54 protein-coding genes, 2 other RNA genes and 1 pseudogene (1 of these 57 running past the window's edge) are annotated in these 56,051 nt (G+C 64.5%); 16 read left to right on the top strand and 41 right to left on the bottom strand.

The genetic code is table 11. From position 1 onward, the window contains the following. Together DES43_RS00280 and DES43_RS00275 are read right to left on the bottom strand one after the other, a co-directional pair. On the bottom strand, positions 1–55 hold the 5' portion of the coding sequence (locus DES43_RS00280) for a thymidylate synthase (RefSeq protein WP_035023969.1). 740 nt of this gene lie to the left of the window's left edge; only the first 55 of its 795 coding nucleotides appear in the window; its start codon is at positions 53–55; its stop codon lies off the left edge, out of view. A 265-nt stretch (positions 56–320) separates the two neighbouring features. Next, entirely contained in the window at positions 321–629 is a 309-nt protein-coding gene (locus tag DES43_RS00275) for a DUF2853 family protein (RefSeq protein ID WP_035023972.1), read from the bottom strand. Positions 630–793: 164 nt separating this feature from the next. Here DES43_RS00275 and ssrA point away from each other — a divergent pair. From ssrA to DES43_RS00250, 5 genes are all read left to right on the top strand, one after another. Further along, positions 794–1,149: a transfer-messenger RNA gene (gene ssrA / locus DES43_RS00270) on the top strand. A 138-nt stretch (positions 1,150–1,287) separates the two neighbouring features. Further along, positions 1,288–1,851, top strand: coding sequence for an AAA family ATPase (locus DES43_RS00265; protein ID WP_035023974.1), 564 nt, complete (start codon positions 1,288–1,290; stop codon positions 1,849–1,851). 119 nt (positions 1,852–1,970) lie between these two features. Further along, complete coding sequence (locus DES43_RS00260) at positions 1,971–2,495, top strand: SspB family protein (RefSeq protein ID WP_035023975.1); 525 nt, start codon at positions 1,971–1,973, stop codon at positions 2,493–2,495. A 14-nt stretch (positions 2,496–2,509) separates the two neighbouring features. Further along, complete coding sequence (locus DES43_RS00255) at positions 2,510–2,707, top strand: DUF4169 family protein (RefSeq protein ID WP_035023977.1); 198 nt, start codon at positions 2,510–2,512, stop codon at positions 2,705–2,707. Between the two features lie 21 nt (positions 2,708–2,728). Beyond that, positions 2,729–2,950 carry a ribbon-helix-helix domain-containing protein gene (locus tag DES43_RS00250; RefSeq protein WP_035023978.1) on the top strand — a complete coding sequence of 74 codons (222 nt, stop codon included), beginning with the start codon at positions 2,729–2,731 and terminating at the stop codon, positions 2,948–2,950. Positions 2,951–3,082: 132 nt separating this feature from the next. On the opposite strand, the gene DES43_RS00245 is transcribed toward DES43_RS00250, so the two are convergent. Next, positions 3,083–6,829 (bottom strand): AsmA-like C-terminal region-containing protein, encoded by a 3,747-nt coding sequence (locus DES43_RS00245; protein ID WP_133674761.1) that lies wholly within the window; start codon positions 6,827–6,829, stop codon positions 3,083–3,085. A 90-nt stretch (positions 6,830–6,919) separates the two neighbouring features. Beyond that, complete coding sequence (locus DES43_RS00240; RefSeq protein WP_035023983.1) at positions 6,920–8,329, bottom strand: FAD-binding oxidoreductase; 1,410 nt, start codon at positions 8,327–8,329, stop codon at positions 6,920–6,922. A 117-nt stretch (positions 8,330–8,446) separates the two neighbouring features. Between DES43_RS00240 and DES43_RS00235 the strand changes: the two genes are divergently transcribed. Both DES43_RS00235 and DES43_RS00230 read left to right on the top strand, forming a co-directional pair. Then, complete coding sequence (locus DES43_RS00235) at positions 8,447–8,932, top strand: thioesterase family protein (RefSeq protein ID WP_035023985.1); 486 nt, start codon at positions 8,447–8,449, stop codon at positions 8,930–8,932. Between the two features lie 99 nt (positions 8,933–9,031). Next, positions 9,032–9,274, top strand: a complete 243-nt coding sequence (locus DES43_RS00230) for a hypothetical protein (protein WP_245264641.1) — start codon at positions 9,032–9,034, stop codon at positions 9,272–9,274. Positions 9,275–9,396: 122 nt separating this feature from the next. Here the strand turns inward: DES43_RS00230 and DES43_RS00225 are convergent, their stop codons facing one another. Both DES43_RS00225 and DES43_RS00220 read right to left on the bottom strand, forming a co-directional pair. Next, positions 9,397–9,645, bottom strand: coding sequence for a hypothetical protein (locus DES43_RS00225; protein WP_035023987.1), 249 nt, complete (start codon positions 9,643–9,645; stop codon positions 9,397–9,399). Positions 9,646–9,825: 180 nt separating this feature from the next. Continuing rightward, a pseudogene (locus DES43_RS00220) lies at positions 9,826–10,092 on the bottom strand (membrane-bound PQQ-dependent dehydrogenase, glucose/quinate/shikimate family); the annotation flags it as partial. 208 nt (positions 10,093–10,300) lie between these two features. Between DES43_RS00220 and DES43_RS00215 the strand changes: the two are divergent. After that, positions 10,301–12,952 carry an ATP-dependent helicase gene (locus tag DES43_RS00215; RefSeq protein WP_035023991.1) on the top strand — a complete coding sequence of 884 codons (2,652 nt, stop codon included), beginning with the start codon at positions 10,301–10,303 and terminating at the stop codon, positions 12,950–12,952. 13 nt (positions 12,953–12,965) lie between these two features. On the opposite strand, the gene DES43_RS00210 is transcribed toward DES43_RS00215, so the two are convergent. Together DES43_RS00210 and DES43_RS00205 are read right to left on the bottom strand one after the other, a co-directional pair. Continuing rightward, positions 12,966–13,253: a hypothetical protein gene (locus DES43_RS00210; protein WP_035024159.1), complete on the bottom strand. Its 288-nt coding sequence runs from the start codon at positions 13,251–13,253 to the stop codon at positions 12,966–12,968. A gap of 49 nt (positions 13,254–13,302) precedes the next feature. Next, the gene (locus DES43_RS00205; protein WP_035023993.1) at positions 13,303–13,716 is read right to left on the bottom strand and encodes a low affinity iron permease family protein; all 414 of its coding nucleotides are present in this window, start codon (positions 13,714–13,716) and stop codon (positions 13,303–13,305) included. Between the two features lie 237 nt (positions 13,717–13,953). On the opposite strand from DES43_RS00205, the gene DES43_RS00200 reads away from it, so the two are divergent. After that, the gene (locus DES43_RS00200) at positions 13,954–15,159 is read left to right on the top strand and encodes a hypothetical protein (protein ID WP_051520404.1); all 1,206 of its coding nucleotides are present in this window, start codon (positions 13,954–13,956) and stop codon (positions 15,157–15,159) included. A gap of 115 nt (positions 15,160–15,274) precedes the next feature. Here DES43_RS00200 and DES43_RS00195 read toward each other — a convergent pair whose 3' ends face one another. From DES43_RS00195 to DES43_RS00185, 3 genes are all read right to left on the bottom strand, one after another. Beyond that, positions 15,275–15,661 (bottom strand): hypothetical protein, encoded by a 387-nt coding sequence (locus DES43_RS00195; RefSeq protein ID WP_035023995.1) that lies wholly within the window; start codon positions 15,659–15,661, stop codon positions 15,275–15,277. Between the two features lie 182 nt (positions 15,662–15,843). Further along, on the bottom strand, positions 15,844–16,485 hold the full coding sequence (locus DES43_RS00190; protein ID WP_035023997.1) for a DapH/DapD/GlmU-related protein: 642 nt from the start codon (positions 16,483–16,485) through the stop codon (positions 15,844–15,846). Positions 16,486–16,540: 55 nt separating this feature from the next. After that, on the bottom strand, positions 16,541–17,035 hold the full coding sequence (locus DES43_RS00185; RefSeq protein WP_035024163.1) for a CreA family protein: 495 nt from the start codon (positions 17,033–17,035) through the stop codon (positions 16,541–16,543). A 188-nt stretch (positions 17,036–17,223) separates the two neighbouring features. Here DES43_RS00185 and DES43_RS00180 point away from each other — a divergent pair, with 188 nt between their 5' ends. The 3 genes from DES43_RS00180 (at position 17,224) to DES43_RS00170 (ending at position 20,618) form a co-directional block, all read left to right on the top strand. Continuing rightward, positions 17,224–17,799 (top strand): SCO family protein, encoded by a 576-nt coding sequence (locus DES43_RS00180; RefSeq protein ID WP_035024005.1) that lies wholly within the window; start codon positions 17,224–17,226, stop codon positions 17,797–17,799. A 21-nt stretch (positions 17,800–17,820) separates the two neighbouring features. Then, complete coding sequence (locus DES43_RS00175; RefSeq protein WP_035024007.1) at positions 17,821–18,699, top strand: 50S ribosomal protein L11 methyltransferase; 879 nt, start codon at positions 17,821–17,823, stop codon at positions 18,697–18,699. An 86-nt stretch (positions 18,700–18,785) separates the two neighbouring features. After that, positions 18,786–20,618 (top strand): aminopeptidase P family protein, encoded by a 1,833-nt coding sequence (locus DES43_RS00170; RefSeq protein ID WP_035024009.1) that lies wholly within the window; start codon positions 18,786–18,788, stop codon positions 20,616–20,618. Positions 20,619–20,623: 5 nt separating this feature from the next. Here DES43_RS00170 and DES43_RS00165 read toward each other — a convergent pair whose 3' ends face one another. From DES43_RS00165 to mraZ, 22 genes are all read right to left on the bottom strand, one after another. Further along, on the bottom strand, positions 20,624–20,920 hold the full coding sequence (locus DES43_RS00165; RefSeq protein ID WP_035024010.1) for an AzlD family protein: 297 nt from the start codon (positions 20,918–20,920) through the stop codon (positions 20,624–20,626). Continuing rightward, positions 20,917–21,684 (bottom strand): AzlC family ABC transporter permease, encoded by a 768-nt coding sequence (locus DES43_RS00160; RefSeq protein WP_051520405.1) that lies wholly within the window; start codon positions 21,682–21,684, stop codon positions 20,917–20,919. The genes DES43_RS00165 and DES43_RS00160 overlap by 4 nt, the downstream gene beginning before the upstream one ends. Positions 21,685–21,890: 206 nt before the next feature. Next, positions 21,891–24,026: an NAD-dependent DNA ligase LigA gene (gene ligA, locus DES43_RS00155; RefSeq protein ID WP_035024014.1), complete on the bottom strand. Its 2,136-nt coding sequence runs from the start codon at positions 24,024–24,026 to the stop codon at positions 21,891–21,893. A gap of 198 nt (positions 24,027–24,224) precedes the next feature. After that, positions 24,225–25,904, bottom strand: coding sequence for a DNA repair protein RecN (gene recN / locus DES43_RS00150; RefSeq protein ID WP_035024164.1), 1,680 nt, complete (start codon positions 25,902–25,904; stop codon positions 24,225–24,227). Between the two features lie 8 nt (positions 25,905–25,912). Beyond that, positions 25,913–26,794, bottom strand: a complete 882-nt coding sequence (locus tag DES43_RS00145) for an outer membrane protein assembly factor BamD (protein WP_035024166.1) — start codon at positions 26,792–26,794, stop codon at positions 25,913–25,915. 167 nt (positions 26,795–26,961) lie between these two features. Next, positions 26,962–27,900: a UDP-3-O-acyl-N-acetylglucosamine deacetylase gene (gene lpxC / locus DES43_RS00140; protein ID WP_035024016.1), complete on the bottom strand. Its 939-nt coding sequence runs from the start codon at positions 27,898–27,900 to the stop codon at positions 26,962–26,964. A gap of 283 nt (positions 27,901–28,183) precedes the next feature. After that, on the bottom strand, positions 28,184–29,884 hold the full coding sequence (ftsZ, locus tag DES43_RS00135; RefSeq protein WP_035024018.1) for a cell division protein FtsZ: 1,701 nt from the start codon (positions 29,882–29,884) through the stop codon (positions 28,184–28,186). A gap of 67 nt (positions 29,885–29,951) precedes the next feature. Next, entirely contained in the window at positions 29,952–31,259 is a 1,308-nt protein-coding gene (gene ftsA / locus DES43_RS00130) for a cell division protein FtsA (protein ID WP_035024020.1), read from the bottom strand. Further along, positions 31,256–32,167, bottom strand: a complete 912-nt coding sequence (locus DES43_RS00125; protein WP_035024022.1) for a cell division protein FtsQ/DivIB — start codon at positions 32,165–32,167, stop codon at positions 31,256–31,258. Before DES43_RS00125 ends, ftsA begins: the two co-directional genes overlap by 4 nt. Further along, positions 32,155–33,081: a D-alanine--D-alanine ligase gene (locus tag DES43_RS00120; RefSeq protein WP_035024024.1), complete on the bottom strand. Its 927-nt coding sequence runs from the start codon at positions 33,079–33,081 to the stop codon at positions 32,155–32,157. Before DES43_RS00120 ends, DES43_RS00125 begins: the two co-directional genes overlap by 13 nt. A 222-nt stretch (positions 33,082–33,303) precedes the next feature. Beyond that, positions 33,304–34,269 (bottom strand): UDP-N-acetylmuramate dehydrogenase, encoded by a 966-nt coding sequence (gene murB, locus DES43_RS00115; protein WP_035024026.1) that lies wholly within the window; start codon positions 34,267–34,269, stop codon positions 33,304–33,306. Beyond that, positions 34,266–35,678 (bottom strand): UDP-N-acetylmuramate--L-alanine ligase, encoded by a 1,413-nt coding sequence (murC, locus tag DES43_RS00110; RefSeq protein WP_035024028.1) that lies wholly within the window; start codon positions 35,676–35,678, stop codon positions 34,266–34,268. Before murC ends, murB begins: the two co-directional genes overlap by 4 nt. After that, complete coding sequence (murG, locus tag DES43_RS00105) at positions 35,675–36,802, bottom strand: undecaprenyldiphospho-muramoylpentapeptide beta-N-acetylglucosaminyltransferase (RefSeq protein ID WP_035024029.1); 1,128 nt, start codon at positions 36,800–36,802, stop codon at positions 35,675–35,677. The genes murC and murG overlap by 4 nt, the downstream gene beginning before the upstream one ends. Next, positions 36,803–37,954, bottom strand: a complete 1,152-nt coding sequence (gene ftsW, locus DES43_RS00100) for a putative lipid II flippase FtsW (RefSeq protein ID WP_035024031.1) — start codon at positions 37,952–37,954, stop codon at positions 36,803–36,805. Continuing rightward, positions 37,954–39,354: a UDP-N-acetylmuramoyl-L-alanine--D-glutamate ligase gene (gene murD / locus DES43_RS00095; RefSeq protein WP_035024033.1), complete on the bottom strand. Its 1,401-nt coding sequence runs from the start codon at positions 39,352–39,354 to the stop codon at positions 37,954–37,956. The genes ftsW and murD overlap by 1 nt, the downstream gene beginning before the upstream one ends. Before the next feature lie 7 nt (positions 39,355–39,361). Further along, positions 39,362–40,444 carry a phospho-N-acetylmuramoyl-pentapeptide-transferase gene (mraY, locus tag DES43_RS00090; protein ID WP_035024035.1) on the bottom strand — a complete coding sequence of 361 codons (1,083 nt, stop codon included), beginning with the start codon at positions 40,442–40,444 and terminating at the stop codon, positions 39,362–39,364. Positions 40,445–40,479: 35 nt separating this feature from the next. Further along, positions 40,480–41,901, bottom strand: coding sequence for a UDP-N-acetylmuramoylalanyl-D-glutamyl-2,6-diaminopimelate--D-alanyl-D-alanine ligase (locus tag DES43_RS00085; RefSeq protein ID WP_035024036.1), 1,422 nt, complete (start codon positions 41,899–41,901; stop codon positions 40,480–40,482). Next, positions 41,898–43,352, bottom strand: coding sequence for a UDP-N-acetylmuramoyl-L-alanyl-D-glutamate--2,6-diaminopimelate ligase (locus DES43_RS00080; RefSeq protein ID WP_035024038.1), 1,455 nt, complete (start codon positions 43,350–43,352; stop codon positions 41,898–41,900). The genes DES43_RS00085 and DES43_RS00080 overlap by 4 nt, the downstream gene beginning before the upstream one ends. 47 nt (positions 43,353–43,399) lie before the next feature. Continuing rightward, positions 43,400–45,112 (bottom strand): peptidoglycan D,D-transpeptidase FtsI family protein, encoded by a 1,713-nt coding sequence (locus DES43_RS00075; RefSeq protein ID WP_035024046.1) that lies wholly within the window; start codon positions 45,110–45,112, stop codon positions 43,400–43,402. Further along, positions 45,109–45,471, bottom strand: a complete 363-nt coding sequence (gene ftsL, locus DES43_RS00070) for a cell division protein FtsL (RefSeq protein ID WP_035024048.1) — start codon at positions 45,469–45,471, stop codon at positions 45,109–45,111. Before ftsL ends, DES43_RS00075 begins: the two co-directional genes overlap by 4 nt. Before the next feature lie 4 nt (positions 45,472–45,475). Next, a complete protein-coding gene (rsmH, locus tag DES43_RS00065; protein WP_133674760.1) occupies positions 45,476–46,465 on the bottom strand; it encodes a 16S rRNA (cytosine(1402)-N(4))-methyltransferase RsmH in 990 nt (329 codons plus the stop codon). Further along, positions 46,462–46,917, bottom strand: a complete 456-nt coding sequence (gene mraZ, locus DES43_RS00060; RefSeq protein ID WP_035024052.1) for a division/cell wall cluster transcriptional repressor MraZ — start codon at positions 46,915–46,917, stop codon at positions 46,462–46,464. Before mraZ ends, rsmH begins: the two co-directional genes overlap by 4 nt. Before the next feature lie 453 nt (positions 46,918–47,370). On the opposite strand from mraZ, the gene DES43_RS00055 reads away from it, so the two are divergent. Together DES43_RS00055 and DES43_RS22265 are read left to right on the top strand one after the other, a co-directional pair. Next, positions 47,371–47,655 carry a hypothetical protein gene (locus DES43_RS00055; protein ID WP_035024054.1) on the top strand — a complete coding sequence of 95 codons (285 nt, stop codon included), beginning with the start codon at positions 47,371–47,373 and terminating at the stop codon, positions 47,653–47,655. Between the two features lie 97 nt (positions 47,656–47,752). After that, positions 47,753–47,899 (top strand): hypothetical protein, encoded by a 147-nt coding sequence (locus tag DES43_RS22265; protein WP_166647700.1) that lies wholly within the window; start codon positions 47,753–47,755, stop codon positions 47,897–47,899. Between the two features lie 64 nt (positions 47,900–47,963). On the opposite strand, the gene rnpB is transcribed toward DES43_RS22265, so the two are convergent. From rnpB to DES43_RS00025, 6 genes are all read right to left on the bottom strand, one after another. Further along, an RNA gene (rnpB, locus tag DES43_RS00050) (RNase P RNA component class A) lies at positions 47,964–48,364 on the bottom strand. 58 nt (positions 48,365–48,422) lie between these two features. Continuing rightward, positions 48,423–49,040 (bottom strand): lytic transglycosylase domain-containing protein, encoded by a 618-nt coding sequence (locus DES43_RS00045; RefSeq protein ID WP_035024056.1) that lies wholly within the window; start codon positions 49,038–49,040, stop codon positions 48,423–48,425. A 183-nt stretch (positions 49,041–49,223) separates the two neighbouring features. Further along, positions 49,224–49,988, bottom strand: coding sequence for an N-acetylmuramoyl-L-alanine amidase (locus tag DES43_RS00040; protein ID WP_035024058.1), 765 nt, complete (start codon positions 49,986–49,988; stop codon positions 49,224–49,226). Beyond that, positions 49,985–50,704, bottom strand: coding sequence for a J domain-containing protein (locus DES43_RS00035; protein ID WP_035024060.1), 720 nt, complete (start codon positions 50,702–50,704; stop codon positions 49,985–49,987). The genes DES43_RS00040 and DES43_RS00035 overlap by 4 nt, the downstream gene beginning before the upstream one ends. Before the next feature lie 140 nt (positions 50,705–50,844). Then, the gene (locus DES43_RS00030) at positions 50,845–51,096 is read right to left on the bottom strand and encodes a hypothetical protein (RefSeq protein ID WP_035024062.1); all 252 of its coding nucleotides are present in this window, start codon (positions 51,094–51,096) and stop codon (positions 50,845–50,847) included. Positions 51,097–51,505: 409 nt separating this feature from the next. Next, complete coding sequence (locus DES43_RS00025; RefSeq protein ID WP_035024064.1) at positions 51,506–52,903, bottom strand: serine hydrolase domain-containing protein; 1,398 nt, start codon at positions 52,901–52,903, stop codon at positions 51,506–51,508. Between the two features lie 181 nt (positions 52,904–53,084). On the opposite strand from DES43_RS00025, the gene DES43_RS00020 reads away from it, so the two are divergent. Next, positions 53,085–53,891, top strand: a complete 807-nt coding sequence (locus DES43_RS00020; RefSeq protein ID WP_035024066.1) for a glycoside hydrolase family 25 protein — start codon at positions 53,085–53,087, stop codon at positions 53,889–53,891. A gap of 126 nt (positions 53,892–54,017) precedes the next feature. After that, positions 54,018–55,193: a lytic murein transglycosylase gene (locus DES43_RS00015; protein ID WP_035024068.1), complete on the top strand. Its 1,176-nt coding sequence runs from the start codon at positions 54,018–54,020 to the stop codon at positions 55,191–55,193. Between the two features lie 107 nt (positions 55,194–55,300). On the opposite strand, the gene DES43_RS00010 is transcribed toward DES43_RS00015, so the two are convergent. Then, the gene (locus DES43_RS00010; RefSeq protein ID WP_133674759.1) at positions 55,301–55,531 is read right to left on the bottom strand and encodes a hypothetical protein; all 231 of its coding nucleotides are present in this window, start codon (positions 55,529–55,531) and stop codon (positions 55,301–55,303) included. A gap of 262 nt (positions 55,532–55,793) precedes the next feature. Further along, positions 55,794–56,051, bottom strand: a 258-nt coding sequence (locus DES43_RS00005; RefSeq protein ID WP_166647699.1) for a transposase, incomplete at its 5' end; no start/stop codon positions are given.

Genomic DNA, 56,051 nt, shown 5'->3' with positions numbered 1-56,051 from the left:
CGCGATCGACGCCGGTCTCGAGCACGTGGCGCAGAAGGTCGAGATATTGCCGCATCGGCTCCGTTCCAAAGCATTCATACGGCTAGCATTATAGGCGGGAACGCGCCCCGGCACAGCCTTCGATCCGCACCCCGTCCACAGCCAAAACCATGCCGGCTGCGGGGATGCGGCTGGCATGGATAGCCTTGCGTCGCAAGAAGACGATCAGCGGCGGAAACTGCGGAGACAGCCTGCCTCGACAGAACACCCCCGCCCCGGCATCCGAAGCAATCCCGGGAGGCCGGCAACAGTTGCCGGGCGGCCGGTCAGGCGGCTGGCGCTCAGAGAGAGTCGAGCTTTCCGAGTTCCCTGGCGACAAGATAGTAGAAAGTCACACGCCCCTTGGAGCGGTCGCCTGCCATGGTCTGCGTAACCTTGGCGACAGCGGCCTCGCCTGCGGCGGCATCCACGCCCAGCTTCTTGACGCACCAGTTGTCGCGCACGCGGTCCAGTTCCTTCTGGTCGGTCGCCGAGACCAGCGAGGAATCGCGGTTGCGCAGGGCAATGCCCAGATGCTTGACGATCTTGTTCACCACAGCCTCGTCGGCCTTGGCGTCATACTTCTTCACATCGGCCAGATAGTCGCTCATAGATATCCCCTCTCAGGAGTTGGAAATCCCCACTTCACGGATGATCCGCCTCTGCGATCTGCTGCCGGGCCGGATTCCCGCACCGCGTGCGAGCCTGCAAGAAATCGCGCGTGCAAGTCAAGTTAAAGAAACCCTCTCCGCCACCGATAATTGCCTGTACGCACACTCTTCCATTTGGTTGCGGGAGTGCCTATATTCGCTTCGCCGGCTCGTCCGGCTATGGCGATAAACGGGCGATGAAATAAGCCGTTCGGACCCGGGGGCGGTACCCGGCGCCTCCACCAGAAACCGCCGTTACGGGCGGCTTCTGCTGGGGGCGAAACAGGATCGACGAAGGTGTAAAGATCGTACTTTTGCCCGGCATTGTACCACCGTTATCGGGCTAAACTTATAGTTGCCAACGACAACTATGCGGAAGCACGTCTCGCTGCGTAATGCGGTGCGACAGCTTCAATCAAACTCCTAGGGGTTCGCACCTCTAGGCGGGGTTCGGAGGTACCTGGCAACAGAAACCTCCACTTCTCCCCCCCCCCCCCGCATTTCCCCTGAACGCGTCTTTGCCGGCCATGCACCCGCATGCCGTAGGCTTTTGCGCGCCTGCACTGACGTTTTTTCCTCTCCTGCGATTCACGGCACATGACAGAAAAGGAGTGTCACAATGAATACCGAACGTTTCATCGTGATCACCGGCGGCCCCGGCTCGGGCAAGACCACGCTTCTGGAAGCGCTGGCCGCACAGGGATATTCGACATTGCCGGAAGCCGGGCGCGGCATCATCCGTGGCCAGCAGGCGATAGAGGGCCCCGCCCTGCCATGGCGCGACCCGCCCCTCTTCGCCGAACTGATGCTTTCATGGGAAATGAGATCGCATGTCTGCGCAAGGGACATGCCCGGCACCCTGTTCTTCGACAGGGGCATTCCCGACACCGTCGGCTATCTGCGGCTGGCCGGCCTGCCCGTACCGGAGCATATGATGCGCGCGGCCGGAACCATGCGCTACAATCGCCGTGTCTTCATCGCGCCATTCTGGCCGGAAATCTTCGGGCAGGACGCCGAGCGCAGGCAAACGGCCGATGAAGCCCGGCGTACATTCGATGCGATGGAAGCCGTCTATCTCGAACTTGGCTACGAGCTTGTTCTCCTGCCTTTCGCACCGGTCGCGCAGCGTGTGGATTTCGTTCTCGATACCATCGGACCGGCATTGCGGGTGCACAGGTCGTAGCAGACCTCCGATCAAATCTTCGCAGCCGGAACCCCCGCAAGACGTTTCGGGCTCTATATGCGGTTTACGCCGCCGCCAAGCTTGATTACAGCTATGCCGACGATTCAACGGAACTGTTCATGGCCGACGACCATATCAGATACGACATCCTGGCCCAGGAGGCCCTGCGCGGCGTTATGCGCAAGGTGCTGGCCGAGGTTGCGCGCACGGGGCTGCCGGGCAACCATCACTTCTTCATCACTTTCCTGACCGGCGCGCCGGGTGTGCGCATCTCCAGCCGTCTGCGCGAGCGTTATCCGGAACAGATGACAATCGTCATCCAGTTCCAGTACTGGGATCTGAAAGTTACAGACACCGGCTTCGAGGTCGGTCTGTCCTTCTCCGACATTCCGGAAAAGCTGGAGATTCCCTTCTCGGCGGTGCGCGGCTTCTACGATCCCTCGGTGAACTTCGAGCTGGAGTTCGACGTCCGCACCGAGCCGGCCGAAGACGAGCAACCCGAAGCGTCTCCCGTCCCTGCCGAGGTGAAGCCGGCGACCGCCAAAAAGCCGGCCGCGCCGAAAAAGGAAACGCCGGAAGCCGGGCAGCCGGCTGAAGGCAAGGGCGCCGAGGTCGTATCGCTCGACGCCTTCCGCAAGAAGTAGGGCAGGATCAGCCGATGGCCGACCTCATCAACCTGCGTCAGGTCCGCAAACGTAAGACGCGGGAGGACAAGGAGCGTACGGCAGCAGAGAACCGGGCTCTCCACGGCCGCAGCAAAGCCGAGCGCGAGCGTGACCGCAAGGCGGGCGACAAGGCAGCCGGCTTTCTGGACGGCCACAGACTTTTGCGGCTGTCGCCCGCGGATGAAAAATGAACCCAGCCAAGGGATGATGACATGGGGCTGGTGAAAAAGCGCTCCGTCACCATTCGCGGCCACCGCACCAGCTACTCGCTGGAGCAGCCGTTCCATGACGATCTTGTCACGATCTCCCTCACCCGCGACATGCCGCTGGCCGCGCTGGTTGCGGAGGTGGACGAGAAACGCTCCAGAGAGTCCAATCTGTCGTCCGCGCTGCGGCTCTATGTGCTCGACTGGGCCAAGGGCAGGCGGAGCTGAGGCAGACATCCGAAGGCGCCGATCCCGGAAACTGTCGCAGGGAAGAAAAGGCAGGCTTTTCCGGTTCCTTCCGTGACGTCTCCGCTACGCATGCGCTCCGTTCCCCGGCGGTGACGAGACCAGCAGCGTGGCTTACCCATCTTCCAGCGATTTCAGCAGGTTCTGCAAGATGAAGGGCTCGGTCGCGGGCGGGTCGCCGCTGTTGTCGTTTCCGGGCGGCGGCAGCGGTGCCCGCTCGATTGCCGGAGATGCGCGCGTGCGCAACTCCTCCTCCCGCCGCAAGCGTTCCCGCTCCTCGCGTGCGGCACGTTCCGCGTCCGCCTTCGCCCGTGCCTCCTCTTCCGCTTTGAGCCGCGCCTCTTCCTGACGGCGGCGTTCTTCTTCCGCAGCGTGCTCCCGCTGTGCCTGCAGATCGGCGTAGTATCTCGCCTCTCGCCGCAGCCGCTGCTTTTCAAGCAGCTCCGCCTGCATCGCCTCCACGCGCTGCTGCTCGTGCTCCAGTGCCCGTTGCGTCAGATATTGGGCCAGAGGCGTCGTGTCGAAACCGCGCTGCATATCGCTGACCGGCCCGTCGATGGCGAAGTTGAGCGTGGGTTCGGACCCCACGAGCGCAGCCTCGCCCGGCCGGTAGGCGATTGCGCCCTGAACATGCACATTGCCGCTGGCCAGATCGGCCGTGAGATCGGCCGAAATATCCGCTGCCCTGCCCGCAAGCTTGACGGGCGGTGCGCGAACCACGCCATTCGCGATCGTGAAGGCGATATCGGCGTCCTGCGCGGCAAAGCTGCCCCCGGCTGCTATTCCCGGCGCAAATTCGGCCGTCCTTCGGGCATCGATATCGCGACCGGCCGCATCGCCGGCGATCAGGAAGGCCGGCAGGGCATCCTCGTTGAGATTGGCGATATGCAGGTCCTTCAGCGATGCGGTGCCCGATCCTGACAGCGACGTCACCATTGCGTCCACCGATTTGCCGGTGGTGGAAACCGAGGCCGAGATATCGGCTCTGCCCGACAAACCGGCCTCGGGCAGGATCGCCGTGAGGTCGGCGCCCGAAAGGCTCATTTGCGCGTTGAGCAATCCCGTACCTGCCGAGTTCTTCAGTTCGAACAGGCCGGACAGCCCGCCGCCGAACAGCTTGCCCCTCAGGCCGGATACGCGCAGGCCCTCCCCGTCCAGTTTCAGCGCCAGCGAGGCGTCATATGCGGTGGCGAAATGACCCGCCAGCAACGCCGAGGCTGAAACCGTCAGTTCGGCACTGAACGGCGCTGCGGAAGCAGCCGGGAACGGCGCGCTCGGCCACCCTTCCGCAACGGACCCGAACGCGGCGTCGCTCATCACCATGGCCGCCATCGGGTCGAGGTCGAGCTCGTCGAGCGCCAGTTCTCCGCTGATGTGCGGCCCGCCCTCCTTCACCTCGACATTGATGTCGCCGGAAACGGCGGATTCGTTCACCGTGCCGGAAAGCCCGTTGAGGATCAGCAGGCCGCCCTCATAGTCGGCATCCGCCGCCAGCGATACCGAGGCTCCGGTTCCCATTCCGGGCAGCACCACGCCTGCCGTCATCAGCCAGGGTTCGATGTCCGCAGCTTCGAGGCTGGCCTTGCCTTTTACCGCAGCTCCATCTCCGGATGAAACAGTGCCCTCGAAAGAAGCCCTGAAATCGTCGCCGGCCAGCAGGGCATGGGTCTCCATGCCGTCGGAAAGATTGCCCCGGGCTGAAATATCAGCCACGGCGGGACCTGCAAGGCCGAGCGGCAGCGCCGGAAACCCGGCCAGAGCCATCAGCGCCGTCCCGTCGTCGTTGCTGATGCCCAGCGTTGCGGACAAGGGGGCGCGCAACATGTCGTCGCCGTTGCTCTGGCCCGAAAGACTGGCGGAGAAGGCCGAGCCACCCGCGCTGCCATGGGCCGAAATGGCGAAGCCGCCAGCGCTGCCATCCCCGGCGGCAACGCTCATCACCGCATCGATGCGCGCATCCTCCAGCAGGCCGGGCCAGGCGTGGACGCGCCGGGCGAGCCCCGCAACCACGGCATTCGTTGGGTACTGGCTCTCCAGCGCATCCACCAGCGGCGCGAGATCGACGGCGACGAGCGAGGCGTCGAGACGGCCGGCGGGGCTTTCCGGGAAATTCGAAATGCGGCCCGTGGCGCTTACGGAAGCTCCGGCCAGTTCGCTCAGGGCGAGACGGTCGACCTCAAGCACGCCGTCGCGCAACCGCAGCGCCGTATCCACCCGATCCGCCGACAGTCCCCATGCACTCACCGGTCCCGCCCTGATTTCGAGATCGAGATCTTGCCCTGCGAACCGGTTCACGCCCTCGCTGCTGACGAAGATCGATGCGAAGGCGGAAAGACCTTCGAGATCGAGCGCCCCGCCATCCAGCGCAAGGGTCGCCGAGGGGCGCGCATCGCCCTCCTGCACGGCCTCGGCGCGGCCGGTGAACTTCGCACTGCCCAGCATCAGTTCCAGATTGCTGAACCGCTGGCGCGCGGCCGCAAGATCGACCTCGGCGCTGAATCCCGCGGCCGGCAGCCGGCGCACCGCCTCATCCACATCTTTCGCCAGCCATGCCGCGAATCCGGAAGGCTGCGCCACCGCAAGCAGCATCTTGCCCCGGAAGCCGGACGCCTCGCCGGCGGTGAACAGGCCGTCGGCTTCCAGCGTGGTCCGCCCCGGCAATGTCGCGCCCAGCGAATGCACCAGCCAGCCGTCCTGCACCGGTTCGGCCGAAAGGTGGACGTCGCGGATGGTGGTGTCCCCGGCCACCACGGCGGGAAGCTTCACGTCGACGGAGCCGGGGATGGTCGGGCGCGGCAGGCGGCGCAGCGCCTTTTCAAGTGCGGCAATGCGCTCCCCGGCGCTGAGCACAGGTCCGCGCTCGCCTGAAACCGCCTCGTCGAACTGCACCTGCGCGCCCGCCGCCTCGATCCGGAAACGCGGTTCCTGTCCGAGATCGAGGAAGGCAGTGCCGTCCGCCGCGTAGGGATTGTCGAGCGGGCCGGTCTCGAAACGGAACTCGTCGAGGACCAGCCTTTGATGGTCGAACCGGAATTTTCCGCTGGCCCGGTATCCGGGTGCGGCTTTTGCCGGACGGACCGAAACCGCCTCGCCTTCGCCGTCGCGCAGTTCCAGGGGCCCCTGAATGTCCTCGGCCAGCCTGAACTGGCCTGCATAGGTCAGCACGCCCTTTTCGATGCTGGCGTTGCCGTCGCTCTCGACAGTGGCCGCATAGCTGTCCGGGCGGATGCGCAGCCGCACGCGCATCTGGCCGTCCTCCGCGACCCGGCCGGTGGATGCGGAAATATCGCTGTATTCCCCGTCGAAGAGCATGGAACCGTCGACCCGCCACGGCCCCAGCAGGGATTTTGCCGAAACGGCGGCATTGATGTTCGTCAGCGAATGCGTGCGTCCGCCGATACCGTGCCGCAGTTCCACCTCGCCGTCGGTGATGGTCAGCTTCTCGATGGCGATCTGCGCCGCATCGAAAGGCGAGGAAGGCCGCATGGCCCAGTCGACCTTGCCGTCCTCGCCCACGCCGATGATGGCGCGCGGCCGCTCCAGCCGCATGTCGAAGATGAGCACCTCGCCACGCAGGAACGGGGCGAGTTCCGCATCCATGGAAAACGTGTCCACGGTCATGGAAGGCTGCCCCGCCGCGCCCCCGGAAACCGCCACATCCGTGAATGTGACCGAAGGGAACGGCAGCAGCCGCGCTCTGGCATCGCCACGCACGGTGACCTTGCGGCCCAGAATGGCGCTGGCCTCCCGCTCGAACCCGGCCCGGTAGCCCGTCCAGTCGATGAACGGCGGCACCGCCAGCGCTGCAAGCAGCACCAGCACCAGCAATCCGCCGACGATTACGAACAGGCGTGCGAGCATGTCCTCACTGCAAATCCTGAAGGTTTGCCGATCCTACCCGGATATCGATGACGATAAAGAGGCAATACAGGTTTGCCCCACCGCAAATTCCTACCCGGTGATCGTCTTGCCGGGATTGAAAATGCCGTGCGGATCGAGGGCCTGCTTGATGAGGCGCATGACATCGACGCCATGACCGAGCTCATGACGCAGGAAACCGGACTTGCCCTGTCCGATGCCATGCTCGCCGGTGCAGGTGCCGTCCATGGCGATGGCGCGCCTGTTGAGACGGGCGACGAACGCCTCCACCTTGGCGACTTCGGCCGGATCGTCCGGGTCCATCAGCACGAGCGTATGGAAATTGCCATCGCCGGCATGGCCCACGACAGGCGCCAGAAGCCCGTTTTCGGCTATATCCGCCTCGGTTTCGGCCACGCATTCGGCCAGTCGCGAAATCGGCACGCACACATCCGTGGAAAGCCCCTTGGCTCCCGGCCGAAGCGAGAACGATGCCCAGTAGGCATCGTGCCGCGCCTTCCACAGCCTGTTGCGCTCCTCCGCCACGGTGGTCCACAGGAAAGGTCCGCCGCCCTGCTCCTCGGCGATCATGCCGAACAGTTCCGCCTGCTCGGCCACGCCGGCGTCGCTGCCATGGAATTCGAGGAACAGGCACGGGCTTTCGGGATAGTCGAGCCTGGAATAGGTGTTGATAGCCTTCATTTGCAACGCATTGACCAGTTCGATGCGCGCCACCGGAATGCCCATCTGGATGGTCGCGATCACGGCCCGGCTGGCCGCCTCCAGCGTCGGGAACGGACACACCCCTCCCGAGATCGCCTGCGGAATGCCCTGAAGGCGCAAGGTCAGGCTGGTGATGACACCCAGCGTGCCCTCCGCACCGACCAGCAGGCGCGTAAGATCGTAGCCGGCGGCGCTCTTCTTCGCCCGGGCTCCGGTCTTCACCACCTCGCCGTCGGCCATCACCGCCGTCAGCGACAGCACGGCCTCGCGCATGGTGCCGTAGCGCACCGCATTGGTGCCCGACGCCCGCGTCGACGCCATGCCGCCCAGCGACGCATTTGCGCCGGGATCGATCGGAAAGAACAGGCCCGTATCGCGCAGATGCCGGTTGAGCTCCTCGCGCGTCACCCCCGGTTCGACGGTGCAGTCGAGGTCCTCGGCGTTAACGGCGAGGATCCGGTTCATGCGCGAGGTATCCAGCGAAATGCCGCCACCCGGCGCGTTCACATGGCCTTCCAGCGAGGTGCCCGTGCCGAACGGGATCAGCGGCACGCGATGCGCCGCGCAGGCGCGTACGATCTTCTGCACCTCTTCGGTGTTTTCGGGGAACACGACGCCATCCGGCATCTGGTTCGGCAGATAGGTGGTGGTGTGGCCGTGCTGCTCTCGAATCGAATGGCCCGTCTGCAAGCGGTCTCCAAACTCGTTGCGCAGGATTTCCAGCACCTTCGCGATGCCTTCGTCGTTGCGTTGCACTGCAATCAGGTCGCTGAGAGCCATTAATCCTCCGCTGGCAGAACAGACGGGCCAGGTGGTTGCGATTAGGTTTGGCCCGCGAATATGTGTATACCTGATCTGCCTTTCCGGCGATTTTGTCCAGCTTCAGATGGAGCTTTCATGAGCGTTTCCCTGCCCTTTGTCTCTCGTGTCATGGAAGTCGAAAAGGACTGGATCGACTACAACGGCCACATGAACATGGCCTATTACAACGTGCTGTTCGATCGCGGTTCGGACGAGGTTCTGGACCTGCTCGGCATGGGTGCGGCCTATGCGCAGGAGCGCAAGCTCACCATCTACACCGCGGAAATACATGTCTGCTATGTCCGCGAACTGCATCTCAACGACCGCGTGACGGTGAGCTTCCAGGTGCTGGACAGCGACGACAAACGCCTGCGTTCCTATCAGGAAATCCGCCATGCCGACGGCTGGCTGGCGGCCACGGCGGAAACCCTGTCCCTGCATGTCGATATGGCCGGTCCGAAGGTCGCGGCCTTCCCCCCGGATGTTGCCTCCAACCTCGAATCGATGCGCACGGCGCATGCCGCCCTGCCGTTTCCCGAACGCGCCGGCAGGTCCATCGGCATTCGCCGCAAGACCGGCTAACCGGCTGACAGCGCCACCATTAACCCTGACCGGTCATAAACGGGGGATAGCCGTGCCGGAGCCGTTGCAACGAATCGCGCCGCCGGCCAATCCATTCGCATGGCTACGCAGAACGACCTGCCGCCATCCCCCGCGATGGCCGGCCCGATACGCAGCGTGACGATGGAAGCAGAGAGGCTGGCCGCCGATCCGCGCGTGTCCGACTATGATTTCTGGCGCTCGCTCAGGAATGTCGACAATCGCATCTTCGAGATTTCCGCCAGGGGCGATCCCATCCCCTTCGACATGGTGCGCTGGCGCGCCATCCTCAAGCAGGCGCGCTCGCGACGCGGACACGCCTGACGCGACTCATCTCGAACAACGTTTCAGATCAATGAGTTAAGAAAAAATTCGGAATCGGCGCATGAGCGCCCGCGCGCGGCGAGTTCGCTTCGCAGCGCATGTTTCCCTCACCCGTGCCGGGTCTAGAATGCATAGGCGATGGTGGAAGCGATGCCGAATATGAGCGCGATTGCGATCAGGATCGCATAGACGCGCGGCAGATCGAACAGCACCGCATAACCCGCAATATAGGCGGTCAGGGAACCTGCCAGCGCCAGCAGGAAGCCATTGCGGTCGCCCGCCACAAGATTGGCAGCCATCAGCCCGCCCAGACACAATGCGCCGAACACGATGATGACTGCGATGCCGGCCTTGTCGAAATTATCGTCCATGCCTCATTCCTTGCACCCGCCCGTACTCCCCGGGACGATTCCGGAACGGGCATTGCCCACAGACTTAACCGAGAGCGCGCGAGGGGCAAGGCCAAACTGACCCAGCTCCCCGCGAGAAGCCCGCAGGTGTGGATTTATGGAGACGGTTTGTCCACCGACCCCCTGCCGGCTGGCCGGCTGCTATTGTTTCGGCAACCTCCAGGCCAGCACATGGTCGCCGGCCCTTGTGCCAACCGAGCCGTGCCCGCCAGCAACGATGACGACGAACTGGCTGCCGTCGCCTGCCGTATAGGTCATGGGCGTGGACTGGCCGCACGCCGGCAGCCGCGCCTTCCAGAGCTGCCTTCCGCTGGTGAGGTCATAGGCGCGCAGATAATCGTCTACGGCCGCGCCGAGGAATGCGACTCCGCCGGCTGTGATGACCGGCCCGCCAATGCCCGGAACACCAGACATATGATGAAAATGGCCAAAGCTGATCCCCCAACTTCGAGCGCTAAGGATGACCAGTCGGGAATAATGATGCCGGGGACGTAACGTTCCGCCCCTTGCAGGCTTTCCTTGCAGACGCCAGCCGGGAGGGATAAGCGAAGCTTGAAACAGAACAAAACGGCTACACTTCTGGTCTTTCGGGATCGAATCACTACATTCAGGAACGATGTCCGGCTTTTCCGACGATATGCCCTTCTTCGATGAACCGGGCGCAAGGCCCCCGGCCGCCTCCGGCAGCGCCGGCGCGCCTTCCGGCATCGCCGCGCGCGCCATGGCCGCCAGGCAGGCGCAGAACGCCCCGCCGGACTATCTGAGCGGCCTCAACCCCGAGCAGCGGCAGGCTGTCGAGACCACCGAAGGCCCAGTTCTGGTTCTGGCGGGCGCGGGCACCGGCAAGACGCGCGTGCTCACCACCCGCATCGCCCATATCCTCGCCACCGGTCGCGCCTTTCCTTCGCAGATCCTTGCGGTGACCTTCACCAACAAGGCCGCGCGCGAGATGAAGCAGCGCATCGCCATGCTGGTTCCCGAAGCGGTCGAGGGCATGCCGTGGCTCGGCACCTTCCACTCAATCGGCGTCAAGCTTCTGCGCCGTCACGCGGAGCTCGCCGGTCTGCGCTCCGATTTCAGCATTCTCGACACCGACGACGTTATCCGCCTGATCAAGCAGCTCATTCAGGCCGAAGGGCTGGACGACAAGCGCTGGACGCCGCGCACCTTCGCGCAGATGATCGATGGCTGGAAGAACAAGGGGCTCGGTCCCGAAGAAATTCCCGAGGGCGACGCGCGCTCCTTCGGCAATGGTCGCGGGCGCGAGCTCTACCGCGCCTATCAGGCACGGCTGACGACGCTGAACGCCTGCGATTTCGGCGATCTGCTCTTGCACCCCATCCGCATCTTCCGCGCCCATCACGATATTCTGGCCGAGTATCACAGGCGCTTCCGCTACATTCTGGTGGACGAGTATCAGGACACCAACACCGCCCAATATATGTGGCTGCGTCTGCTGGCCCAGCGCCCGCGCGCAAGCTCTATCCAACCAGGCGAAGGCCGAGCGCGCGACGGCGCACCGGGCGACGTTTCGCCTGCCCCCGCGGAGGGCCAGCCGCCGCAGGCGGCGGTGCGGCCCGTGAGCGAAGACAAACCCACACAACAGATAAACATCTGTTGTGTAGGCGACGACGACCAGTCGATCTATGGCTGGCGGGGAGCGGAGGTCGACAACATCCTGCGCTTCGAGAAGGATTTTCCGGGCGCGACCGTGATCCGGCTGGAGCGCAACTACCGCTCCACCGCCCATATTCTCGGCGCCGCCGCCCATCTCATCGCCCACAACGAGGGGCGGCTCGGCAAAACGCTGTTCACCGACCAGCCGGACCCGGACGATCCGAAGGTGAATGTCCATGCAGCGTGGGATTCCGACGAGGAAGCCCGCGCGGTTGGCGAAGAAATCGAAGCCTTGCAGCGCAGGAAGCACGCGCTCAACGACATCGCAATTCTGGTGCGCGCGTCCTTCCAGATGCGCTCCTTCGAAGACCGTTTCATCGAAATCGGCCTGAACTACCGCGTCATCGGCGGCCCGCGCTTCTATGAGCGGCAGGAAATCCGCGACGCCATGGCCTATCTGCGCGTCGTGGCCAATCCGGGCGACGACCTCGCCTTCGAGCGCATCGTCAACGTGCCGAAGCGCGGTCTCGGCGAAGCCGCCATCCGTCAGGTGCATGACACGGCCCGCGCGCTTAGCGTGCCGATGTTGCAGGCCGCCGCCAATCTGGCGGAAAGCGACGAGCTGAAGCCGAAACCGCGGGCAGCGTTGCGCGAGGTCGCCGCCAATTTCGCCCGCTGGCAGGACCTTCTGGAAACCACGCCGCATACGGAACTGGCCGAAACGATCCTGGAGGAAAGCGGCTACATCGACATGTGGAAGAATGACCGTGCGGCCGATGCGCCGACGCGGCTCGACAACCTCAAGGAGCTGATCCGCTCCATGGAGGATTACGAATCCCTGCGCGCCTTCCTCGAACATGTCGCGCTGGTCATGGATGCGGACAAGAACGAGGACCTCGACGCCGTTTCGCTGATGACGCTGCATTCGGCCAAGGGACTTGAATTCGAGACCGTGTTCCTGCCCGGCTGGGAGGAAGGTCTTTTCCCGCATCAGCGTGCGCTCGATGAAGGTGGCCGCTCCGGCCTTGAGGAAGAGCGCCGCCTCGCCTATGTCGGGCTGACGCGGGCCAAGAAGAACCTGCACATATGGTTCGTTTCCAACCGCCGCATCCACGGCCTGTGGCAGTCGACCATCCCTTCCCGTTTCCTTGACGAGCTTCCGGAAGCGCATGTCGAGGTGAACGAAAGCGGGTCGAGCTTCGGCGGCTATGGCAACCCTTACGGCGCCTCGCGCTTCGACAACGTGGGCTCCCCCTCCGGCGGCTATGCCAAACGGGGCGATCAGGGCAATCAGGCGTTCTCCAGCACCTACGCCACCCCCGGCTGGCAGCGCGCGCGCCAGAACCGCACCGAGGCCACCAGCCGCAACTGGGGTACGCGTTCCGGCCATGCGGTCGAACGCATCGGCTATGGCGAGGCGGATTCCGGCTATGGCGCCGGCCGCGGTTCGGTCAAGGGCCGGACGATCGACGGCGAACTGGTCGCGAAATCGGTGGCCGACGCGCCGTCCGCCTTCAGGATCGGCGACCGCGTCTTCCACATGAAGTTCGGCAACGGCAACGTCTCCGCCATCGACGGCAACAAGCTGACCATCGATTTCGACCGCGCCGGCCAGAAGAAGGTGCTGGACAGTTTCGTGACAGCGGCCTGACGGCCGGCTGGCTTTATCCGCCCGAACGCATGGCTTTCAGCTTTTCCGCGGCTGCGGCAGCGAGATCGCCGAAACGCTCTTCCAGTTTTTCGGCCGCCTCGATCACCGAGAAATCATGGTCGAACTTCTCCAGAGTCTCGCGCAGGCTCTCGACGAATTCCGCCTGCCGGTCGAGTTCGTCGAACAGGGCCCGCACCTGCGCTTCCGTCACATGCGGATTTTCAAGGATCACGGGCACCTCACGCGCCATCTTCTCGCCCGTTTCGGTCTGCTTGCGCAGGATTTCGATCCAGTCCGCCACGACATCCTCTTGTTCGACAGCCCCAAGCATGCCTGCCTGAACGCAAAGGTCAATCGGCGGCCGGTCGGGACTTTCCGGTCGTTGACCGGGAAGCGTTCGGGTGCAGGGACTTGCGCCTTACCGCCCGTTCACAGGCCCGGCGAATTTCCTCGACCTCCGTCTCGGTCAGATGCTCGATGCCGATGAAGCGGTTGTTCGCATTGCTGATGCGGATCAGCTCGTCCAGCTTTGTCTGCATTGCGGCACCGTCGCGATTCTGCGTGTTCTGGATAAGAAACACCATCAGAAAGGTAACGATGGTGGTCCCGGTGTTGATGATCAGCTGCCATGTGTCGGAAAAGCCGAACAACGGCCCGCTGACCGCCCATCCGAGCACGAGCGCAAGACAGGCAATGAAAGCCACCGGCAAACCGGTGACATAGGCGACCGCATTGGCGGCTCTGGTGAAGGGTTTCTCCAGCATGCTGCTCCCTCGACACCGGAACAACCGTCGCGCATGGCGATAGGTTCCACACTGCGCAGAACACAACCAGATGCAACTTATGGGTGAAAATAATGAAAACCGCATCTTAGACACGCAGGCGCATCATCGTCCATGCAGGCAATGGTGCCTGTTCCTTCCGCTTCAGCGGAACCTCCGGCCCCTTCCGCCTCGCCACCCCCGCACGGCGGAAGGGGTCCCGGAACCGGGAGAGGCAAGATGGCGACAAGGCCGAAGCGGAGGCGGCAACTGACCCTTACGGCTTCGATCCTTGCGCTGGCAATTGCTTTTCCGGCCCTTTTCCTTGCCGATCCCGCACTGGCCGAGCAGCCGGGCCCGAAAATCTCCGCTTCGCTGGAACGCCACTGGACGAGCAATGCGCTGGACAGCGAATTTGCGGTGGCGGACTGGTACACGCTGTTGCGCGGATCGCTGCGTCAGGACATCGGGAACGATGAGGCCAATGCCGGCATCGCCGCCGAATTCCAGCTGACGCGCCATGACCGCATCGCCATAGAGGACGATCGCAGCATTGCCGTCTCGGCGCATGCTTTCCGCCGCTTTTCGCCCGCGCTGGAACTGCGCGGCACGCTGACCTGGTCGGCAATCAGCAAAGGCGATCATCTGGATTTGGGTCCGCTCGTGATCGGCACACGCGCCCTGAAGCAGGTCCTGGCGGCGCAGGTGCAGATGGGCATCGCCGTGGACGAGGCCACAGCCCTCGTCCTCGACGCCTCGAACGTCTTCGAGACCACGGGCCGCACGCGCTTCGAGGAAGATGTGATCCTGCCGACCCGTCTCGACCCGGACGTGAACAAGTTCCGGCTCGCGGCGCGTGTCATGCGCACAATCGGGCCTCTGGCGGCCGGAGGATCCTTTTCGGCGCTGTTTGCCTCCGTCGAGAAGCTCGGTTCGCCGCCCGTGGCGCTGTCCTATGCGCTCTACGGCGCGCAGGGCGAGCTGGAGACGCGCAGCGAGGCCGGGTTGTCGGTTGGAATGGCTTTCGGCGCCGAAGCTTTGCGCGGTGCGCAGGGCATCTATTCGCAGATCAGGCCCGCATGGCATGTGAAAGCGTCCATGCCGCTGCCGAAGGATTTCGAACTGCGCGGCGCATGGTTCGGCCGCTACGAGACAGGAGACACCGACGACCCCCTCGCTTCCTGGCTCGACCGCGCCGAAGCCGAACTGGGCTGGAAGGCCACCGAACGCCTCGCCCTGTCGGCCGGCGTGTATCGCGAAGTGAAGCAGAACCTGCTCATGGAGAACGAAGAGCGCGGGCGGGGCTTCTATGCACAGGCGACCTATGCGTTCGCCACGCCGCTCAGCGCTGTATTCCGGGTCGATGTGTCGAAGACCTTCAAGACCATCCTCGACATCCGCGAGCGCACCACCGATGTCTTCATTGGCTTGCGGGCGCAGATATGAAGCCCGGCCATGAGGCAATGCGCGGCATCCCTTCCCCGTTCCCCTGAACGGATGCGGGCAAGAGGGACGCGAACCCTCCTGCCCGCCGCCGGACCCGGACATCCGACTTATTGGTCTAGCGACGCTTCTTCACGGAGTAGGAAGAGTTGCCGTTGCCGCTGTTGTAATTGTTGCCGCTGTTGTCGGTATAGGTATTGCCGCCGCCGGAAATGCCCACCGGCGAGTTGGCCGAGCCTGCGCCGACGCCCAGAATGCCGAGGCCGATGCCGCTCAGGATGCCATTGCCGAGCACGGTGTTGTTGCCGGAAAGGATCGGCGACTTGTTGAGAATGGAAAGGCCGTTCAGCAGCTTGATGTCGCCGAGCGCCACGGCCGGCGCCACATTGATCAGGCCGCCGCTGGAATTGTTGCTGTTGCCTTTGGAACCCCATCCGCCGGCATGGGCGCTGACTGCGGTGAAAGAAACGGCTGCGGTTGCAAGAATAACGGTGAACTTGTTCATGACACTCTCCTCTGTTGTTCCGTCTGTCCTTGCGCCTCAGATGAATACCTCCGATGTCAGGATATGAATTCCGCAAAGAATTACAACTGAAGATTGCCAATATTTCATAATACAACCCGTAAACCGAATCTTAACGCTAATGTTTTACGTTAAGAGATATGGTTACCGGCGCAGATGCGACGTCAGCTCTGAGGATGTTCCCAACGTCTGAGAAAGTCTTCGATAGACACGGCCTGCATGTCGGGAACCGCGCGGCCGATCTTTTCGGCAGGCCAGTCCCACCACGCCAGCCTTTCGATGCGCGCGGCAATACCGGCGGCAAAACGGTAGCGAAGCAGCCGAGCCGGCGATCCGGCCATGATCGCATAGGGCTCCACATCGCGCGTCACCACGGCGTTGGCTCCAATCACCGCGCCATTGCCCACGCTCACGCCAGGCAGGATCACCGCGCCATGCCCGACCCACACGTCATGGCCAATGGTGACGTGCCTGGCCCGCCGGCGTTCCCGAAAGGCGGAATCAACGCCGAGATAGCGAAAGTATTCGTTGGGGCGGTAGCTCACCTTGTGCTGGGTGATGCGCTCGATCGGATGCTCCAGCGCGTTGATGCGGGTGTTTGCCGCGACCGAGCAGAATTTGCCCAACGTCGAGTAGATGGCTTCCGCGTGGCGCTCGAAATAGGTGAAGGCTCCGACCGTCACCTCGCGCAGAACAACCCGCTCTCCGATGGCCACGTAAGGTTCCAGCCGGCAGCCCTTCAGCTCCGCGGTCGGGTGGATGCGCGGCTGTGCATCGCGCGGCTCTGGCTGTTGACGCTCGTCCATCGGGCGGCTGTACGACGCGCCCTCGCCTTCGGCAAGCCTCCTGCCTGCTGCGGAACTATTGCGGCTTGCCCTTCTCCCACTCGACCTGCTGTCCGAAAAGCGGGATGGTCGCAATGGCCATCTTGGCCGATCCGTCCTGAATCTGCTGCGAATGCGCCAGATAGATCATCGTATCGTTGGCCTTGTCGTAGATCCGCTTCACCACCTGCTTCTTCCAGATCAGGCTGATCGACTGCCGGAACACCTCTTCCCCGCTCTTGCCGAGATCGATGTCGCCGATCCTGATCGGCCCCGTCTGCTGGCAGGAGATGGCGGCGTTGGACGGGTCCTCGAACCAGTTGCCTTTCTGGAGACGGTCGATGACGCCACGGTCGAAATAGGCTAGATGGCAGGTCACGCCCTGCACCTTGGGATCGCTCACCGCCTCGATCTTGATGTCGTTGCCGAACCAGTCGACACCGATCTTGCCCACCTGTTCGGCATGAGCGGAAGCGAGGGTTCCGGCGATGGTCGCCGCTGCTGTCAGGCTGGCCAGGGTCTTGCGCACGATGTTCTCCGTCTGCGTCGGGATTTCTCCTGCAAATTGGGGTGAAGGCCGCCCCGTTGCAAGCACGATGATGTGACCGGACAGCCCTTGCGGCAATGGGCCCACTTTGACAGTTTCCGCCGGGCGACTAGAACAGGCCCATCTGTCGGATTGATGCGGCCTGAGGCCGCCTGAAAGCGGACTGCCCTCCCATGCGCAAGATTCTCTTCGGCCTTCTCGTCCTCATCGCTGTCGGCATCGGTTTCCTGATCTTCAACTGGTACAGCCAGCGCCACAGCGGCGAGCCTTTCGGCGCGCCCTTCACGCTTACCGACCAGAGGGGCGAGCCGATTACCGAGCAGGCTTTCCGTGGCCAGCCCGCGGCCGTATTCTTCGGCTTCACGCATTGCCCGGAAGTGTGCCCGACCACGCTGTTTGAGCTCGCCGGTTACCTGAATGCCCTGGGTGACGAGGGCAAGGACATCCGTGCCTACTTCGTTTCCGTCGATCCCGAGCGCGACACGCCCGAGATCATGAACACCTACATCAGCAATTTCTCCGACCGCATCACCGGCATCACCGGCGAGCCGGAAAAGGTCTTCGCCATGGCCAAGTCCTTCGGCATCTACTGGAAGAAGGTGCCGACCGACGATGGCGATTACACCCTCGACCACACCGCATCGGTCCTGCTGCTCAATTCGCAGGGTGACTTTTTCGGCACCATCGCCTATGGCGAGAGCCCCGACGCTGCCAGGGCCAAGCTGAAGCGGCTGGCTGCGGGCGGCTGAAACCAACAGGTTCCCGACTTCATGACCCAGACGCGCCTCCACTTCACCACCTCGAAGGATGAGGCCGAGCGCATCTTTGCCAGCCTCGAAACGGCCTTCGAGGACGATGGCTGGCCGATTGCCGTGCTGGAGGTCGATGAGGATCGCGACATCCACGAGGTTTCGCTTTACGCCGATGGCGATATCGACGCGGCCGAGGCCCGCCTGCGCGACGCGCTTTCCTCCCTTTCCGCCGATCAGGCCATCGGGCGCGAGGAACTGCCCGACATCGATTGGGTCTCCCGTTCGCTGGAAGGGCTGCAGCCCGTGCGCGCCGGCCGCTTTTTCGTCCATGGCTCCCATGACCGGGCCGAGCGCCGCGACGGGGACATCGCCATCGAGATCGAGGCCGGCCTCGCCTTCGGCACCGGCCACCACGGCACCACCGCCGGCTGCCTCGAAATGCTGGAGCAGGTGGTCGCCGCCGAGCAGCCCGACAACGCGCTCGATCTGGGGACAGGAAGCGCGGTTCTTGCCATCGCTCTGGCAAAGCTGTCCCCCATCCCGGTTCTGGCCACCGACATCGATCCGGCCGCCACGGAAGTTGCCGCCGCCAATGTGAAACTCAACGGCGTTGCCGATCATGTCGAGACGGTTACCGCGACGGGTTTCGATCATCCGGTTTTTTCCGGGCGCGGCCCCTTCGCACTTATCGTCGCCAACATTCTGGCTGGCCCGCTCATCGAGATCGCCCCGCAGATGGCCGCCCATGTGCGCCCCGGCGGCTCGCTGGTCCTGTCCGGCATTCTCGACCGCCAGCACGATGCCGTGGTGGAGGCCTATGTCGCGCAGGGCTTTGCCCACATCACCACGCTGCACCGCGAAGGCTGGGTCACCATCCATCTCAAGCCTGCCGCCTGACCGGGTCTGCCCTGCCCGCTGGCGCATTGTCAGCATGACGCGGGAAGGCTAGGTTCCCGGAAGATTCACTTCCGGGAAATCCTGACATGTTCCAGTCGTTCGATTCGTCCAGCGATCCCTCGCTTGCCTCGCCGCGCCTTGCCGCCCTTCGCGCATGGCTGGCAGCCAATGGCATCGATGGCTTCCTCGTGCCCCGCGCCGACGAGCATCAGGGCGAATATGTGCCGGCGCGCGCCGCCCGGCTGAAATGGCTGACCGGCTTTTCCGGTTCGGCCGGCGTGGCGCTGGTGCTGGCCGACAGCGCCGTCATCTTCGTCGACGGCCGTTACACCTTGCAGGTTCGCAAGGAAACCGACCCCGCCATCTTCAGCTATGACAGCCTCGTCGACAATCCGCCGTCGAAATGGATCGGCCAGAACCTGAAATCCGGAACCCGCCTCGGCTTCGACCCGTGGCTGCACACCACCGGCGAGATCGACACGCTGAAGGCGGCGGCAAAAAAGGCCGGCGTCGAGCTGGTGCCGCTGGAGGAAAACCCGGTCGATGCCGTCTGGGAAGACCAGCCGGCAGCGCCTGTCACCCCGGTGGAAATCCAGTCCATCGCCTTTGCCGGTGAACTGGCGAAGGACAAGCTTGTCCGGCTGGCAGCCGCGATCGGGGCCGACGGCGCAACCCATGCCGTTCTCACCGACCCCTCCTCCATCGCCTGGGCCTTCAACATTCGCGGCAACGACGTGCCACATACGCCGCTGGCGCTCGGCTTCGCCATTCTGGCAGCCGACGGCTCGCACCGGCTGTTCATGGACAAGGCGAAATTCTCGCGCGAGGTCGAAGCCTATCTCACCCAGCTTGCAGAGCCGCACCAGCCCGAGGAGTTCGAGCCCGCCATTACGGAGCTTGCGGTCAAGGGCGCGCGCATCGCGCTCGATCCGGTGCTGGCGGCCGAGAAGCTGCGCATGGTGGTCGAGGCCAATGGCGGCACGGTCGTCGCGGCAGCCGATCCGGCCCGCATACCGCGCGCCACCAAGAACGGCGCCGAGCTGGAAGGCAGCCGCGCCGCCCATCGCCGCGACGGCGCGGCGATTGCGCGCATGCTGTGCTGGCTGGACCGTCAGGAGCCGGGTGCAACCGACGAGATCGAGGCCGTCGAGGCGCTGGAAAACTTCCGCCGGCAGGCAGGCGAGGAAACGCAGATGCCGCTGCGCGACGTTTCCTTCGCGACCATTTCCGGCTCCGGCCCGAACGGCGCGGTGATGCACTACCGCGTATCGCGCGCCACCAACCGCAAGCTCGGTGACGGTGAACTGTTCCTGCTCGATTCGGGCGCACAGTATCAGGACGGCACCACCGACATCACCCGCACCATTCCCATCGGTCGCCCCACGGAAGAAATGCGCCGGCGCTATACGCTGGTGCTGAAGGGCCTGATCGGCATTTCGACCCTGCGCTTTCCGGCCGGCACGCGCGGCGCTGATATCGATGCCATCGCCCGTATCGCGCTATGGGCGCACGGACTCGACTACGCCCACGGCACCGGCCATGGCGTCGGCTCCTATCTTGCCGTGCATGAGGGGCCGCAGCGCATCGCCAAAACCGGCATGGAGAAGCTGCTGGAGGGCATGATCCTCTCCAATGAGCCCGGCTATTACAAGGAAGGCGCCTATGGCATCCGCCTTGAAAACCTGATCGTGGTCGAAAAGGCAGCACGGATCGAAGGCGGCGATATCGCCATGCACAGCTTCGAGACGCTGACGCTTGCCCCCTTCGACCGGCGCATGATCGTTTCCGATCTGCTGTCACCCGACGAACTGAACTGGCTTGACGCCTATCATGCCCGCGTGCTGGCCGAAATCGGCCCGATGGTCGACGGTGAAGCGCTGGCGTGGCTCGAACGGGCCTGCGCGCCGCTTGGCGCGTAGGCCGATCAGGCCATGAACTGGCGGGCGATGAGGAGCACCACAGCGCCCGCTATGAACATGCTGAGCAGGCCGCCGCGCAGGGCCACCAGGCCCGCTACGATCAGCGCCAGCCATTCCGCCGGGCCTGCCGTCAGCACGGCAGGCGCCACCAGCGTTGTCAGCACCGCTGCCGGAACGGCGTTGAGCCCGGCCTCGACGCGCGGCGGAATGCGCTCCAGCCGGGAAATCACCAGATGCCCGCCAATGCGCGTCAGATAGGTGGCGAGAGCGCCGGCAAGGATGACCCAGAAGGCGCTGCTCATGCCCGGTTCTCCACGGCCTGTGCCGGAGCGGCGCCGATGCCGCTGCGCGAGGGCGGCAGGATGACGGCCAGCGCAACGCCGGCCAGTGCCCCCAGCAGGACATGCCACGGCGAGCCCACAAACCTGTAGGCAAGAATCGATGCCACCGCACTCACGGCCACAACCGGCAGCCAGAGCGGGCGTTTGCGGAAATCCATCACCAGCCCCAGAAAATAGATCGGCAGCAGGAAGTCCACGCCGATGGCGCTGGTGTCGGGAATAAGCTTGCCGAAGATGGCGCCAATCACCGTCGTCGCCACCCATGTCAGATAGCTGGTAACCGCAGCTCCCATATAGCGGGCGAAAGTGAGCTTGCGTCCGCTCTGGATCTGGCTTTCGGCGAGCGCATATTGTGCGTCGGTCAGCAGGAAGAAGGCAAAAGCTTGCCGCGCAAGCGGCCATCCGGCCAGATAACGGCCGATTGCCGCCGAATAGAGCACATGGCGAAAGTTCACCGCGAAGATCGAAAGAGCGATCATCCACGGCGCGACCTTCTGGCCGAACAGTTCGATACCAACCATCTGGCTGGCGCCGCCGAACACGAACGCGCTCATGAAGACCGCTTCGAGAACCGACAGGCCGTTTTCCACGGCAAGCGTGCCGAACAGCAGCCCGAAAGGGGATACGGCAATGCAGACCGGAAGCCCGAACCGCGCGCCGTGCCAGAATTCGCTCATGGATGATTTGCTCGTGGACGAGCGCGAATCCGCTGCCTGTCCTGCCATGGATCACTCCCGGAAAAGGTTGTATCTATTCAGCCGGCCGGGCTCTGTCACATGAATTCGCTTGAGCCAGCCGTTCAGCGAAAACGGATCGAGGGCAAAAATCCTGGAGCATTTTGCAGTCAGACCGAATCGCCTGACATCGCATGAATGCGGCCGGGAAAGAAGCCAGAGCAGCGGAAGCATCGTTCGCCAGAACGCCCGCTGCCCTATTGCCTGCCCACGCGCGCGAACCACGCGTCCTCGTCGATCACCTCGATGCCGAGTTCCGTCGCCTGCTTGAGTTTCGAGCCGGCACCCGGCCCTGCCACAACAAGATCGGTCTTTTTCGATACGGAACCTGCAACCTTCGCGCCCAGTTTTTCGGCCATGGCCTTGGCCTCGTCACGCGACATCTTCTCCAGCGCGCCGGTGAACACCACAGTCTTGCCGGCAACCGGGGAATCCGTCGTGCCGACCGGCTCCTCGTCAAGCGGCGTCACCTGCGCCAGCAGCGCATCCAGCACCTGCCGGTTGTGATCCTCCCCGAAGAATTCCACCACCGCCCCGGCAACGATGGAGCCGATGCCGTTGATGTTGTTCAGTTCCTGCCAGGCGGCATTGCCGGGATCGCCCTTGCCCTCGGGCATCACCGCCTCTTCGGCCAGCTTGCGGAATGCCTCGAACGACAGGAAATGACGGGCGAAACGCTTGGCGTTTGTCTCGCCGACATGGCGGATGCCCAGCGCGAACAGAAAGCGCGAGAACTCCACCCGGCGGCGGTCATCTATGGCCGCGAACAGCTTCTTCACCGAAACGGCGCCAAAGCCGTCGACATTCTCCAGCTTGGTCAGCGAATCGCGCTGGCGTTCCTTCAGCGTGAAGATGTGGGCGGGCGAGCGCACCTGAAGGGATGGATCGTCCGACTGGAAGAAGAATTCGATCTGCTTTTCGCCCAGTCCCTCGATGTCGAAGGCGTTGCGCGACACGAAATGGCGCAGCCGCTCCACCGCCTGCGCGGGGCAGATCAGCCCGCCCGTGCAGCGGCGCACCGCCTCCCCCTCCTCGCGCACGGCATGGCTGCCGCATGCGGGGCATGTGTGCGGAAATTCGTAACGCACGGCATCCGCCGGGCGCTTCTCCATCACCACGTCGAGGATTTGCGGGATAACGTCGCCGGCGCGCTGGATCACCACCGTATCGCCGACGCGAATGTCGCGCCCTTCGCGGGCCGTGCCGATGCCCCTGATATAGTCTTCATTGTGCAGCGTGGCGTTGGTGACGACCACGCCGCCAACCGTCACCGGCTCCAGCCGCGCCACCGGCGTCATCGCCCCGGTTCGTCCGACCTGGATGTCGATGCCGTTCAGCACCGTCATCGCCTTCTCGGCGGCGAATTTGTGCGCCGTCGCCCAGCGCGGGCTGCGCGAGCGGAAGCCCAGCCGCTCCTGAAGGTCGAGCCGGTCGACCTTGTAGACGACGCCATCGATGTCATAGGGGATTTCCGCGCGTCCGGCCTCGATGCGATGGTAATGCGCCAGCATCGCCTCAACCGTGTCGCAGCGCGCCATCAGTTCGTTGACCCGGAATCCCCAGTCGCCGAAGCGCTTCACCACCTCATATTGCGTTTCGCCAAGCGGTGCGGACGCATCCCCCCACGCATAGGCGAAGAAACGCAGCGGGCGCTGGCGGGTCACTTCCGGATCGAGCTGGCGCAGGCTGCCGGCAGCGGAATTGCGCGGATTGGCGAAGACACGGCCGGTCTCGGCCATGCGCTGGTTCAGTTCGAAGAAGTCGTCGCGGCGCATGTAGACCTCGCCGCGCACCTCGACCACGTCCGGCGCATCCGCCGGCAGCGTCTCGGGTATCTCGGCGATGGTGCGGATATTGGCCGTCACGTTCTCGCCGGTGGTGCCGTCGCCGCGCGTCGCCGCCGTCACCAGCCGCCGGTTCTCGTAACGCAGCGACATGGACAGCCCGTCGATCTTCGGCTCTGCGGTGAACACCAGTTCGCGGTCCGCCGGCAGGGCAAGGAAGCGGCGCACGCTCGTGACGAAATCGCGCACGTCCTCATCCGAAAATGTGTTGTCGAGCGACAGCATCGGCACGGCATGGACCACCTTGCCGAACACGCCCGAAGGCGTCGTGCCGACCTTCAGCGACGGCGAATCCTCCCGCACCAGCTCAGGAAAGCGCGCCTCGATCTCGGCATTGCGGATCCGCAACGCATCGTAATCGGCATCCGAGACGGTCGGCGCGTCTTCGGAATAGTAGCGCCTGTCATGATCCGCGATTTCCTTCGCCAGCCGCTCCAGCTCGGCGGCAGCCTCGCTTTCGGTAAGCAGATCGACGGGTTTATCGGACATGGCGGAATCTCTCATGGGCGGCAGGTTGTTGACCTGCGCGAAGCAGAAGTATGTAGCGCGCGCAAAGCCGAACGGAAACAGGTGCCTGCGCCTCTCTCCTGAATCATCTTGTCAGTTGTGGACAGGCAGGCCGGGCTGAGAGCACTGGACCGAAAACTGGAATCCGGTTTCCGGCTGCTCCAATGCTCTATCGATAATTCAGATCGCCGCAGCGATGTTCTCACGCAGGAGCCGCTCGGCCGCCGCCCTCGCCTCGTCGGTTATCGTCGCGCCGGCCAGCATGCGGGCGATCTCTTCCTGCCTTGCATCGATGTCCATGGCGACGATGCCGGTGGCGACACGGTCCGCACCACCCGACTTGGAGATCAGGAAATGGGTGGAGGCACGCGCCGCCACCTGCGGCGCGTGGGTGACGGAAAGCACCTGCACGCCGCCCTTCGCCAGCCGGGCAAGGCGCTGGCCGATGGCATCCGCCACCGCGCCGCCCACGCCCGTATCGATCTCGTCGAAAACCAGCGTCGGGGCCGAACCCCGGTCGGCCAGCGCCACCTTCAGCGCAAGCAGGAAACGCGACAGCTCGCCGCCCGAAGCCACCTTCATCATCGGGCCGGGGCGGGTGCCGGGGTTGGTGCGCACCCAGAACTCGATCTGGTCGATGCCCTCCTCCATGCGGCTGTCGGGCTCGCTCGACATCTCAACGATGAATTCCGCCCGCTCCAGCCTGAGTTCGGGCAGTTCGGCCATCACGGCGTTGCGCAGCCCTTTGGCTGCTGCCTTCCGCAGCTCGGAAAGATGCGCGGCGCTCTGGTCATAAAGGTCGCGCGCCTGCCGTGCATGCTGTTCCAGCACCGCCAGCCGCTCCTCGCCGGCATCGAGATCGGCCAGATCGGCCGCCATGGTGTCGCGCAGGCGGGCAAGATCGTCGACCTGCACATTGTGCTTGCGGCCAGCGGCACGCAGCGCGAACAGCCGCTCCTCCGCCTGCTCCAGGCGCTGCGGATCGTATTCCGTGGCGCGCAGGGCAGCCGAGACGCCGGATTGCGCGGCATCGAGAGAAAGCATCGCCTCATCGAGCGACGTCACCACATCGTCGAGCAGGCCCGGAACCTCGGCCGCCTTGCGCTGCAAACGCCTGAGCAGGCTTGCCAGTTGCGGCAAGGGCGAGGACGGGCCGGACAGCACGTCCTGCGCGTCGCTGATCTCGGAGGCAATCTTTTCCGCCCGCATCATGTCCGTGCGCAAGGCTGCCAGCTCACTTTCCTCGCCGGGCTGCGGGTCGAGCTGCACGAGTTCCGCGACGGCGGCCCTCAGATAGTCCGCCTCGCGCGCCGCCGCTTCCACCCGTGCCTTATGGCGGGCGAGCTCCTGCTCGGCGCTGCGCCAGACGCGCCATGCCTCGGCCGTCTCGCGCACGGCGCTGGCATGACCGCCAAACGCATCCAGAACCTCGCGATGGGCGCTGGCATCGACAAGCGCCCGCTCGTCGTGCTGGCCGTGGATTTCCACCAGCGCATGGCCGACGGTGCGCATCAGCGCCACGCTGGCTGGCTGGTCGTTGACGAAAACGCGCGTGCGGCCGTCCGCCGTCTGAATACGGCGCAAAATGATGTCGCCGTCATCGTCTATGGCGTTTTCGGAAAGAATGTCGCGCGCGGGATGATTTCGCGGCACGTCGAACACCGCCGTCACCTGTCCCTGCGCAGCACCATGGCGCACCAGCGAAGCATCGCCGCGCGCGCCCAGAGCAAGGGAAAGCGAATCGAGCAGGATCGACTTGCCCGCCCCGGTCTCGCCGGTCAGCACCGAAAGACCCGGAGCAAAGTCTATGTCCAGCTTCTCGATCAGAACGATGTCGCGGATCGACAGCCTGGAGAGCATGGCAGCCGTCAGCCGGTAATCAGCTTCCCGGCCTTCGATATCCACGAGCCGGCATTCTCACGCGGCGCAAGCCCGCCACTTTGCAGCAGCTTGTAGGAATCCTTGTACCACTGGCTGCTCGGGTAATTCTGGCCGAGCACCGCGGCAGCCGTCTGCGCCTCATCCGTCAGGCCCATCGCATAGTAGGCTTCCACGAGACGCGCCAGCGCCTCCTCGATATGGCGGGTATTGGAATACTGCTCGACCACGGTGCGGAACCGCTTGATCGACGCCAGATACTCGCGCCGCTCGAGATAGTAGCGACCGACCTGCATCTCCTTGCCGGCGAGCTGATCGTTGGCGTAGCGGATCTTGGTGCGCGCATCCTCTGCATATTGCGAATCCGGCCAGCGGTTGACCAGTTCCTGCATGGTCTGCGCGGTCAGGCGTGCTTCCTTCTGGTCCTGCGTCACGTCACGGATCTGACGGAAATAGCTGAGGCCGGCGATGTAAACTGCGTAGTCGGCATCTTCAGAGGTCGGATAGAGGTTCAGGAACCGCTGCGACATCTGGATGGCGTCGTCGTAATTGCCCTGCCGGTAATTGGTGAAGGCGCCCATCACCATCGCCTTGCGGGCATATTCCGAATAAGGGTGCTGGCGATCCACGGCCGCGAACTTCTTCGCCGCCTCGCCGAGACGGCCGGCATTCAGATTGGCGAGCCCCTGATTGTAAAGCACGTCCGCGGGCTCGGTCTGCTCGACATAGGTGGACAGATCGAGATCCTTGTCCGACGAGGACATGCAGCCTGCCAGCACCAATGGCACCACGGCAACGGACAAAGCCATGACAACCCGCCCCATCGGGCCCTTTACTGTTGCCATCGATCGATCAGCCCGTTTGAACAACATGGTTGAGTTTCGCCCTTTCGGCACCGTTTCGTCGGTCAGCGTGCAGCCATAGACCATAACCGGCACGCGCGGCAACGCTATCGTCCGGCAATCGCACATTTTTGTGGCAAACGTGGCGTTTGCACATCCGTCCACCGGAAAATGACGGACGCCGCCTTCCCAAGCGCTCAGATCGCCCAGGGCGCGAAGACCGGGCCGCTGACGGCGCTGATCTCGGCGATGCGGCCGTGGTCGCGGCGCGTCGTTTCCACGATCTCGAAAGCGCTGCGGTCCGACAGCAGGCGGCGAAGCGCTGCCGCATTGAGCCTGTGGCCGCCACGATAGGAACGGAAACAGCCGATGAAACGCGCGCCCGCCAGAGCCAGATCGCCCATGGCGTCGAGCGTCTTGTGGCGCACGAATTCATCGGGATAACGCAGGCCGCCCATATTGATGACACGGTTGTCGTAGCCGATGACGACGGAATTCTCCAAGGAGGAACCCAGCGCATAGCCAGCGGCCCAAAGGCGCTCGACATCCTTCAGGAAGCCGAAGGTGCGTGCCCGTGCGACCTCGTTGCGGAACGAATCGCCGGTAAGGTCGATGGCGAACTGCTGACGACCGATGGCACGGCTCTCGAAATCGATCTCGATCTCGAACCGCGTGCCGGAATATGGCCTGAACTCGGCCCAGGAAGCCCCGCTCTCGATGCGCACATCCTTCAGAACCCTGATGAAACGGCGCTTGACCGGCTGGGTGTCGAGCCCGGCCTGGTCGATCGCCTCCACGAACAGGGCAGCGCTGCCGTCGAGGATCGGGATTTCGTTGCCCTCTATCTCGATGACGAGATTGTCTAGGCCGACGCCCAGAATCGCCGCCATCAGATGTTCGACGGTCGAGACATGAACTCCGGCAGGATCGCCAAGCAGGGTGGAAAGATCGGTCGCCCCGACTTCGGAGACGAGCGCGCGGATTTCCCTGCCCGGTTCCGAACCGCCGATGAAATGGAAAACGATGCCCGTGTCCACATCGGAAGGCGCGAACGTCACCGAAACGGGCTTTCCGCTGTGCACGCCGGTTCCGGCCAGTGTCACGCGCGATTTTATCGTCGTCTGATAATCGTTCAAAACGATCCCCGTATGCCCGCTCGTTCGCCGCTTCCCGTGCCGGCCGACCCGGCTGTCCAGCTACGGCAAGAAGGCATCTCCCCCAACCTGCAGGCCGCTTCGATATGCTGCCGGCGAAGATAGTAACGCGTCGGACTTCCTCCAAATCACGCTTTTTTACCTCATGTAACCCCGGCCGTCACCCGAACAGGTGCTTTTTAGTCCTTGTTTTCCAGAGACTTCAGCAGAAAGGGGCGACCGGTTTGCCGGTCGCCCCTTCGCAATTGTGACGCCTGTGCGGCGATCAGTTTGCCTGTCGGCGCAGGAAAGCCGGAATCTCGAGCTGATCGTCGTCGTGAGCGGCATGCGGCCTGGCGACCAGGCGGCCCTGATCGTCGAGCTGGCCACGGCGCGGTGCATAAAGCTGCGAGTCCTGCGAAGGCGCGCGGCGCACTTCCGGCTGGGCCTGGCGCAGCTTCGGCTCGCGCGGCTGGGCAGGCTGGAGACGCGCCGGCTCTTCCTCGCGGCGGGTCAGGCCGTTGGTGAGGCGCTTGAGCAGCCCCATCGGGCCGCGTTCCTCATGGCTGACCGGGTTGCTCTTGGCCTCGACCTCGGCACGCACGACCGGCGGGAAATCCTCCACGCGCGGCATGCGCTGCGGCGCTGCCGGCTGATGCATCTCGCGCGGCTGCGGAGCGGGATGGACCGGCTGCGGTGCGGGCTGCATCTGAAGCGCCGTCTGCTGCGTCACCACGGGCTGCTGGAACTGCTGCACGGGCTGGTGCGGCTGAGCCTGCTGGAAGAGCTTGCTCTGGGGGCGAAAGTCATCCGATGCCTGCACCGGGCGCTGCGCCATGGCGGCGGCGTTCTGCTCGGCCATCTGGAAGGCTTCGGCGACCGGATCGGCAGCGCGCGACTCATGAACCGGAGCAGGCTGCGGTGCGGGCTGGACAACCGGACGGGCCTCGGCCGCCGGGCGGACAACCGGCTTGGCCTGCGGAGGGCGGATGGCGATCGGGGTCGCCGCGATTTCTTCGGCCGACTTGTCGATGCCGGTGGCAACCACTGACACCCGGATGACGCCTTCCAGTTCCTCGTCGAAGGTGGCGCCGAGAATGATGTTGGCGTCCTGGTCGACTTCCTCGCGGATGCGGGTCGCCGCCTCGTCCACCTCGAACAGGGTAAGATCGCGGCCGCCTGTGATCGAGATCAGCAGGCCCTTGGCGCCGCGCATCGAGGTCTCGTCGAGCAGCGGGTTGGCAATGGCGGCCTCGGCAGCGGCCATGGCGCGGCCCTCGCCGGAAGCTTCGCCGGTGCCCATCATGGCCTTGCCCATCTCGCGCATCACCGAACGCACGTCGGCGAAATCGAGGTTGATCAGGCCCTCCTTGACCATCAGGTCGGTGATGCAGGCAACGCCCGAATAGAGCACCTGATCGGCCATGGCGAAGGCATCGGCAAAGGTGGTCTTGTCGTTGGCAAGGCGGAACAGGTTCTGGTTCGGGATGACGATGAGCGTGTCGACCGACTTTTGCAGCTCCTCAATGCCGAGGTCGGCCGTCTTCATGCGGCGCTGGCCCTCGAAATGGAACGGCTTGGTGACGACGCCGACCGTCAGGATGCCCTTTTCACGGGCCGCGCGTGCGACGACCGGAGCGGCGCCCGTGCCGGTGCCGCCGCCCATGCCGGCGGTGACGAAGCACATATGCGTATTGGACAGGTGATCGTTGATCTCGTCGATGCATTCTTCAGCGGCGGCGCGGCCCACTTCCGGCTGCGAACCGGCGCCCAGCCCCTCGGTGACATGCGCGCCAAGCTGGATGAGCCGCTCGGCCTTCGACATGGTCAGCGCCTGGGCGTCGGTGTTCGCCACAACGAACTCGACGCCGCGCAGACCGGCGGTGATCATGTTGTTGACTGCGTTGCCGCCGCCCCCGCCGACACCGAAAACGGTGATGCGCGGCTTCAGCTCGGTGATGTCCGGCTTCTGAAGATTGATTGCCATTGTCCTCGTCCTTTGCCTTTCCCGCCGCTTCGCCATAGCGGCCGCCTGGGGGCTGTCCCCGTTAACTCTAGAAACTGTCTCTCAACCACTGACTTACGCGATACAGTCGCCCGTCCGTCCCGGTCATCCTGAACACGGCCCCGCCCCTGGCAGGACGGCTCTCGAAATTCGCCACCTGCGGATAGATGAGGAGCCCGACCACCGTCGAGAATGCCGGCCCCTTGGCCGCTTCGGGCAGCCCCGCAACGCCCAGCGGGCGTCCGGTGCGCACGTTGCGCCCAAGAATGCGGCGAGCAGCTTCCGGGAGACCGGCAAGCTGGCTGGCGCCGCCTGTCAGCACGATTCGCTTGCCGATCGCGCTGGCATAACCTGATTTGCTGATACGGTCGCGCAGCATTTCCAGCGTCTCCTCGACGCGGGCGCGGATGATGCGGGTCATGACCGAACGCGGAATCTGCATCGGCGCGCCATGGTCGTCGCCGATGGGATGAATGGTGACGAGGTCGCGGTCGTCGGCGCTGCCGGGCAGAGCCGAACCATGCATGACCTTCAGCCGCTCCGCCGCCTCGATGGTGGTGGAAAGCCCCTTGGCAAGGTCCAGCGTCACATGGTTGCCGCCGACGGGAATCGCGTCGCCATGCACGAAATTGCCTTCGGAGAAGATGGAGATGGTGGTCGTGCCGCCACCCATGTCGATGCAGGCAGCCCCCATTTCCAGCTCGTCGTCCACCAGTGCGGCGAGACCGCTGGCGTAAGGGGTCGCCACCATGCGCTCGACCGAAAGATGCGAGCGGTTGATGGCCAGCTCGATGTTGCGCAGCGGTGCCGCATCGCCGGTCAGAACGTGCATGTCGACGCCCAGCGTGTCGCCCACCATGCCGCGCGGGTCGCGAACGCCGCGCTCGGCGTCGAGCGAGAAGCCCACGGGCAGCGAGTGGATCACCTCGCGCTCGGATTTCAGCGCCTGACGCGCACCGGCCGCCAGCACACGCCTGATGTCGCTCTCATCCACCTCGTGGCCGCCGAGATTGACGGTGGCGGAGAAGGTTTCGCTCTTCAGCCGGCCGGCGGTCATGTTGACGATCAGCGAGTCGACGGTCAGCCCCGCCATGCGCTCGGCCGAGTCCACAGCCAGCCGTATGGCATGCTCGGCGCGTTCCAGATCCACCACCACGCCGGACTTCATGCCCTGCGATTTCTGGTGGCCGATGCCGATCACCTGGATACGATGGGTGCGCCCGCGCAGCAGGTTGCCGTCCTCGCAGGGCTGGAGCTTCGCCACCACGCAGCAGACCTTGCTCGACCCCACGTCGAGCACGGTGAGAACGCCCGAACGCCGGGCCGAGGCATCGCCACTCTTGCGCAACCAGTTCATATGCGGCTCCCCGACTTGCGCGCAGCGCCCTTGAGCGCCGCCAGACGTGCCGCTGAGGCATCGGGCGAAAGCGCCACCGCAACCCGATCGGGAATCCTCAGATCGACCGCCACGATGTCACGTCCGAGCAGGCCTTGCTCGCGGTCGAGCTGCGCCAGCCTTTCCAGCGCGGCACCGACGCCATGCTCCGGCAGCTTGACGGTGACGCCATTGTCCAGATGCAGATTCCAGCGACGCTCGCCGACACGCACATAGCCCTTCACGCGACCGGCAAGCTCCGGCACGTCCGCAATGCGCGCGATGAGCTTCGGCGCATGTTCGGGAGCGCCAGTACCGACGATCAGCGGCAACGAAGCCAGCCTACCGCCAGAGAACGGCGCAATGACCCGGCCGTTCTCTTCGATGACATTGAGCGCCTGCCCCTGCTGCCAGATGGCAAACGGCTCGCGCTCATCGACGCGCACTTCCAGCGTGTTGGGGTAGACCTTGCGAACCGTGGCATGCTGAACCCAGGGCAACGACGCGATCCTGTCGCGCGCATCGACGACATCGAGCCCGACCAGCGCGGTCCACCCGTTCAGTTCCAGCCGGTCGAGGATGTCGATCTCGGACGTATACTGATTGCCGACGACCCTGATCTGGTCGACGGCGAAGCCGGTCCGGGCCGTGACGCCCTGCACGAAATCCTCGAGCTGGCCGCCGAGATAGGCGCCATAGGTCGCGCTCGACGACAGCAGCGCAACGGATAGAATGGTGGCAGCAAAGCGGGGCGCCGCATAGGCACCCTCCCCCAGCCTCGAAAACACACGCAGCGGACGGCGCAGCCAGCGCGGCATGACAGGACGCACGGCAGGCACCAGGCCAGCCAGCCCACCATGACCCATACGTCCCGACCTCAACGAAGACACGAAGCGTCCTCCACCATCCAGCTCAAAAGATCGCCGAAGGAATGCCCTGCATGCGCGGCGATCTCGGGCACCAGGGACGTCGGCGTCATGCCCGGCTGGGTATTGACTTCCAGCCAGACGATCTCGCCATTTTCGGAATGACGATCGTCGTAACGGAAGTCAGACCGGGACACGCCCCGGCAGCCGATCGCTTGATGAGCCTTGAGCGCCAGTGTCTGTATTTTTTGGTAAATATTCGGTGAAAGTTTCGCAGGCGTTTCGTGTTTTGATCCGCCCGCGACATATTTCGAATCGTAATCGTAGAAGGAATGGCCGGTCGGAATGATCTCGCACACCCCGAGCGCGACATCGCCCATCACCGCGCAGGTAAGCTCGCGCCCGGCCACATAGCGCTCGACCATGACGCTCTCGCCATAACTCCAGTCGGGCGAGGAGACGATCTGCGGCGGATGCGACTGATCTTCCCCGACAATGACCACGCCGAAGCTGGACCCCTCGGCGACAGGCTTCACCACATAGGGCGGCGCCATCGGATGCGCATTGCCAATCCCGAACCGGTTGACGACCTTCGATTCCGCCACCGGGACGCCGGCTGCGCGCGCAACCTTCTTGGCCTGCTCCTTGTTCATGGCGAGAGCCGAGGCCAGCACGCCCGAATGCGTATAGGGAATTTCCAGATATTCGAGAACGCCCTGAATGACGCCATCCTCACCGAACGGTCCATGCAGCGCATTGAAGGCGACATCCGGCTTCAACCCGGAAAGAACGGCACTCACATTGCGATCGACATCGACACGGGTGACCCTGTAGCCCTCGGCTTCGAGCGCATCAGCACAGGCATTGCCGGAAGAGAGGGAAACAGGGCGCTCGCTTGAGACCCCCCCCATCAATACGGCAACGTGCTTGCTGGTCATATCCCGTCATCCCCTCGGCGGGCACTCGATCCTTGTTTCCTGAGTCAGAATCCGAGTCTGTGGTTGCAGCCCCGTCGGGAACCGCGACCTACGCGCCGAACGACTCAAATCAGGAAACGCCTTAACCCCAAAGAATCAGAGAGTTGATTCCGTGGCAAGCCCTCAGGATTCCGGGAGATTCACTTTCTGCGAATTTGAGTGAAATTTTACCTTTGTGAGTCCTCAGAGCAACTGCCCGAGGAACTCCTGTACCTCACGGCCGGGACGAAATTCGCCGATGCGCCTGATTTCCCAATGCAGGCGGATGCCGGAATTTTCGAGCACACGCGCGCGCACCGTCTCGCCGAGATACTCGAGATCGTAGCCGGAGGCCGAACCCGTGTTGATCATGAAGTTGCAATGCATGGGCGACATCTGCGCGCCGCCGATCATCAGGCCCCGGCAGCCAGCCCTGTCGATCTCCTTCCAGGCCGATGTGCCCTCCGGGTTCTTGAAAGTCGAGCCGCCGGTCTTCTCCCGGATCGGCTGAACTGTCTCGCGGTGGTGCTGCACTTCATCCATCGCCGCCCTGATCGTCTCCTTGTCCTCGCCATAGCCCTCGAACACGGCAGAGGTGAAGATCAGGTCCGTCGGTGCGGAACTATGGCGATAGGCATAGCCCATGTCGGCATTGGAGAGCACATGAACATCGCCCTTGCGGTCGAGCGCCCGCACCTCGACGACCCGCTCGCGCGTTTCCACGCCGTTGGCACCAGCGTTCATGCGCAGCGCGCCGCCGATGGCGCCGGGAATGCCGTGATAGAAATGGAAGCCGCCGATGCCGGCCTCCAGGGCGGCGGCGGCGACGCGCTTGTCCGGCACGGCCGTGCCGGCACGCAGGCGCGTTTCGGAAATCGCCTCGACCGCGCCAAATCCCCTGGCGGAAAGCCGCACCACGAAGCCTTCAATGCCGCCGTCGCGCACCAGGAGGTTGGATCCGATGCCGACCACCATGACAGGCACGTCCTCCGGCACCGCCTTCAGGAAGGCTGCGAGGTCTTCCTCATCCGCCGGCTGGAAAAGCGCAGCGGCAAGGCCGCCGGCGCGGAACCATGTGATCTTGTCCATCTCCGCATCGGGCGTGAGACGCCCGCGCAGACCCGAAAGCCTGTCGCCAAGACTGTCGAGAAGCGCCTGCCCCCGGCTCAATTTGCGCCTCCCGCCCCGTTCAGTTCCTTCGGCAGCGCGTAGGCCCATTGGGTGATGTTGCCCGCGCCGAGGAAGACGACGAAATCGCCCGGCTTTGCCAGTTCGCGCACCAGCGGAGCCACTGCCGCCGCGTCTGCGATATGGCGGGCATCGCGATGGCCGGCGGCGCGCATGCGCGACACGAGCGTGTCGCTGGAAACGCCGTCGATCGGGTCCTCGCCCGCCGCATAGACCGGCGCCACCATGACCGTGTCGGCATCGTTGAAGCAGACCGCGAAATCGTCGAACAGGTCGCGCAGCCGGGTGAAGCGATGCGGCTGCGCCACGGCGATGACGCGCCCCTTCGTGGCGTCGCGCGCCGCCTTCAGCACCGCCTTGATCTCGACCGGATGGTGGCCGTAGTCGTCGAAAATCTCGACGCCGTTCCACGAACCGGTGTGGGTGAAGCGCCGCTTCACGCCGCCGAAGGCGGACAGGCCCTTGCGGATCGCCTCGCTGGAAAGGCCCAGCTCGTTGGCAACGGCAATCGCCGCCGTGGCGTTCGATACATTGTGGCGGCCGGGCATCGGCAGGCGCAGGTCGGAAATCTCCGTATCCTGACCTGTCTTGCGGTTGTGGATGATGACGTCGAATACAGAGACCGCGCCGTCCATGCGGTGGTTGGCGAAGCGCACGTCGGCCTGCGCGTTCTCGCCATAGGTGATGACGCGGCGGTCGCCGATGCGGCTGACCAGCGCCTGAACTTCCGGGTGGTCGATGCACATGACGCCAAAGCCGTAGAACGGCACATTCTCGACGAACTGGCGGAAGGCGTCGCGCACCTTGTCGAACGATCCGTAGTGATCGAGATGCTCCGGGTCGATATTGGTGATGACGGCGATATCGGCCGGCAGCTTGAGGAAAGTGCCGTCGCTCTCGTCCGCCTCCACCACCATCCACTCGCCGTCGCCCATGCGCGCATTGGTGCCATAGGCATTGATGATGCCGCCATTGATGACGGTCGGGTCGAGCCCGCCCGCTTCCAGCAGCGTCGCCACCATGGAGGTGGTCGTGGTCTTGCCATGCGTGCCGCCGATGGCGATGGCATTGCGGAAGCGCATCAGCTCGGCCAGCATCTCGGCACGACGCACCACGGGCAGCAGCTTCTCGCGCGCCGCCACGATCTCGGGGTTGGTGTTGCGGATCGCTGTCGAGACCACCACAACTTCGGCATCGCCCAGATTCTCGGCGCGGTGGCCGACGAAGCACTCGATGCCCTTGTCGCGCAGGCGCTGCACATTGGCGCTGTCGTTCTGATCCGAACCCTGCACCTTGTAGCCGAGATTGTGCAGGGCTTCGGCGATGCCGCTCATGCCGATGCCGCCTATGCCGATGAAGTGCACAAGCCCTATCGTCTGCGGCATCTTCATGCGTTGTGTTCCTTCCTGAATCCGTCCGGTGACTGGCCCGACGCAATAGCCTCTGTCAGATCGGCGAGCAAGCTGGCCGCATTGGGGCGGCCGACGAAACGCGCCGCCTCGGCCATTTTCCGCAACCGTTCCGGCTCGGCCATCAGCGCGCCGATCAGCCCCGCCAGCTTTTCCGCATCGAGCGAAGCCTGTGCATGCACCTCGCCGCCGCCGGCGGCCGCGAGCGCTGCGGCATTGGCCGCCTGATCGTGGTCCAGAGCGTGCGGATAAGGCACCAGCAGCGCCGGCCGGCCAATCACGGCGATCTCCGAGACGGTGGACGCGCCAGAGCGCGAGATAACGAGCTGCGCCCGCGCCATGCGCGCCGCCATATCGGTGAAGAAGGGCGAAATTTCAGCCGGGATGCCAAGCTTCGCGTAAGCCCCCGTCACCCGCTCCACATCGTCCTTGCGCGCCTGCTGGGTCACGACAAGGCGCTTGCGCAGATGGTCGGGCAGCAAGGCAACAGCCGCTGGCACCGCGTCGGAGAAAAACTGCGCGCCCTGGCTGCCGCCGAACACCAGCAGATGGAACGGCTCGCTGCCCTGCGAAACCGTGTAGGGCTGCGCAGCCGCCTCCACTACCGCCGGGCGCACCGGATTGCCGGTGGTGATCGTCTTGCGTCCGGCCACGCTTGCATCTTCGGGCAGGAAGCCGCCTGCGATCGCCGTCACCCTTGCAGCCAGTGCACGGTTGGCGCGGCCCATCACCGCGTTCTGCTCATGGATCAGCGTCGGGTGGCCGCGCCGGGTCGCCGCATAGAGCGGCGGCAGGGTCGGATAGCCGCCGAAGCCGACCACTGCTGCCGGCCGGATCCGTGCAATCACCGTCGAAGCCACGCGCACGCCGCGCCACAGCTTCCAGAACGTCTTCGCCAGCGCTAGCGGGTTCTTCGAACCGATGGTGGCGGACGGGATCGGGTGGATAGTGTCGGCCGGAAACTGTCCGGCGAAGCGCCCGGCCCGGTCGTCGGTGGCCAGATGCACGCTCCAGCCGCGCGCCTTCAGTTCATGCGCAAGCGCCTCGGCCGGAAACAGATGGCCGCCGGTTCCGCCGGCGGCCAGGAGAATGGTGCCCTTCGCCATTTATTCCGCCGGCAGGATCGAGCTGGAGAAACCGTAGGCGAGCGGCTTGCGCTTCTGCGGCTTGCGGCGGCTGAGCGCCAGCACCATGCCCATCGAGATGGCAATGGCGATCTGCGAGGAGCCGCCATAGGAGATGAAGGGCAGCGTCATGCCCTTGGCCGGCATGAGCTGGAGATTCACGCACATATTGATGACCGACTGGAAGCCGAACACGGTGACCAGCCCGCCGATGGCGTAGCGGGTGAAGTCGTCATGCTCCTTCAGGGCCACCGAAAGCCCGCGCAGCACGATGAAGGCGAAGATCGCCGCGATCACCATGCAGGTGATGAGCCCGAACTCCTCGCCCGCCACGGCGAACACGAAGTCGGCATGGCTGTCGGGGATCAGGCGCTTGATGGTGCCCTCGCCCGGCCCGAGACCGAGCCAGCCGCCATTGACCAGCGCTTCATGCCCCATATCGACCTGGAAGGTATCGCCCTCGCCGGTCAGGAAGCGGTCGATGCGGCCCGCAACGTGCGGGAATATCTCGTAAGCGGCGAACAGGCCGATAACGCCGATTATGCCGAGCGCGATGATCCAGACCCACGACAGCCCGGCCATGAAGAACATCACGCCCCAGGTGCCGACCACCAGCAGAGTCTGGCCCATGTCCGGCTGGGCGAGCAGCAGCGCCAGAACGACGCCGAGCAGCAGCATGGCGAACAGGTTGCCGGGAATCTCCGGCTGGCGCTTGTGCTCGGCGAACAGCCATGCGCAGATGACCACGAAGGCCGGCTTGAGGAACTCCGAAGGCTGGATCGACATGCCGGACAGCGACAGCCAGCGCCGCGCGCCCTTCACCTCGACGCCGACATAGAGCACGGCCACCATCAGCACCAGCATCGCGCACAGCATGACCAGCGCCAGACGCCTGATCTGGCGCGGGCTGAAGAAGGACACCGCCAGCATCACGCCGAGCGCGGGGATGCTGAAGATGATCTGCCGCGTGGCGAAGTGGAAAGAATCGAGGCCGATGCGCTCCGCCACGGCCGGGCTCGCGGCGAAGGACAGCACGATGCCGAGACCGAGCAGCGACAGGAACGCCGCAAGGAACCAGCGGTCGATGGTCCACCACCAGTTGGAAATGGGGCTGGTATCGAGACGGCTCTGCATTATCGTGTCCCTCCGACGGGTTCGATCCCATCAATGGCATATACGGCTTGCCTGAAGGCTTCGCCGCGCACCTCGAAATTCCTGAACTGGTCGAAACTGGCGCAAGCCGGCGACAGAAGCACCACCGCTTCCCCGCCGCCGTCGCGCGCCGCATCGGCGGCGGCGTGCTCGACCGCGGCCGCCAGCGTGCCGGAAATCTCGTAAGGCACCGCCTCGCCAAGCGTCACCGAAAAGGCGGGCGCGCCTTCGCCGATCAGATAGGCCCTGGCGATGCGCGGGAACAAGCCGCGCAGCGGCTCGATGCCGCCTTCCTTGGGCAGTCCGCCGGCGATCCAGTAGATGCGCTCGAAGCTCGACAGGGCGGGCGCCGCCGCATCCGCATTGGTCGCCTTGGAATCGTTGACGAACAGCACATGCCCCTTGCGGCCCACCTGCTCCATGCGGTGCGCCAGTCCGGGGAATGTCCCGAACCCGGCCTGTATCTCCCCGGCCGTCAGGCCGACGCCGAGGCAGGCGGCGAGAGCCGCAAGCGCGTTCTGCGCATTGTGCTGGCCGCGCAGCGAGCCGATGCCTTCCAGCGAAGCGATGCGGGTGCGGCGGCCGTCGACCGCCCTGAAAAGATCGCTGCCTTCCGCGAAATAGCCGTCCTTGAGCGGCAGGCGTCTGGAGATGCGCACCACCTTGCGTCCTGCGCGCTCCAGCCGCTCGGCGATCTGCACGCAGAAGCTGTCGTCCACGCCGATGATGGCCGTATCGGACCCCGCCACCAGCCGTTCCTTGATCCCGGCATAGTGCTGCATGGTGCCGTGGCGGTCGAGATGATCGGGCGTCAGATTGAGCAGCACGCCGGCTGTCGGATTGATCGAGGGTGCGAGGTCGATCTGGTAGGACGAGCATTCCACGACATAGTGGCGCTGCGAAGCGGGCGGATCGAGCGTCATCACCGCGCGGCCGATATTGCCGCCCATCTGGGTGTCGCGCCCGGCTGCCTGAAGGATATGCGCGATCAGCGCCGTGGTCGTGGACTTGCCGTTGGTGCCGGTGATGGCGATGAAGGGCGCTTCGGGAGCGCGGGCGTTGCGCTCGCGCACGAAAAGCTCGACATCGCCGATCACCTCGACGCCGGCCGCACGCGCCAGCTCCACGCTCCAGTGCGGCTTGGGATGGGTCAGCGGCACGCCGGGCGAAAGCACGAAGGCGGCGAAGCGCGGCCAGTCGGCACCGCGCAGGTCGCCCGTGGCGATGCCTTCCGCCTTTGCCTTCTCCACGCTTTGCGGATTGTCGTCCCACGCCAGCACCCCGGCCCCGCCGGCGACCAGCGCATGCGCCGTCGCCAGCCCTGAGCCGCCAAGCCCGAAGAGCGCTACCTGTCTGCCTGCGAAGGAACTGGCCGGGATCATCTGGCGCCTACCGCAGCTTCAGGGTGGAAAGCCCGATCAGGGCGAGGATGACGGCAATGATCCAGAAGCGGATCACGACCTGGCTCTCCGTCCAGCCGAGCTTCTCGAAATGATGATGGATCGGCGCCATCAGGAAGACGCGCTTGCCGGTCATCTTGAAATAGCCGACCTGAATGATGACCGACAGGATTTCGACCACGAACAGGCCGCCGATGATGGCCAGCACGATCTCGTGCTTGGTGGCAACGGCGATGGTGCCGATCAGCCCGCCCATGGCGAGCGAGCCGGTGTCGCCCATGAAGATGGCGGCCGGCGGCGCGTTGAACCACAGGAAGCCGAGCCCTGCCCCGATCACCGCGCCGAGGATGACGGCGAGTTCGCCCGTTCCGGGCACGAAGTGGATTTGCAGGTAGTCCGCGAAGATGGCGTTGCCCGACAGATAGGCGATGACGCCGAAGGACGCCGCCGCGATCATGATCGGCACGATGGCGAGGCCATCAAGACCGTCGGTAATGTTGACGGCATTGCCCGCCCCCACCACCACGAAGGCGGCGAAGGGGATGAAGAACCAGCCGAGATTGATGATGAATTCCTTGGCGAACGGGAATGTCAGCGACGAAGAGAACGGCTCCTGCCCGTAATGCATGATGACCCACGCGGCGATGCCGGCGATCAGGAACTCGAAGGCCAGCCGCGCCTTGCCGGAAAAGCCGAGATGCGACTGCTTGGTCACCTTCAGATAATCGTCGTAGAAGCCGATCGCGCCGAAGCCCAGCGTCACCAGAAGCACCACCCAGACATAGACGCTGGAGAGATTGGCCCACAGCAGGGAGGAAACGATGATGCCGGTCAGGATCATCAGCCCGCCCATTGTGGGCGTGCCGGCCTTCTTGAAATGGGTCTGGGGTCCGTCGGCGCGGATCGGCTGGCCCTTGCCCTGCCGCAGGCGCAGCGAGTCGATGATCGCCGGCCCGAAGATGAACACGATCAGCGCCGAGGTGATCAGCGCGCCGCCCGTGCGGAATGTGATATACCGGAACACGTTGAAGACCGTGATCCGGTCCGCGAATTCCACGAGCAGCGTCAGCATGCGTTTTTCGTCCCCTGGGCCGCGTGGCCCGTTGTTCAATTCCCGGTGTGGGCCGGAAACCTGTTGAGCAGTGCCTCGACGATCCTTGAGAAGCCGATCCCCTTCGACGACTTCACCATGACCACGTCGCCCGGCTGCACCGTCTCGATGAGCAGCCGCGCAAGATCGTCGGCCTCGTCGCGATGGACGACGGCGACGTCGCTCGGCAACACCTCGGCCAGCGCCTTCATATGCGGTCCGCCAAGCAGCACATGGCTGATGCCGGTGCCGACGACCAGTTCGGCAAGCCCCGCGTGAAGCTGTTCGGACTGTTCGCCGAGCTCCAGCATGTCGCCGAGCACCGCGATGCGGCGGCCCTCGCCCTCCGCCGGCGTGGCGTCGAGCAGGTCGAGCGCCGCCTTCATCGAGGCCGGATTGGCATTGTAGCTTTCATCGATCAGCGTGAAGGAGCCACCGCCATGGACAAGGATATGCCGGCGGCCGCGCCCCTGCTGCGCCGGCAGGTCGCCCAGCGCTAGCGCCACGCGGTCGATGTCGGCTCCCACCAGATCGGCGGCCCCCAGAACGGCCAGTGCGTTCTGCACCATATGGCGGCCGGGCGCGCCGACGCGCGCCACCACCTCGCGCCGTCCGATGCGGGCGGTCATGGTCGAATGGTCTGCATTGAGAACGCAGTTGATCAGCCGGTAAGTCGAACGCTGGTGCTCGCCGAAGCCGAGCACATGCTCGACGCCAGCCTCCCGCGCCATTTTCCCGAGCAGGTTGGCACGGGGATCGTCGCGGTTGATCAGCGCGGCCCCGCCCGGCTCGATGCCCTCGAATATCTCGGCCTTCGCCGCCGCGATCTCATCGAGGTCGCGGAAGAAGCCGAGATGGGCCGCGGCCACCAGCGTGACGATGGCCACATGCGGGCGCACCATCTTCACCAGTGGACGAATCTCGCCCGGATGGTTCATGCCGATCTCGAACACCGAATATTCGGTGTCTTCCGGCAGGCGCGCCAGCGTCAGCGGCACGCCCCAGTGGTTGTTGAACGATTTGTCGGAAGCATGCACCGAGCCGACCGAGCCAAGCGCATGGCGCAGAGCTTCCTTGGTGGTCGTCTTGCCGGCCGAACCGGTCACGGCGATCACCTTGCCTCTTGCGCGCGCCCGCGCGGCGACGGCCAGCCTTTCCAGAGCCGCCAGCACGTCCGGCACGACGATCATCGGCGCGGTCAGGCGCCCCAGCGCCGGCAGCTTGCCTTCGGCGACCACCAGCACCGCCGCGCCCGCCTTGATGGCGGCAGTGGCGAAGTCATGCCCGTCCATGGTTTCGCCCTTGATGGCGAAGAAGGCATCGCCGGGCTGCAAGGTGCGGGTGTCGATGGAAATGCCGTGCACGCCGGCCGGCATCTGGCCGAGCGGACGTCCGCCCATCGCCTCGACCAGCGCCTCGATGGTCCAGAGCCAGTTCATCCGGCCACCTCCTTCAGCGCCGCACGCACCTCCTCATGGTCGGAAAAGGGGAACGTCTCGGCGCCGACGGTCTGGCCTTCCTCGTGCCCCTTGCCGGCCACGATCAGCGTGTCGCCGGCCCGCAGCATGGCCACCGCCTCATGGATCGCCCTGCGGCGGTCGCCGACCTCGATGGCTCCCGGAGCCGCGGCAAGAATGGCGGCGCGGATTTCGCCCGGCACTTCCGTGCGCGGATTGTCGTCGGTAACGATTGTCACATCGGCGAGCCGCGTGGCGATCTCGCCCATGATCGGCCGCTTGCCGCGATCGCGGTCGCCGCCGCAGCCGAACACGACGACGACGCGCCCCGTGGTGAAGGGCCGGACCGAAGCCAGTACGTTCTCGAGCGCGTCGGGCTTGTGGGCATAGTCGACATAGACCGGCGCGCCGGCGGGGGTGAAGCCGACCAGATCGAGTCTGCCGGGCGCGCCCTTCAGCTTTTCCAGCGCGGACAACGCCTTCACGGCAGGCGTTCCGGTCGAAATGGCGAGGCCGGCCGCAACCAGCGCATTGGCGATCTGGAAATCGCCCGCCAGCGGCAGATCGATCTCGTAAATCTCGCCGTCATGCACGATCTCGGCGCGCTGCCTGGCTCGCTCGTGCTCGACGCGGTTGAGCCTGAGAAAATCGCCCTTGCGCCCCGCGGTCAGCACGTCGAGGCCAGCCGCCCTTGCGGCGTCGACGGTCGCCTGCGACCACGGATCGTCGGCAAAGATGACGGCCGGCGCGCCCTTCGGCAGCAGGTCGCGGAACAGGCGCAGCTTCGCTGCATGGTATTCCTCGACCGTGGGGTGATAGTCCATATGGTCGCGGCCAAGATTGGTGAACGCACCTGCTGAAAGCCGCACGCCGTCCAGCCGGTGCTGATCGAGGCCGTGGCTGGAAGCCTCCATCGAGGCATGCGTCACGCCGGCATCGGCCAGTTCGGCCAGCAGCTTGTGCAGCGCCACCGGATCGGGCGTCGTCAGCGAGCCGTATTCGCTGCGGCCGGGCGCATCCACGCCCGTGGTGCCGATGGAAGCGGCGGCGTAGCCCGCCTGCTCCCAGATCTGGCGCGTGAAGGCCGCGACGGAAGTCTTGCCGCTGGTGCCGGTCACGGCCACCATCGTCCTGGGCTGGGCGCGATAGAATTTCGCGGCGGCCAGCGCGAGCGCGCGGCGCGGGTCGTCCACCTCGACCGCCGGTACGGACAGCGCGCCGTTCGCGCGCCCCTTTGCCATCACCACGGCGAGCGCGCCGCGGCTGGCGGCATCGGCGGCGAAGGCTGCACCGTCGGCCTTCGCGCCCGCGAGCGCGAAGAACAGCATTCCGGGCTGGATGGCGCGCGAATCCGACGACAGGCCGGCAATCTCCGTATCGGAGGGAAACGCCTCGTGCAGAGGCACTATGCCGGTCAGATCGTCGACTCTCATCTGATTTCGATTACCCCTGCAAGCTGCCGGACACGTGGCAGAATCACTTAATAGGACGCGAGCGTTGCCGCATTTTCATGGCCGAAATCCGGCTCGACGCCAAGCATGGCGGCCGAACGGCGGATGATGTTGGCGACGATGGGCGCCGCGTTCAGACCCGCGGTCGCGCCCATGCCGGGTTTTTCCGGCTGCGGCTCGTCGATGACCGACAAGACGATGTATTGCGGGTCGTCCATCGGAAACGCGGCGAGGAAGGCGTTGAAGCGCTTGCCGCTGACATAGCGGCCGTTCACCACCTTTTCGGCCGTTCCGGTCTTGCCGCCGACACGATAGCCGGGCACCTCGGCGCGCCTGCCGGAACCCTTCTCGGCATTGAGGCGATAGAGATAGCGCATGTCGGCGCTGGTCTTCTCGTTGATGACGCGCTTGGCGCCAGCCATCGCCTCCTCCGCGCTGCGCGCAAGGAACGTAGGGTTCATCAGATAGCCGCCATTCATCAGCGCCGCCGCGCCAACGGCCGTCTGCAACGGCGTGGTTGTGAAGCCGTGACCGAAAGAAGCGGTTATGGAATGAACTTTCTTCCAGACTTTCGGCTCCACCGGCCGCGCCACTTCCGGAAGTTCGGTCTGCATCCGTTCGAGAATGCCGAGCCTGTGCAGGAACTCGCGATGGCCTTCGATGCCGACGATGTCGGCCTCGCGGGCCGAGCCGATGTTGGAGGAGTAGATGAACACCTCGGGCAGCGTCAGCACCCGGCCCTTGCCGTGGAAGTCGCGGATGGTTTGACGGCCGATGGTGATGGGCCGCGTCGCGTCGAACGTCGAGTTCAGCGTCGCCTTGCCCGAATCCAGCGCCATCGCAGTGGTGAAGCTCTTCACCGTCGAGCCCATTTCGTAGAGGCCCGCCGACATGCGGTTGAGGCGATCCTTGTCCTGCGCGTTGACCGGATTGTTGGGATCGAAATCCGGCACCGAGGCCATCGCCACGACCTCGCCGGTCTTGGCGTTGAGCACCACGGCACCGGCGGCGATCGCCTTGTAGCGCTCCATCGCCGAGGTGATTTCATCATGCACGATATGCTGCACGCGAAGGTCGACCGACAGGCGCACCGGGGCGAGATCCTTCGGCAGCGCGAGCCCGCTCTGCTGAAGATCGGCGAGCCCCTGGCCGTCAATGTATTTCTCGAGACCCGAAATGCCCTGGTTGTCGATGTTGGTAAGGCCCACGATATAGGCGGTCGTCGGGCCGGCCGGATAGAACCGCCGGGTCTCGGTGCGGAAACCGATGCCGGGAATGCCGAGCTGCATGATCGCCGACTGCTGGCGCGGCGTAAGCTGGCGTTGCAGCCAGACGAAGCCCGCACCGCTCTTCAGCTTGTTGTAGGTTTGCTCGTAGTCGAGGTTCGGCAGCACCGTGGACAGCTTCTCGATGGCCTCGTCCGCATCGACGATGTGGCGCGGCTCGGCAAACAGCGAAGACGTCTTGATGTCGGTCGCCAGAACCTCGCCGTTGCGATCCACGATGTCGGGCCGCGATGCCGTTACCCGGCTTGCCGGCGCGCCCGAGGGCATCGGGTCCTGAAAACCCAGATAGATCAGCCTGCCGCCGATGGTGGCGTAGATACCGAAGAAGACCGCCATCGTCATGACGATGCGGTTTCGAGTGCGTCCGCCGGTCGACTTGCGGGCCGAATCCATGACGATGGAAGTGTCGTCGGCAGGCCGGCCATTGCGCCGGAAGGGATTGAGCTTGCCGATCATTCGACCGCTCCTGTCCGGGTGGGATCGATCAGCTTGCCGGCCGCATCGGCTGCGGTGATGTCCTCGATGGTCAGCGGCCGCTCGGGCAGGCTGTCGATGCGCGCGAACTGGTGCGGATTGGCCGGCTCCAGCCCGAGCTGGTCCTGATAGCGTTCCACCAGCCTCTGCAACCGCGCGGGCTGGGTCAGCAGGCTCCAGTCGGCCTTCAGGAGATCGATGGTTTCTTCCTCGGTGCGGATCTGCGCCTGAAGCTTGCGAACCGCCGCAAGCTGCTCGCCCGCGTCGCGCTTGATCGTGTAGGTCATGGCAGCCGCGGCCACCATGACGCCTATCAGGACGATATCGCTGGTGCGGAACATGATCTCACCTCTCTCCCGAAATGGCGGGAAGCCTTGGAAGCCCGAAAACCGAAGGATCGTCGCCGCGCGGCGGCGCATCGGTGCGCACGGCGGCCCGCAGCCTTGCCGAGCGGGCGCGCGGATTGCGCTCCACTTCCGCATCGCCTGCGGTGATGCCGCCGCCCTTGCGCCTGAAGGTCGCCACCTTCTCGACGACCTGCGGCAGATGGCGGGACCCACCAACCGTCTCGTCGCGGTCGGCGAGGAAGCGCTTGACGATGCGGTCTTCCAGCGAATGGAAAGTCACCACCACCAGCCGCCCTCCGGGCTTCAGCGCGCGCTCGGCAGCGACCAGCGCCCGCGAAAGCTCCCCCAGCTCGTCGTTGACATAGATGCGCAGTGCCTGAAACACGCGCGTGGCGGGATGGATCTTGTCCCTGGGCGCGCGCCCCACCAGCGTCTCGATGGCGTCCGCCAGTTCCAGCGTGCGGGCGAAAAGCCGCTTCTCGCGCCGCGCCTCGATCATGCGGGCGATGCGTCCGGCATGGCGCTCTTCGCCCAGCAGCCCGAAGATGCGGGTGAGGTCGGACGTCTTGTAGCTGTTGACGACATCGGCGGCGCTCAGGCCCACCTGCGCCATGCGCATGTCCAGCGGCCCGTCGGCCCGGAAGGAAAAGCCGCGTTCCGCCTGATCGAGCTGCATGGAGGAAACGCCGATGTCGAGCACCACGCCGTCGACCTGCTCCACATGCGCGTCCAGCGAGGAGAACGGCGCGTGAACCAGCCGCAGGCGGCCCTCGTGTTCAGCCTCCAGAGCCCTGCCGGCCGCGATGGCGTCGGGGTCGCGATCGATGGCGACGACGAAGGCGCCGGTGCCGAGAATGGCGCGCGTGTAGCCGCCGGCTCCGAACGTACCGTCGACGATCACCTCGCCCGGCTGCGGGGCCAGGGCCTCGATAACCTCGTCGAGAAGAACAGGAATGTGAGGAGCCGCGGCGCCGGAACCGGCCGTCATTGCGCCGGCCCTCCGCTTGCGGCCTGCCTGAGCTTCAAAAGCCGCTCGCGCACCTTCGCGCCATGCCCGGCCAGCCGGCCCGGCTCCCAGATCTGGAAGAACTGCCCGCGCCCCACGAAAGCCACTTCCTGTCCGATGCCTGTATGCTCGCGGATGAAATCCGTCATCGTGATGCGCCCGTCCTGATCCAGCTTCAGGAACGCGCCGTCGCCATGGCAGAAGAAGGACATGTCGTCCGCCGTCTGCAGGAAAGGGTCTTCCTGTGCGATGCGCTGCTCGTAGCGGTCGAGCAGATCGGGCCCGCCGACATCCATGGCCGGCTGATCCAGACACCGCAACGCATAGAGTTCCGTATAGCCCCGCTTCTGGACCACGGAGCGAAAATGGGCCGGCACCGACACCCTGCCCTTGGCGTCGATCCGGTTCACAGAGCTTGACAGAAAACGGTCCATGACGCGCTCCGGCCGCTTTTGCCGCCGAACCCCTTTCCATCCTCGCACACGCGCCGCCGCGGTGCGGTCCCTCGTTCACATTCCCACCCCGCTTCGCAAAGGCGCGCGCCATCGCACGAACAGCCGCCGCGGCCGCCCGTCCGGCATACGCTTCACCCTGATACGAAACGAAAGTTTGAATCTGTGAATGGGATAACATGGGGGTTTATGGGCGTCAACGGGAACGGGCTGCATAATCACCGCCCGAACTCACCCGTAAAGGCGCTCGTGCGGTATCCTCCTTTATCTTCCATTAAGCCTAACGAAACCTTACCCGGCCGCAGTCCGCCCGCGCCCGGCGGCTACGCGCGCCGCCGCAACGAGCCAGGCTGAAGATCGGATGAACCGGGTATTCACAGGGGTTTCAGGTGCAGGACGACATGTTCGCGATGTCATCGAACGGAGGATCACATCATGACCATCAGGACATTCGCGAAACTGGCCATCGTCACCGGCGCGCTCGCCGCCTCGATGTCGAGCGTCTATGCCTATACGATCCACTACAAGGACGGCAGATACAGCGTCACCTGCGAAAATGGCGACCGCTGGACACGCGGCAACGGCACCCAGCAGATCACCCATGCGGACGCCGCCAATATCTGCGCCAAGCGCGGCAGCAGCATCATTGACAGCTCCGGCTCCGGCAACAATCCAGGGAAGCCGATGAAGGCCGTATCGGGCTACCAGAAGCTGAACTGAGCCTTCCCCGAAACCACGCTCCGGCGGGGTTTTCTTTGTCGCATGGATGCCGCGCCATTAAAGTGGTAAATAATTTACCGCTTTAATGGAGAAGGCCATGACGAACCGCGATCACCGGCATGTCGAATTGTCCGGCGAGGAGGCAAGCGGCAGGGATGCCGAGGGCAGCACGCTGATGCCGATGCTTGTCGCCGGACTTGTCCTGATTGTCATCGGGGCGCTGGGAGTGATGGTATTCGTGTGAGCAGCGGGCATCGACATGCCCCGCAAAGGCGATGCCCCAGATCCGGAACGGCCGGGAGGCCGAGGGTGCCAGCCGGCCTGTAAGCCGGGTTCTGTATGGCCTCCGCACCTTGCGGCGCGGAAACGTGGCGGCCATTCATCTTGGGCGCCTGTTGCCAGACGCCTCACGCAACCTACCCGGGCGGCGGGCCGGAAACAGCCCCGAGGGTTTCCCCTCTGTACCGCCCCTATTCGGTCTTGCTCCCGGTGGGGTTTACCGTGCCGCTTCCGTTACCGGTCGCGCGGTGGGCTCTTACCCCACCCTTTCACCCTTGCCGCACATGAAGTGCGGCGGTTTGCTTTCTGTGGCACTTTCCCTGGGGTTACCCCCGCCGGCTGTTAGCCGGCACCGTGTTTCCATGGAGCCCGGACTTTCCTCACCCGCAGCCTTTCGGCTTGATGCTGGTGCGGCCGCCCGGCCGGCTGGCAGAGCGTATAAAGGTCTTCCGCAAGCAAAACGCAACAGAAAAGCGCCCGTTTCCTCATCAACTGGCGGGCGTCAGTGAAGCCATGTGCACCTTCACCTTGCTGCAATAGGCTGAAGAGACCGGATTCATGCGCTTTGCGGCATGTCCGGCATTGTATTTGAGAATCGTGCCGCAGGTGGTGCCGCCACCCAGGCTATGCGCCTTGGCCAGATATTTCATGCCGTATTTGATGTTGGTCTCGGGGTGGAACAGCCCTTTGGCCGAACCGCTGTAACCCATCATGCGCGCGGTGGACGGCTTGATCTGCATCAGCCCTATTTCGCCCGCGCTACCGACCACGTTCGGACGGTAGTTGCTCTCCACCTTGATCACGGCATGAGCCAGCGAAACCGGCACACCATAGCTTGCCGCATACTGGCTGATCAGAGTGGAGTATTGCGTTCCCGAAGCAGCCGCGGCCTTTTTGGACGGACGCTTTTTTCCCTTTTTGCCCGATGTCTTTCCGGAAGCCGCCTTTTCCGGCTTTGCGGCAGCCTTCCTGACCTCGGCTTCCTTCTTGACGACGAGGCTGCGTCCACCCAGTTGCGGATCGAAACGATCCGCCCTCGCGGTGCCGGCGGAAACAGTGAGCATAGCGACAGCAACAGCTGCCGTAAAAACGGTCAACTTCTTCATTTGGTCCTGTTCAGTGTCGGGCACGCGAAGAACAGCGCATGCCTGGGATTGGATGCGACCGGGTATTACTTGGGAGGAGATCCGATCGGCTCGGGCATTCCTGTGAATGCAGATGCCGGGCCAAAAAAGGCGAAGCCGTTCAATTAAAATTACATTATATTACGCAGAGTATTTTATTATATATTATTCAAAGCCTTGCGGCACGGAAGCCAGAAGCCGCTCAAGGGTTCGCAAAGTGGAACCATCCGCGATTCCGTCAACAATGCGGCGACGGAAGTGGCGCTGGAAGGCTTCGACGACGATACGGGTCTGCGCATCGTAGAGGCCGGTGATCTCCACCCCGTAGCCGTAAAGCGCCAGCATCGACTGCATTTTCTCGACATCCGGCCCCGCATCGCCCTCCCTGAGCACCGGCCCCGGCCGCACCGGCGAGGCAGGCACCAGATGACCGATACCGGCCTCGAACAGGCGTTTCCACGGAAATTTCTCGCCCGGATCGACCTTGCGTCCGGGCGCGATATCGGAATGCGCGAGCACTCTTTCGGGCCTCACCCGGTGGCGATCCGTTATCCCCCTGCACAGGGCGATGACGGCATCGATCTGCCGCCCCGGAAAGGCGCGGTATCCGAGTTCATGGCCGGGATTGACGATCTCTATGCCGATGGAGCCGGAGTTGATGTCGTTGAGCCCGCGCCAGGAGCTTTTCCCGGCATGCCAGGCACGGTCGCTTTCGCGCACCATCTGCACGACATGGCCGTCCTCATGCACGAGGTAATGCGAGGACACTTCGCTTTCGGCGTCGCACAGCCGCACCTCCGCCGCCTGGCCGCTTTCCATGCCCGTGTAATGCAGGATGATCATGTCCGGGCGCAGCCGGTCGCGGCGCGGACCGAAATTCGGCGACACCCTGACCTCGGCTCCGGGATGGTCGGGGGCGAAGCCGCTCATGCCGCCTGCAGGCTCCGCTCGATGATCTCGTAGGCTGCGTTGATCGCCGCCAGCCGCGTGGTGGCGATGGCGATGAATTCCTGCGGCAGGCCCCGGCCGATCAGCCGGTCCGGGTGGTTTTCCGCGACCAGCTTGCGGTAGTGCCTCTTCACCTCTGCCAGCGGCTGCCCCTTCTCGATGCCGAGCACAATATAGGGATCGGCACTTCCAAGCTCGACATGGCGGGAAAGGATCGTCTGGTAATGGTCTTCCTCGATGCTGAATATTTCGGCCACCCGATGCAGGAAGCCCTCCTCGCGCTCGTGCAGCACGCCATCGGCCGTCGCGATATGGAACAGCCCGTCGAGTATGTCCTCCAGCATCATGCAATTGGGGCCGCCACTTCCGCACAGGCTCGCCATTTGTTGGGCATAGACCTCGAAACCGGCCGTATCCCGCCTAGCGAGATCGTAGAGGCGCGCGACGTTGCGCGTCTCCTGCGGCGGCACCTCGAAGATTGCCTGAAAGGCTCGCACCTCGTCCTGCGTGACGACGCCGTCAGCCTTTGCCATCTTGGCCGACAGCGCGATCATGGCGACCGAAAACGCCACTTTCCGACGCAACTCCGGGTCGCCGGCAAACAGGGTGCGCACCGCTTCCGCCATGTCGGCCACACCGGCCGCGGTGGAAGAGGAAAGGCGCTGTATGAAATCGCCGATGCGGTTCCAGATGGACATGAAGGCTGTTTAGAATCTTTCGAGACGACAGGAAAGCACACCGTTCCGTGTCAGCCGATCTGGACGAAAAAAGGGCTGCCGAAACGCGGGCAGCAAAAAGGGCCGGCAGTGCCGGCCCTTTGGGGAACAGGGACGAAAGCTTATTCCGCAGGCGCGGGCGTGGAAGGATCGGTCTGCGAGCCGCCATCGTCCGGAAGGGGCGTGATGCTCTGCGTGGTCGAACCGTCCGTCGCCGGGGGAGTTGCCGGAGCCGTGCTGTCGGGTGTGATAGGCTGCTCGCCGGCCGGCGGCGTCGTGCTCTGGGTGGTGGTGGCATCGGAACCGCTGTCGCTGCATGCGGCAACACCCAGCAGGGCCAGAGCGGAAAGAGAGGCAAGAACGAGCTTCTTCATATTTTCGTCTCCTTACAAACACCCCCGCCTCTGCAGGCGGTTGCGAATGTAATGCCGAGAACCGCTATCTGTTTCATAACGTTGCGTTTCGCTCTGTAACAGGGGCAGCGCCATGTCGGCGGGCACATCATGCCGCGCACCGGCCCGGCAGCGTTCGCAAAACCTGCGGAGCGCGGACAATACGCCGGACCGCTTCGGTGGCAACTCTTGCCCACCGGCCCGGAATCTCCGCGCCGCCTGCCCTACCGCTCCGTCGAAGGATTTCCGTATCCGCGACAGCCGGGCTGCGAGGAACAATGCAAAGGGCCGTCGCATTGAGGATTCACGCGAAGTTCCGGAATCGAAATCTGCAAAAGGCGACGTAATCCCTTGTCCTGAATCCGGAATTTGTCCTGAATCCGGAATTGCCTCACTCCGGCCCGCCGGGTGGGTTCAGCGTTGCAACCAGCGCCGAGATCAGAAGTTCCGGTGTGTAGCCGACAGCCCTTGGCGTCAGCCCCATGCGCACAACCACCATGCGCCGCGACGGGATCACCGCGACGGTCTGTCCGTCATGGCCTTTGAACCAGAAGGTGTCGGCGGGGACGCCCATCCTGCGGCCGTTGCCGTCCGGCGCTTCCAGCCAAAGCTGGCCCTTGCCATAGATGCCGTTCGATGCCGGCGCGGGCTCTCGCATCCACGACACGAAGCCCGGCGGCAGGATCTGCTTCCCGTTCCAGACGCCGTCCTGCAACAGGAACTGGCCGAAGCGCGCCCAGTCGCGCGCCGTGGCGTAGATGTAGGACGAGCCGACGAATGTGCCGCTTGCATCCGCCTCCATCACCGCGCTGTCCATGCCCAGCGGAGAAAACAGCGCGCTTCGCGGCCATTGCAGCGCCTGCTGAGGATCGCCCAGCGCATCCTGCCACAACCGCGCCAGCAGAAGCGACGTTCCGCTGGAATAGGAGAAGCTACCTCCAACCGGCCCGACAAGCGGCAGGGAGCCGGCAAAGCCCGCCATGTCGGGCTCGAGGTAGAGCATGCGGGTCACATCCGCCACGGTGCCGTAGTCCTCGTTGAAGGCGAGCCCGCTCGACATGGCCATCAGGTCGGCGACGGTGATGGTGGCGCGCTCGTCTCCCTCCCATGCGGGAAACAGGTGCGCATCCTCCAGCGACATCCTGCCGTCACGCACCAGCGTGCCGACGATGGCCGCATTCACGGTCTTGGACATCGACCAGCCGAGCAGCGGCGTGGCTTGCGAAAAACCCTCGCCGTATCGCTCGCCGACAATGCGCCCGTCGCGCACCACCACGATGGCGCGCATCCCCTGGCCGGCAAGGTTGTCGTCGGCAAGCACGCCAGCGACCTCCGCCGCCGCAGCTTCCACCCGATCGCCTTGCGGCCAAAGGGTTGGCGAAGACTGGCCGGATGCGGGCGCATCGGCGAGTTGCACGGCCCTTGCCCTGCCCGTATCGCCGTCGGGAACATTCGCGCAGCCCAATCCTTCGCGCGCTACGGCTGTGCTCCGGCCGAGGACGCCGAGCAGGCCGGCCCGCACCAGTTTTTCTTCGCTGTCCACGGAAACCCGCATCAGCTTCAGCAGCGGGTGGCCGGGAGCCTGCACATCCACTTCAAGAACCTGTTGGGCGTCGCGGCCGGCAATGAAGACATTGGAGCAGACGATCTTGGCGGCATAGCCGGAGCCGACGCGGATCAGTTCGGGCGGCGCGGCATAGAGCCAGCCGAACAGCGCAAGGCCGGCGACCGCCACCAGCGCGGCCAGCCCCTTTGCCAGCCCCTTTGCCAGCCTCGTGATTGTCCGCATCGCTCCCGCCCCTCGATTCGCCGTACATTTCCGTCCATAGTTGCGGTTCTGCGGGGGGCCATCAACCGAATATAAACCATGTTCGGCAATCACCGGGGATAAGGACATTCCGGGAAAGCGGCAATGCTGCGGAGGCGGCCCCGGCATCCGCGCCGCCGTGACTGCATTTTTGGGGAGAACAATGCGCCGACTTGCGTTCCTATTCGGACTGGCTCTGCTCGGCGCCTGCTCCACCACGCTCGAAGACATGGTGCCTGCCAGCGTGTCCCCGGCAGCGGCGCCTTCCGGCGCCACCGGCAAGGCCCCGCGCTTCGGCGACAGCGATCCGCACGACTGGCAGGGCGCCGCCCCGTGGCACTACGCGGTGCACGGCACCGACGTCTCGAAATACCAGACGTCGGTCGACTGGGCGCAGGTCAAAGCCTCCGGCATCTCATTCGCCTTCATCAAGGCGACGGAAGGCGGCGACCGGGTGGACGATTATTTTCACGAGCACTGGCGCGGCGCCAGGGCTGCCGGCGTGCCGCGCGGCGCTTATCATTTCTATTATTTCTGCCGCCCGGCGGTTGAGCAGGCGCGCTGGTTCATCCAGAACGTTCCGAAGGATCCGTCGGCGCTGCCGCCGGTCCTCGACATGGAGTGGAACCCCCAATCCCCCACCTGCAAGCTGCGCCCGCCGCCGGAGACGGTGCGCACGGAAATGTCGATCTTCCTGAAGACCATCGAAAACCACTACGGCAAGAAGCCGATCATCTACACGTCGATCGACTTCTTCGACGACAACAAGCTGGCCACATTCCACGGATATCCGTACTGGCTGCGCTCGGTCGCGGGCCATCCGTCCAGCCGCTACGGCCCGCACCCCTTCACCTTCTGGCAATATACCGGCACCGGCATCGTGCCCGGAATCAAGGGCAAGGCCGACATAAACGTGTTCAACGGAACACAGGCCGCCTGGCACAACTGGCTGCGGCAGAACACCCGTTGACAGGCTGAAGCCGATCGCATTGATGGGCGTGGCTATGGTCTTGCCCGGTTTTCGACATAAGTCATGGCCATAGCGCGCTCATCACAGGCGCAGCCAAAAAAATCTCGTCGAAGCTGGAAGGACACCATGCGAGCGCGTATTCTTGCCATTGCCACGCTGCTGGCGGCATTGCCCGGAGCCGCCGTCGCCCAGGAATGCGGCATCGATTTCGAGACGTGGAAGCAGGGTGTGGCCGGGGAGGCGCGCGCCGCCGGCGTCGGCGAGAGCGGCCTGCGCGCACTGGAAGGCGCCGACATCGACACGCGCGTTCTCGCCCGCGACCGTTCGCAGGGCGTTTTCTCGCAGACCTTCATCGAATTTTCGGGACGCATGATCTCGGAATACCGGCTGAAGCACGGTGCCGCCAACATGCGCAAATACGCCTCCGTCTTCGACCGGGCCGAGCAGGAATATGGCGCGCCGGCGTCCGTCATCACCGCCTTCTGGGCGCTGGAAACCGATTTCGGCGCGGTGCAGGGCGATTTCCCCACCCTGAACGCGCTGGTGACACTGGCGCACGACTGCCGCCGTCCGCAGCTCTTCCGCCCGCATCTGGTGCCGCTGCTGACGCTGATCGACCGTGGCGTCCTGCCCGCCGAGGTGAAGGGTGCATGGGCGGGCGAGATCGGCCAGACCCAGATCCTGCCGGCCGACTACCTCAACAACGGTGTCGACGGCGACAATGACGGCATCGTGGACCTGCGCAACAGCGCCCCGGACGCCATCATGACCACGGCCAAGAAGATCCAGTCGCGCGGCTGGGTTCCCGGCCAGCCCTGGATCGAGGAGGTCCGCATCCCCGACAACCTGCCCTGGGAAGAGACCAGCCGCACCAACAAGCTGCCCATGTCCCAGTGGAACATGTGGGGCGTCACCCGCCGCGACGGCAGCCCGCTGGCTGACAACGGCCAGACCGCCGGGCTCGCCCTGCCGATGGGCCGCAAGGGTCCCGCCTTCCTCACCTACGACAATTTCGAAATCTACCTGAAGTGGAACCAGTCCTTCACCTACGCGCTGACCGCGGCCGTCCTCGCCACCCGTCTCGACGGCGCGCCGGCCTACGATCCGCGCTCTCCGGAGCCCGGCCTCGGCATGGAGCAGATGAAGGATTTGCAGCGCAAGCTTCAGGCCCGCGGCTATGATGTCGGCAATGTGGACGGCATCCTCGGCACCAACACGCGCGAGGCCGTGCGGCAGGAGCAGTTGCGCCTTGGCATCCCCGCCGACGGATGGCCGACAGCCGGACTTCTTTCCTCCCTGTGAGGCCGCCCGCCTCGAATCCGTTAGCCGCCGCGCCATGTACGCCGGAAGCGGTAGCCAGCGCCGCACGCCGGCGGCATGGGCGTTTCGCAGCCTGAGCCTCCGGCCCGTCACAATTTATGCACAAAGATGAAATGGATTTTACCCTGCGATTTCAACGCGGAAGCATAAAGCGCTCCACAAATCCGCCGCAATGCAGCAAAATTTTCGCTTGTGCCGACGCCGAATATTTCTAGATTCCCTGAATAGCTTTTCAGAAGGAGGCTATCCATGGGACTTACAAGGCCGATCAACGCATTGATCTTTTGCGCCGCTTTCGCATTCGTTGGCGCCCTGATCATAGGCGTCCTGCCCTGACCGCCTGAGCGGTAGGCCAGTAACCGAAACCCAGTATCTGAAAACAGAGTTTACGAGAAAGGCCGGGCTTCAAGCCCGGCCTTTTCGCTTCCCGTTTCACGCTTTGCGGCACTCATGAGACCTGTGCGCGGGTAGTGCTTTCCGATTGATTTTGTAGATTTTTCAGCATTGCTGGTGCTGTTTGTGCGCGAAGGTTTCCGGTCGGCCCCTGCCTGAAATGCGTCGCGCTTTCGGGTTTGACGTCCGTCACATTGCGGCGAGGATAGTCAGACTACGCCTGAGGTTGTATGCGACGGCGGTGAGAAGGACCTGGACGGAAGCCTTGGCCAGTCCTCTCCATCGCATACGGCGCAGACCGTAGCTTCGCTTCCATGTGCCGAAGATCTTCTCGATGCGGCCGCGCACCCGATGGATCGGTCGGTTCCAGGCATCGAGCCGCTTGAGCGTTTCGGCCTCGTCGCGTCCCCACATGCCGGTGGCGACGATGCGTGGGGTGCCACCTTT

Origin of the sequence: Aquamicrobium defluvii, from assembly GCF_004363725.1 — a bacterium.
Lineage (GTDB): Bacteria > Pseudomonadota > Alphaproteobacteria > Rhizobiales > Rhizobiaceae > Mesorhizobium > Mesorhizobium defluvii.
The sequence above is the reverse complement of the archived record's forward strand: the minus strand, read 5'-3'. Positions and strand labels throughout refer to the sequence as shown.

Bases quoted from the DNA above. Each gene is read 5' to 3' on its own strand.
- DES43_RS00275 (WP_035023972.1), bottom strand. From the start codon at position 629: ATGAGCGACTATCTGGCCGATGTGAAGAAGTATGACGCCAAGGCCGAC.
- DES43_RS00265 (WP_035023974.1), top strand. From the start codon at position 1,288: ATGAATACCGAACGTTTCATCGTGATCACCGGCGGCCCCGGCTCGGGC.
- DES43_RS00260 (WP_035023975.1), top strand. From the start codon at position 1,971: ATGGCCGACGACCATATCAGATACGACATCCTGGCCCAGGAGGCCCTG.
- DES43_RS00255 (WP_035023977.1), top strand. From the start codon at position 2,510: ATGGCCGACCTCATCAACCTGCGTCAGGTCCGCAAACGTAAGACGCGG.
- DES43_RS00250 (WP_035023978.1), top strand. From the start codon at position 2,729: ATGGGGCTGGTGAAAAAGCGCTCCGTCACCATTCGCGGCCACCGCACC.
- DES43_RS00245 (WP_133674761.1), bottom strand. From the start codon at position 6,829: ATGCTCGCACGCCTGTTCGTAATCGTCGGCGGATTGCTGGTGCTGGTG.
- DES43_RS00240 (WP_035023983.1), bottom strand. From the start codon at position 8,329: ATGGCTCTCAGCGACCTGATTGCAGTGCAACGCAACGACGAAGGCATC.
- DES43_RS00235 (WP_035023985.1), top strand. From the start codon at position 8,447: ATGAGCGTTTCCCTGCCCTTTGTCTCTCGTGTCATGGAAGTCGAAAAG.
- DES43_RS00230 (WP_245264641.1), top strand. From the start codon at position 9,032: ATGGCTACGCAGAACGACCTGCCGCCATCCCCCGCGATGGCCGGCCCG.
- DES43_RS00225 (WP_035023987.1), bottom strand. From the start codon at position 9,645: ATGGACGATAATTTCGACAAGGCCGGCATCGCAGTCATCATCGTGTTC.
- DES43_RS00215 (WP_035023991.1), top strand. From the start codon at position 10,301: ATGTCCGGCTTTTCCGACGATATGCCCTTCTTCGATGAACCGGGCGCA.
- DES43_RS00205 (WP_035023993.1), bottom strand. From the start codon at position 13,716: ATGCTGGAGAAACCCTTCACCAGAGCCGCCAATGCGGTCGCCTATGTC.
- DES43_RS00200 (WP_051520404.1), top strand. From the start codon at position 13,954: ATGGCGACAAGGCCGAAGCGGAGGCGGCAACTGACCCTTACGGCTTCG.
- DES43_RS00195 (WP_035023995.1), bottom strand. From the start codon at position 15,661: ATGAACAAGTTCACCGTTATTCTTGCAACCGCAGCCGTTTCTTTCACC.
- DES43_RS00190 (WP_035023997.1), bottom strand. From the start codon at position 16,485: ATGGACGAGCGTCAACAGCCAGAGCCGCGCGATGCACAGCCGCGCATC.
- DES43_RS00180 (WP_035024005.1), top strand. From the start codon at position 17,224: ATGCGCAAGATTCTCTTCGGCCTTCTCGTCCTCATCGCTGTCGGCATC.
- DES43_RS00175 (WP_035024007.1), top strand. From the start codon at position 17,821: ATGACCCAGACGCGCCTCCACTTCACCACCTCGAAGGATGAGGCCGAG.
- DES43_RS00170 (WP_035024009.1), top strand. From the start codon at position 18,786: ATGTTCCAGTCGTTCGATTCGTCCAGCGATCCCTCGCTTGCCTCGCCG.
- DES43_RS00165 (WP_035024010.1), bottom strand. From the start codon at position 20,920: ATGAGCAGCGCCTTCTGGGTCATCCTTGCCGGCGCTCTCGCCACCTAT.
- DES43_RS00160 (WP_051520405.1), bottom strand. From the start codon at position 21,684: ATGGCAGGACAGGCAGCGGATTCGCGCTCGTCCACGAGCAAATCATCC.
- ligA (WP_035024014.1), bottom strand. From the start codon at position 24,026: ATGTCCGATAAACCCGTCGATCTGCTTACCGAAAGCGAGGCTGCCGCC.
- recN (WP_035024164.1), bottom strand. From the start codon at position 25,904: ATGCTCTCCAGGCTGTCGATCCGCGACATCGTTCTGATCGAGAAGCTG.
- DES43_RS00145 (WP_035024166.1), bottom strand. From the start codon at position 26,794: ATGTTGTTCAAACGGGCTGATCGATCGATGGCAACAGTAAAGGGCCCG.
- ftsZ (WP_035024018.1), bottom strand. From the start codon at position 29,884: ATGGCAATCAATCTTCAGAAGCCGGACATCACCGAGCTGAAGCCGCGC.
- ftsA (WP_035024020.1), bottom strand. From the start codon at position 31,259: ATGAACTGGTTGCGCAAGAGTGGCGATGCCTCGGCCCGGCGTTCGGGC.
- DES43_RS00120 (WP_035024024.1), bottom strand. From the start codon at position 33,081: ATGACCAGCAAGCACGTTGCCGTATTGATGGGGGGGGTCTCAAGCGAG.
- murC (WP_035024028.1), bottom strand. From the start codon at position 35,678: ATGAAGATGCCGCAGACGATAGGGCTTGTGCACTTCATCGGCATAGGC.
- murG (WP_035024029.1), bottom strand. From the start codon at position 36,802: ATGGCGAAGGGCACCATTCTCCTGGCCGCCGGCGGAACCGGCGGCCAT.
- ftsW (WP_035024031.1), bottom strand. From the start codon at position 37,954: ATGCAGAGCCGTCTCGATACCAGCCCCATTTCCAACTGGTGGTGGACC.
- murD (WP_035024033.1), bottom strand. From the start codon at position 39,354: ATGATCCCGGCCAGTTCCTTCGCAGGCAGACAGGTAGCGCTCTTCGGG.
- mraY (WP_035024035.1), bottom strand. From the start codon at position 40,444: ATGCTGACGCTGCTCGTGGAATTCGCGGACCGGATCACGGTCTTCAAC.
- DES43_RS00085 (WP_035024036.1), bottom strand. From the start codon at position 41,901: ATGAACTGGCTCTGGACCATCGAGGCGCTGGTCGAGGCGATGGGCGGA.
- DES43_RS00080 (WP_035024038.1), bottom strand. From the start codon at position 43,352: ATGAGAGTCGACGATCTGACCGGCATAGTGCCTCTGCACGAGGCGTTT.
- DES43_RS00075 (WP_035024046.1), bottom strand. From the start codon at position 45,112: ATGATCGGCAAGCTCAATCCCTTCCGGCGCAATGGCCGGCCTGCCGAC.
- ftsL (WP_035024048.1), bottom strand. From the start codon at position 45,471: ATGTTCCGCACCAGCGATATCGTCCTGATAGGCGTCATGGTGGCCGCG.
- rsmH (WP_133674760.1), bottom strand. From the start codon at position 46,465: ATGACGGCCGGTTCCGGCGCCGCGGCTCCTCACATTCCTGTTCTTCTC.
- mraZ (WP_035024052.1), bottom strand. From the start codon at position 46,917: ATGGACCGTTTTCTGTCAAGCTCTGTGAACCGGATCGACGCCAAGGGC.
- DES43_RS00055 (WP_035024054.1), top strand. From the start codon at position 47,371: ATGACCATCAGGACATTCGCGAAACTGGCCATCGTCACCGGCGCGCTC.
- DES43_RS22265 (WP_166647700.1), top strand. From the start codon at position 47,753: ATGACGAACCGCGATCACCGGCATGTCGAATTGTCCGGCGAGGAGGCA.
- DES43_RS00045 (WP_035024056.1), bottom strand. From the start codon at position 49,040: ATGAAGAAGTTGACCGTTTTTACGGCAGCTGTTGCTGTCGCTATGCTC.
- DES43_RS00040 (WP_035024058.1), bottom strand. From the start codon at position 49,988: ATGAGCGGCTTCGCCCCCGACCATCCCGGAGCCGAGGTCAGGGTGTCG.
- DES43_RS00035 (WP_035024060.1), bottom strand. From the start codon at position 50,704: ATGTCCATCTGGAACCGCATCGGCGATTTCATACAGCGCCTTTCCTCT.
- DES43_RS00030 (WP_035024062.1), bottom strand. From the start codon at position 51,096: ATGAAGAAGCTCGTTCTTGCCTCTCTTTCCGCTCTGGCCCTGCTGGGT.
- DES43_RS00025 (WP_035024064.1), bottom strand. From the start codon at position 52,903: ATGCGGACAATCACGAGGCTGGCAAAGGGGCTGGCAAAGGGGCTGGCC.
- DES43_RS00020 (WP_035024066.1), top strand. From the start codon at position 53,085: ATGCGCCGACTTGCGTTCCTATTCGGACTGGCTCTGCTCGGCGCCTGC.
- DES43_RS00015 (WP_035024068.1), top strand. From the start codon at position 54,018: ATGCGAGCGCGTATTCTTGCCATTGCCACGCTGCTGGCGGCATTGCCC.
- DES43_RS00010 (WP_133674759.1), bottom strand. From the start codon at position 55,531: ATGATCAGGGCGCCAACGAATGCGAAAGCGGCGCAAAAGATCAATGCG.